Source organism: Candidatus Dependentiae bacterium, assembly GCA_003511165.1.
Classification (GTDB): Bacteria; Babelota; Babeliae; order Babelales; family UBA12411; genus UBA12411.
The window spans coordinates 57672-109252 of sequence record DOJW01000009.1 but is presented as its reverse complement, the minus strand read 5'-3'; the positions used below and the strand labels follow the sequence as shown (position 1 = coordinate 109252).

Here is a 51581-nt window from a genome sequence, read left to right as displayed (position 1 = left end):
TTAATTATCGAGTTCGCGTTAATATACTTATTAACAAGATCATTAATTTCAAAAATAGACCACTTCTGAAACTTTAAAATTTATTGATCGTTACTTATATCGTTTTTTCAATTTAATTCTTCTTTCGTTTCTTTTTTAATTTCAAATGACTCTGGCTGCCTTCCGCAGTGGAGATAAGAGGTTTTTACGCAAAACCCTCTTATCAATCTCCGTGCGCCAAAAGGGACTTTTGGATTTCCTATAACGCAACGCTAAACTGTCTGGATACAACTCCCAGACTTCGCATGGCTACGTCGGACGGGTCGTTGTACTGCGACAGTAGCCTTGCAATAAGGATCCACATTTTTTTTATTTTCATATTTGCATATTTATTTAAATTACGAAAATAATTTCAAAAGAGGTCTAATTTATAAATATTCTAAAGTTAGATATCCACTTTTTAACATATTTTCTATCGTATCTAATTCTACTTTTAAGTGATAAGTGATATCTGTATCTGTAATTGTTGGATCTTTGAAAAATGTTATTATTGAATGACCTCTACTTATAAGCCAAGTTAACTCGATTTTGATTTCCGATTCATCATAAACGGAACCTGCAATATCTAACGTTTCTTTTAATTCGGCATTATTGTACAAAGCTTCATAATAATTGATAACCGTATATCCCAGCTCAAACTTTTTGACTAAATTACTTTTTTCTAATGAATCTAAAAAATCATTAATTATTTTATCAACCAGTTTTTCAGGTGGATCTGGGTAAAATCCTTTTAGTTCAAAATTATTACCTTCTAAATACCTGTACTTTACGCAAGTCGAACCCATGATGAAATTTTCTTTTACAAATTGATGTAGCTCCTCTTCCTCTTTAACTAGTTTTTTATTTGCATAGAAAGTAGGATTTTCGATATTAAATTTTCTTTTGATCTCTTTTTTTAGGTAACTTAACCATTCGTAATATAAAATCATTTTCCGATGTCTCCGTTTTTATCTTTAAACTCTTTCAAGGCTGAAATATCCTTCTCTTATTGCTGAATATAAATCTAATGTTTGCATAAAAACTTTATGTATTTTTATACCCACAAGAAGCTCTTTATACTCATTCCATTCATCTCCATATTTCAACACAAAACCAGAAAAATAGCCTTCTTTAATATCAAAATTAATTGCTTTTATTAATTCCCGTTTTTTATATAAGGTATATCCAAAATTAAATAAAGCATTTTCATAATCACAAGCATCAAGGGTATTCAATATAAATGAAATAACTTTTTCACAAACTTCTTTAGATGGCGAAAAAAAATATTCTTTTATTTCTATTTTGTTATCCCCTAAAAATTTGTATTGCGCTGTTTTTTCTCTGTCTAATACCCAATCCACCCAACCAATTACCAAATCTAGATCTTCAGGATACTTCGCAATTTTATCTCTATTAAATATTATGTATCCATCTTTAAATCCATACCGATCTCTTGCATCGTATATTATTGCGTAAATTAATTCTTCACCATCAAAAGCTATACTCATTTTTACGCTCACTAACAATTTATTTGCAATAGTTACACTCGTTCAATTTTTACAGATCCTTCTCTCATAGTTGAATGTATATCTAATTGCTGCATACGAAGTTCATATACTTTTATATTTTTTAGATATTCATATTTACTTGCATCCCAAGGCTTTTGTACGTCGACATAAACAAAACCCCTTTTAATGGCAAAATAAACCACGCTTACTAATTCCTTTCTTGTATATAAGTTGCACCCATATTTAAACAAGGTACTTTCATCTGCTCCATAAAGATCAATAGTTTTCAGCATAAATGAAATAACATTTTCACAGATTTCTTTAGAAGGCGAAAAAAAGTATTCTTTTATTTCTATTTTATTTCCTCCTAAAAATTTGTATTGCACAACTTTTTCTTTTTCTAATATTTTATCTATCCATTCAATTACCTCGTCTAAACCATCAGTAACTTGCGCAATTTTATCTCTATTAAAAACTATTAACCCATTTTCAAATGCATGTTTATCTCTTGCATCATATATCATTACCCAGATGAGTTCTTCTCCATCAAAAGCTATACCCATTAAATTGCCTCCTCATGTTTACAAATTTAATTATTTATACATTTTGTCCGATTTAAGATGTTTATAATGATTTTTACCCTTACCAAAAGAATGAACGTTACCATCCTCAATTATTATATGCTGATCATAGATAGGAATGTAATCATCTTTAGCTATAGCTTCTTGAATCTCAATATTGTAATGATCTACAGGTTTAGGATATTTATTACCAATAGAATGTGCTCTAGCTCCAGTACCTCGTCTAAATATAACTTTTGTCTGATCATCCGCCATAACCTCTAACTGATGAGACACTTTTTCTCTTGGCTTTGCTTTTTCTAACAAATCAAATAAATTATTCTTTTCAAGTTTCGTTTCAATATTCGAAACTTTATTTATCGCTTTTCCGGCAGAACCTTCTGTTTTAATAAGATTTGGATTACGTTCAACAATATCCAAAACGTTCTCTGCAAATCCAATCCCTTTTTCTTCTACTATTTTTTGTGCAACTTTTGCACCTTCTCCGGCACCTTTTAAAATATCATTAACAGGGGTCAAAACTTCAAATCCATCTAAAAGCGCTGCTTTAGCTATCGCAACTTCTTGAATTGCAGTTTTAACTAAAGGGGCTAAAAATTCTACCGCAGAGGAAACAAATGGATAAATAGCCGCACCAATTAATTCGCCTTCAATAATAGAACTTGCAACCATTGATATGCCATCTGCGAGAGGATGTGGTCTTGTTGCATTCAGCATATCTCGCGCAAGCGACAAAGATGCTTCATCGGTAGCCTTTTTTATATCTGCCAATTTAGCATTTAGTGGCCGCATAGAATTTGCCAATGCGCCAACAACTTTGGCTGTTGTACAGGCAATATCACATACAGACAGTTCAAGTCCGAGAGAAACCTCAACTCCAACTTCACCATCTTCAAGTGCATATTTGTTGGAAGACGCTTCTCTAGCACCTTCTATGCACTGCATACTTTCATCTGCATTCATTCGCAATTTTGTTTTTAAATATTCAAATCCCTCATCTACGTTTTTTGCACCTTTTTCTATGCCACCAAAAATAAAATCTCTACCTTCTGTGATGTAATCTCCAATTTTGCGTCCAACTTCTAGGAGTTTTTCACCTGTATCAACAACATTAAAAGCTTCTTTATATTCTTTGGTTCTTATATAATCGCTGCCATTATCAAGAGCCTTGCATGCAATTTGAGCAATATTTCTAATCTGTAAGTTTTCTTTAAACTCTTGCTCCAGATTCAATGTCTGCGAATATTTACCCATGTATTCTAATCTTACATATTGTTGTAATTGATTAAAATCTCCTCCTTGAGAAACATCTGTCATGCGGCTTATTGATCTGTCAGCAAATTTATATCCAATGCTTTCTGTTTTATCTAAATTTCCAACACTCTGAGCCATCTCTCTAACTCTTTGTGCATTAACAAAATTATCTTTAGCTTTATTTGATTCATATTCTACTTTACTTGCAAAATCATTTATCAAGGCAGACACATTTTGAACTTCATTATCCTGGGGTTTTTGAGCCATTACCTTTTCGGCTACTTTAACACCATCTCTCACCTTTTTTATTTGATTTAATCTATCTATAACAATTGGATTACTTAAAGCAGGATTAGATAATGCTACATCTTTAAAATCTACATCGCCATTAACTATACTTTCGTATAAATCCATATCCATTTCGTTAATAATTTTTTGCGCTTTCTCAAAATTTTCCTGCTCTAATTTTTCTTCTTTTTTTCTTTTTTCTTCAGCTTTTCTAAATTCTTCATCCCGCTTTTTTTGTTGTAATAATTCCGCTTTAGCTTCTGCTATTCTTTCTTTTTTTAATTGCACAAGCTGTTTTTTAGTTTCTTCAATTTGCTTCTTAAGTTCTTCATTCTTTCTATTTTGCTCTATTACCAGAGCGTCTCGCTTTGCCTTTTCTTCTTTTGCCTTGCGGTCCACTTCAGCTTTAGCAGCTCTTTGCCTAGCCTCTTCAACCCGCACAGCTCTATTAAACTCTTCATTCTCTTTATTTTTTTTACTTTCTTTGCATCGATCACAATGGTCACAATAATTAGACCTACCATAAAATTTTCGACAAATTTCACATTCTTCTGATTTTATAAAAACACCGGCGCAAAAAAATACAAGCCACCCCAATAAAAATATCTTTTTTCCATCACTCATAATTTTCTCAACTTTTTAATATTTACTTTTTTGAGTTCAATAAATTTTCTATTTCTCTAATAACATTTGATAAAGGCGTTATAAAAATCATTTCTTCTTTATTACTTTTTATATAAAAATTTTGCATTAATTCTTCTAATTTTAGATTTTCAACCAAATCACCATAATTCCAAATATACTCAAGAACCGCCAAATCGGGATTTATGTTATTTTTTTGAAAATATTCTAAGGACCTTTTCATTTGCGTTTCAAATATTTGAGTTAGACCTTCATCCATCGAAATTAAACCTCTAATTTCAAGTGTATAAATGGCGACTATTTTAAACGCTCCTGATAAAAATTTCTCCCTAAAAGTATCTTCACTTTTTTGTTTTGTAATTTTAGGAAAATTCATCTTTTTTATTTTTTGAGTTTCAAAATCAAAACCATTAAAAGTTTGATAAGCAAAAGATTCGGCCATTATCGCAAAAGCAAAGCTTAAGTCACTGCATGCAAAAGCAATATCATATAAACCTTTTTCTTTAAAATTTTTACCCTCTTTTAAAACCTGAAGCGCTATTTTTGCCGCAATATTCGCTTGATAATTTTGAGGAAATAAATCTAAAACTGGGCAAACTCTATTTACAATATCGACAAACTCCAAAGACAACCTAATATCTAAACCATTCCCTCTAGAATATTCAAAATCTGATGCATTCAAATGATTTAGAGATAATACATTTTTGGTTTCTTTAGAAATATCAAATCTTTGCTCAAATAATCGATCAATATGTTTCAACATATCCTTAGCTATAAAAATACGCTCTTTAAGCCGCTCGCAAGCTACAAAAAATTCCATATTAAAAAAAGTTTGATATTCATCTAAAAAATTTAATGCCAACAAAATTAATTTTCCCTCTGCAGAATAATTAGCATCAAAATATTTATTTTGTTTCTTAAAAAATTTTCTACAAGCTTCCATCTCTGAAAGTTGATAAAACGCATCCTTAAATATCGGATATTTTGAAAAATTTGCTTCGACAAATTCTTTAGTGATGACTTCCCCTAATTTCATTTTTAAATCAAAACAATTAGCAGCTGCATACTTAAAGCTGCAATTTCTCCACTCTTTTATTCTGCCTTCTTCTTGAAATTTCCAATTTAATTTTTTATCTTGAAGCGGAATATTTTTATTATTATTTTTTATTTTTTTATTTTCTTTTTTAGTGCAATCACACGCGGCTACTTCTTTCTGTACAGCTTCTAAACAAAAATTGAAAGTTTTGCCTTGCGTATCAGAAGTTAAAATATCTAATTGATTTTTTTTCAAAGATAACTCTATGCATTCTTGGATTTGTTTATAAATAAGATCTCTTTTGGTTTGATCAAATTCTCTAAAATCATAATAATGTACATTTTTATTTATCCAACTCCAGATAGATTTACCTTCTTTGTATGCCTTGGTAACTCCATGCTCTGCGTCTTTTAACACGCTACAATTAGCTTGAATAATATTAAAAGTAAGAAATAAAAATATAATTTTAAAAATTTTCTTCACAAGAAACTCTCCTAAATTTAATTGAAAATTTATTACTACAAAACTGAAAAGAATTCTAACAGATATTTTTTGAAAAATGTTTAAAATTTTTTAGTTAAATAAATCAAAAAAGTAACCCTAATCAAATGGACTTCTATTTTTATTTTTAATATGTTTGCTTTAATAATTCACATGAAGACATTTTTAAATAGTAAAAAATCAAATATATAAATATAAAAAGGAATTTATGAAAAAGTTATTTATTTTGATAATCATGTTATTGAGCGTGGTAGGCATTAGTCACGCCGTAAAAGTAAAACTACCTAACGCTGAAATTTTAACTAAAAGATTAACAAATGCAGGTTTTGCTGATTGTATTGAACGAACAAATATAGTTGAATTATTAGCAGATAAAACATTAGAAACTGTAGACATAGCCATACTAATAGAATCTATTCTTCGTTACACCCCCTATCACAAAAATAACAATCTTTTAGAAGTTATTTTAGAAGGATATCCAGAAGCTATAAAAGAAACCGAAAAAGCTATCTTTTGGGTCATTGTATATTCAATCTTTGGATGGTAGGCGATGAAAAACAAAATGGAAACAACCCAAATTATTTTTGAAAAATTCGTAAATCAAAAATTAAAAAATATCCATCTGACTAGTTTCTGTTTCTAAAATCTTTTTCAATACAAATTTCATAATTTTTTCAGATTGCTTAATTGCAAATTCGCAATCTTCTTGAGTTGGAATATCAAATTCTGTAGGATATCTAAACCTAGTTGCAAAAGGATTTAATTGCTCTGCTAAACTAAAAATGCTTTCAAATTCTCTATCAAAAAATTTACAGAGTCCAACAAGCTTAGTTAAATCATGAGTTTTTATTATTTCATGTTTTTTAAAAGCAAGATAACCCTTCAACGATTTCTCCGCTGATTGTTGACAATGATATGTAACAGAAGAAAATAACTCTTCGGGTAATAAACATTTTGCTACTTTCAAATCTTCTTTAGCTACGTTGATCCAACGTTCATGCTCTTGCATAGATTAACTCTCCATATTTTTTAATCTTATAACCAAGAGTTGATACATCATTTGCAGCGCGTTCAAATTCTTCTTTAGTAAAAATAATAATATCTTTTGATATATCCAAACCTCTCAAAGCTTTATATCCAGAAATTGGACGCTTATAAGACTTCTCATCTGATTTATCAACGATAATTAATAAATCCAAATCACTATCTTCAGATGGATAACCCCAAGCATAAGAACCAAAAATATAAATAGCTATTGGATTATACGTTTTGACCAAACGATCTTTTACTTCTTCTATAACATCTTTATTGATCATAAATTTAAAATCCTCGCACATAATTTAAATATTAATACTTTCTACTTCGCACTTTTTAATTTTTGCAAATCAGCACCAACAATTGCTGGAATATTGCGTGATATTTTTTCAACATCCCAATTCCACCAAGCAATTGCTACCAATTCATTAACTGTTTTTTCATCAAAACGTATACGAATAATCTTTGCAGGATTACCACCAACAACGGCATAAGGAGGAACATCTTTTGTAACAACTGCCTTTGCGCCGATAATCGCACCATCTCCGATTTTAACTCCAGGCATAATAGTTGCATCATAACCAATCCAAACATCATTACCAATTATCGTATCGCCCTTATTTGACAAAGATGCGGGATCAAAATCTTTTTCCCAGCCTCGTCTAAAAATAAAAAATGGATAAGTTGAAAACCCATTAAGCGGATGGTTCGCACCACTCATAATAAATTTTGCACCTGCGGCAATTGCACAAAAATTACCTATAATTAATTTCTCTTTTGAAAATGAATAATGATAAAGAACAGTTTTATTTTCAAAATCCTCTGAACTAGAAGCATCAAAATATGTAAAATCTCCAACAGCTATATTCGATCTTTTAACAATACTCTTTAAAAATACATTGATCTTTGCATCAAATTCATATCCTAACCCTTCAAGCGGATATTTACATTTTGGATCTGGTCCTATAGGCATCTTTCAATCCTTTCAGCTTTAAAAGTAATCTATCTTCATCGCGGCTTGAACTTCTTTCAATGTCTTATCCGCTACAGATTCAGCTTTTGCAGTTCCATTTTTTAAAACATTCAAAACAAATTCTTTATCTTTTGCAAACCCTTCACGTTTTTTTCGAATCGGTTCCAAAACATTTTGTAAAACTTCATTTAAATATTTTTTTACGATCACATCGCCAAGACCACCGCGAGAATAATGCGCTTTTAATTCTTCAACTTTATCTTTGTTTGTATCAAACGCATCAAGGTAAGTAAAAACAGGATTACCTTCTACCAGTCCAGGATCAGATACTTTGAGATGATTTGGATCTGTATACATGCCCATAACTTTTTTGGTTACAACATCCACGCTATCAGCAAGATAAATTGCATTACCTAACGATTTACCCATTTTTGCTTTACCGTCAATTCCTGGTAAACGACATCCAAATTTTGGAACTAATGCTTTAGCTTCGACCAAAACAGGTGCATAAACGGAATTAAATTTTCGCACAATCTCATTTGTTTGTTCAATCATCGGAAGTTGATCTTCACCGACAGGAACCAAATTTGCTTTGAATGCTGTGATATCTGCAGCTTGACTAATTGGATAACAAAAAAATCCAACAGGCAAACTTTCTTCAAAACCTTTTTGCTTAATCTCTTCTTTCACCGTAGGATTGCGCTGCAAACGAGCAACCGTAACTAAATTTAAATAATAAATTGTAAGATCTGATATTTGTGGAATTTTAGATTGGATAAAAATTGTACTTTTATTTGGGTCTATTCCAACAGCAAGATAATCAAGCACAACTTCGAAAATACTGTCACGAATCTTTTGTGGATTTTCCGCATTGTCAGTTAACGCTTGTAAATCTGCTATCAAAATATATTGATCATACTCATCTTGCAGCTTTACTCTATTTTGAAGTGAGCCAATATAATGTCCAAGATGAAGCTGTCCTGTTGGTCTATCTCCAGTTAAAATAACTTTTTTACTCATCATTTCTCCTTAACAAAAAATTCTTTTTATAAACTGTTGGACATAATGCGTTGCGATAACAACACAAACTGCTATTAAAATATGTTCTCCTACAATCCGCCAGGGATTCGCATTCTGCTCTTTTGCAATAAGATAACTAAATGTTCCAAGTAAAAACATTCCCCAAAAAACATTAATCAATACCGCCATATCAAGCGAGAAAAATAAAATCGGAACAATAAAACTTAAGGCTATAAAAAATTTTGTAAAAAAGGTAACAAATGTTGCTTCCCAAACTTCTCTTTTCGTATATTTATTTATAGCTTCTTTTGCTACATGTATTCCTAACGAATCGGCAAGAGCATCTGCTATAGCTATGGTCAAAACACCACCTATCAAAACAATCTTCGACTCAATTATCGAATGTAAACCGATCATCAATCCTAAAGTTGTAATCGTTCCAGAAGTAACCCCAAAACCTAAACCCATTTTTACCGAATCTTTTTTATTCATAGCATCCATTTCAATTTTATTTTGTTATTTTTATACTTCCTCAAAATACCAAAATTTTGTAAACAAATAAAAAAGCCGGAAGAAAAACTTCCGGCTTAATTTTCGAATTTAAAGAAATGTAAGATTATTCAACAATCTTATTTTCTTTTGTAAGTTGAGCGAATTTGCTACTTACAAATACTGCAGCGACTATCCAAACACCAATTAAACCTAAGGATAAAATTGTTCCAAAGGCCATTAATGTAGGAACTTCGCCTGCAAATTGGTTTGTAAATACGCCACCCAAAGCTTTTGAACCTCGGCTACCGAACATATCAATCCAACCTTTAGATTTAAATTTAGCATCTTTAGATGTTGGAATGTACATCATTTCTTTTGATGGGTTATTCAATGCATAGCTTAAACCTTTAGCAAGCATCATTACACCAAAAGTTACCCAAAGCAATGCCCAAGGAGAAACAAATTCACCTACATAAACACCGTAGAGAATTGCAACTGCCACGCCAAGAGTAATTGGGAAAGTCAAAAGACAGAATCTCAAACCAAATCTTTTCATAAGGTATGATGTTCCAAGAAGAGCCATTACAAATGCAAGACCGTTAACAGCTATTCCGAATATTCCCAAGAATGATGTTAAAGCTTCTTTTGTTGGATAGAATGCTTCCGCTTGAACTTTCATTTGATAATCAACAATTGTACCTACAACTTCGTAAATAGTTACAACCATGAAAATTCCAAAAAGATAAGGTCTTGTCAGCAAGAGTTTTAATCCTTCCATAAAACCTGTCTTTTTCTTTTCAGAATCAGCTTCTTTTTTGCTAATTGTTATTTGATCTTCAGGAATTACTGCCATGAATTTTTTGATAACAAACATTAAAGCTAAAATTGCCATTACGACTATTGCAAAAAGAAGGCCTAAACCTAATTGTTTTGCAAATAAAGCGAGCGTGGGTCCGATGATGGAACCAATCTGTGCACCTGCAATAACAAATGGATAACATTTTTTTGCAGTTCCAGCATCACTAACGCTTGATGTAAATGACCAGAAAAGAGCAACAATAACAGATCCAAAACTTTCAATAATAAAGTATGATGCCCAACCGATAAATTTGAAGAAAGGAGAATATTCAGCAGGGCTGCTTAAATTTGGCATCAACCAAATGCAATAACCAATTATTGAAAAAAGAACTGCATAAAAAGTTCCTAAAATATAGAACATTCTATGCTTTTCAAACATATCGATTAATTTACTGTAAACCATGACCATAATGGAAACGACAAAAACTGACATAATTTTTGCTGTTGGTTGCCAAGCTTTACCAACTACTGGAAAGAATATACCGTCTTTTAGAGGTCTTTCAAGCCAATATGCACCGATGATAAAAAAGAATGCAAAAGATAAAAGGCCATATTTTTTGACTTCTAATTCAGATAAATCAGGCCAAAACCAACGAACTATTCGCGCTAACATATGTTAACTCCTTAAAAATCATAATGTTGATTAAATAACTTCGGAACCACTCCGTAAAAAACAAGAAATCCTGTAAGTAGGAAAACTTTTCTAAATGTACCCCCCAGGATCTCCCTTTTGCATGACTAAATGTATTCAAAATTTAGTCATAAAGAAACATTTTAGAACTTTGCTATTGTTTTTGCAATAGTAACAATATATTTTTAATATCTTAAAATTTCTAATTGTCTAAAATAACAACAACTTTACCATTTTCATTAATATTTATGATACCACCGCCCACGATTTCTAATCTTACTTCCTCGTTAGATGAAGTTTTATAAATCAAAAAACTTTGAGGTTTTATCACAGAAATCAAAGGTGAATGATTGGGGCCAACAACAAAGTTACCACTAACACCTTCAATATCAACCCAAAAAATAGAAATTTTTTTAGATTCAGATGGTCGAACAATCTCTAAATCAAATAATAGATCTGACATTCAAAATCCTTAATTTTTTTTAGCCTTTTCTATCACTTCTTCTATCGTCCCAACCATATAAAATGCTTGCTCTTGAATATTATCAAATTCACCTGATAATATCCGCTTAACATCAGCAACAACTTTTTCACGTTTTACAAATTTACCAGGAACACCGGAAAATTGTTCCGCAACAAACATTGGTTGCGTAAGAAATTTTTCAATTTTTCTCGCTCTATAAACAGTAGTTTTTTGTTCATCTGAAAGCTCATCCATTCCCATGATGGCAATAATATCCTGAAGCTCTTTGTACTTTTGAAGCAACTCTTTGACAGCAAAAGCAACATCACAATGTTCTTGCCCAACAACTTCTGGACGCAAACCATTTGAATTGGATTCCAAAGGATCTACTGCTGGATAAAGTCCTGCTTGCGCAATTTTTCTAGAAAGAACCGTGCTTGCATCCAAATGCTGGAAAGTCGTCGCAGGGGCTGGATCTGTATAATCGTCAGCTGGAACATAAACAGCCTGCACAGAGGTTATTGAACCATTTTGAGTTGTTGTAATTCTCTCTTGCAAAGCTCCCATTTCAGAAGCAAGTGTTGGCTGATAACCAACAGCAGAAGGCATTCTACCAAGCAAGGCCGAAACTTCCGCGCCGGCTTGAACAAATCTAAAAATATTATCAATAAAAAGAAGCGTATCTTTTTTAGATTCATCTCTAAAATATTCCGCCATTGTAAGCCCAGCAAGCCCTACTCGAAGCCTTGCGCCAGGAACCTCGCCCATCTGACCAAAAATAAGAGCTGTTTTGTCCAAAACGCCTGAAGATTTCATTTCAAGCCAAAGATCAGTTCCCTCTCTTGTTCGCTCACCAATTCCAACAAAAACTGAATAACCACCATGCTCAATTGCAACGTTTCGAATTAATTCTTGGACTAAAATTGTTTTACCAACTCCTGCTCCTCCGAAAAGACCAATTTTTGAACCTTTAATGTAAGGACAAAGTAAATCGATAACCTTAATTCCTGTCTCCAAAATTTCGTCTGTAACTTTTTGTTCTATCAAAGTTGGTGCTTGACGATGAATGGACCATTTTTCTTTTGCAGCTATTTTTGGGCCCTGATCTATGGTATCGCCCAAAACATTAAACACTCGCCCCAAAACTTCTTTACCTACAGGAACCTTTATCGGCTCTTCGGTATCTATAACTTTTAAACCTCTAGCAACACCATCAAAAGGCTCTAAAGCTATACATCTAACAACGCCATCGCCAAGATGCTGCGCAACCTCCAAACTTAATTTTTTAGGCTGTCCGTTTTCTATTAAATTTGAAATTACAATTAGTTTATTGAAAATATTTGGAACCTTTTCTTCTCCGAACTGAACGTCAACAATAGCTCCGCTAATCCTCAAAACAAATCCGCAATGTAAATCTTTTTTATTTTCGAAATTTGAAGAATCTTTTTTAGAGGGAGTCTCTTTTTCCGCAATATTCATTTTACCCCTAACAAAAAACAAGTGAAAACCGATATATTTTTGATTTGTTTAAATTATTCCAACAGGCTATTTTTGTAAAGTGTAAAACAAAAATGAGCATCTTTGGGCAGTTTAAAACCAGCTTTTGACTCTTCAAAGCTTTTATGCTCAACTAAATAAAGACGAAATTATTTAAATTTTAAGTAAAAGCTAAAAAACCATGATTTTAAATATGAAAAAATTTTTCCAATTTATTATTTTAATTTGCATTTCCATTTTGTCACTTACAACTTTATCTCATTATAAAAATGCAGAAAACTTCACAGCTGCAAAATCAGAAACAATTATAATTTTTATACATGGTACAATACTCCCACGCCCATCAATAAAATCTTTCGAAAAAGCTGCAAAAAATGAAACCTCCAGCAGTTTTTATCAAAAATATATAGATGAACTTCGACTAAATTCAGATTACATTAACCAGCCAATCGGCGATAAAGGTTTACATAAAATCGATCTAAATGATAAAAATTCAAAATACCAAACGTCCAACAAAATTTTAAAAAAATTTCTAGAAAGCTATCAACAAGAAAATGATAATCAAAATGTTGTAACATTATACACTTTTGGATGGGATGGAAGACTTGATAAAACAAATAGAGAAAATAGCGGAAATCAACTTTACGAAGAACTTACAAAAGAACTAGAAGCAAAGAAAAAAGAGAATATAAAAGTTGAACAAACAGAAATAATTGCACACAGCCATGGCGGCAATGTAGCTTTATATTTAGCAAAAGCAGAAGATAAAGAACACAAAAACCTTCAAATCGATAAACTCATAATGTTTGGTACACCAATTCAAAAAGAAACAAAAAATTTCGCAAACCATCCTGTTTTTAAAAAAGTTTATAATTTTTATTCCAAAGGCGACATGGTACAAATTTCCGATTTGATTTCAACAAACGCTATGAAATCCGAACGAAAAATTTTCATTGCAAACAGCTTTCCAAAAATAATTAATGTTAGATTAATCGTAGGCAAACAAAACCCACTACATACAGAGCTTTGGTTTAATGAAATCTTTTTCTTATATAGAAAAGACTTTTTACTAAGCCCCTATCCAGTTGCAATATTTACTCCAGCGCTTACAAAAATGATTGATACTGTTACCATCGATAAAACATATGAAAAAGAAAATTTATTAATAAGATTTTCTAAAGCAAAAGAAAATTCAGATCTAAAAATAATGCTTCAAACCAAACATAAAAAAAATCAAAAACTAGTATCTATCAAAGACGTTCCAAATTATTTTGCTACCAAGCTTTTAGCACAAAACTAAAATTCAATTATTTCAAAAAAAGAATTTTACGAACAAATAGGATAGGTCCAAAATCCAAAATCAAATGTGAAAAAACACCTAATACAAAGAATAGATCGATTATTTTTATCTGTTGCAAATAAATTGGAAAATAAAAATTCGTAGCAACCAATGCAAGCGCAGAAATAAAAACTGTAAACCAAGGATTATGAGTTATACCTCGATGCTTTGCAAAAATTGGGAAGATTGCAGCAACAAAAAGAATTGTCAAAAAAACTACATCTTTAAAAAAAATCGCTGCAATAAACAAAGGCAATAACAATAACAGAAAAAGTCTTTGTCCTTTACTGAAAGTATCAATATCCGGAAAAAGTGAACCTAATAAAATAGCTGCAAACGCAGCTACAAAATTAAAACTTTCAAAAATAAAAGCAAAACCCAAATACGTTATTATTACCAAAATCACAGCATAAAATACAGACCCACCAATTAAATGACTTTTATAATTTGGCATATAACCTTAAAATTTAACTGAATTCACTTGTAAAAGTTTTGTTCCTGGATAGTAAAACTGCAAAATTCTCTGATAATTCCAACCACGCTTAACAAGCTCTTGCGCTCCGACCTGACACAATCCCATTTGATGGCCATCTCCATGACCTTTTATTATAATTTTGCCACCTTTGGGTGTTAGTGATCTTTTAATAGAAAAATCTTGGCTACGAACTTTGGATTTAAAAGATCTCCAAACATATTTCCCATCACACACAACTGTTTTTTTGGTTCCGCGAAGCTCAGTCTTCAAAACTATTCCAGCTTTATCCCTGTTAACAATTTTAACATCAAGTAATTTTCCAATTTTACCAATTTCATCACCATTATTTGAATTTAATTTCAAAAGCCTCAAAAATTCATCTTCATTACTCTCGCAAACCCAACTATATGCTTTTGAGTTACAACAATAAGTACATGGAGTAAATCTTGCAAGATAAGGAGCTGATTTAAAATTAGGAGATTTCATATTTCCAGGTATTATCCCCCCACAACAAATATCATACATAGTCAATGCAACCTTATTATCATAAGAAACAATTATATCCTTAGTCGCAACAAGCGCATTACGCAAATGAGTATGATTATGATTTCCTCTATAATTTTGATGTGAATTATTATTTTTTATATCATATGCAAGTTTTCTTTTTCTAGACTCAATCAATTGATAAACTGCATAAGTTCTACAAATAATGGCTTGTATTTTTGCCATTTCAAACATGTTTGGATCTTTTGACCAATGAGGCAAAGATTCGAAATGTAAAACAGAATAAATATAATCATCAAGACGCAAAATATTTATAACCTGAATCTTACCATCTTTATTAATTAAAAAAGTTAGTGAACCTTCATACTTGGTTCCATTCATATTTAAAATATCATCAGATTCAGGCAATAGCGTAACAGCTGCAAAATTTTCATTTTTAAAAGCTTCGATCTCATGTAAATTTTTATCTAAAATTTTAATTTTATGATCAGAATATTGAATATAAATTTCTGACTTAAAAAGGTTATGTAATATTTTTTCATTTCCTTTTTGGATCTGAATATTTTTTGAAGCTTTTATACAAAAATAATTAGTTTTTTGGGATGTAACTTGATCCATCAATAAAACTCTTATTTTTATATCTGATAAAGCGATGCCGCTTTTTACAGACTCTTTTTTTAACTCATCAACACCATAATCCGAATTATCAGATTTAGTTGTTGTTTGGGCAACTTCATCTTGTTGTAATTCATTTTGAAGTTCTTTTTGTTTTAAATTTTCTGCACCAAAATTAATTAAAACAAAACCAAATAAAATAATAATTAATGAAATATATTTTTTTGTATTTATCATTGACCACACACAAATATTTAAAATGTTAAAATGTTAAATTGAATCGCTTAAGCAACATCACAAATTTTAATGGAATTTTTTCTTTCTTTTCATCAATCGCTTTGTTTGCTAAAGCATCGGCTTTTTTGTTGTTTTCCCGCAAAACATGCTTAACTTCAAAAACTACCCCCTCAAGTAGATAAAAAATTAAATTTTTTAAACATTTTAAAGTTAAATCCCTAACTTTGTAAAGCCCTTTTATTTGTCGAACTAGCAACTCTGAATCTGAAATTATTGTTATTTTCAGCTCCTGATCTGGCTTAGATACCATTTCACTTTTTAATAAAAAAATTGCTAATGCAAGAGCAAGATATTCTGCTTGGTTATTGGTTTTTTCACCCAAATAAAAACATTTGCTTATTTTTTTACCTGTCAAATTTTCTAGATAAATTCCAGCACCGGATAAGCCTGGATTTCCTCGACATGCTCCATCTGTATAAATTTTCCAATAAATTTTTTCTTTTTTAATTGGTTCTTTAGAAGATTTTATTTCTTCTTTTTTCGCAAGATTACTGAAAAAAGATAATTGTTTTTCCATAAATACTTTACTGTTTAAAAAACAGGTTCATCTTTTTCATGCTGATCAAAATATAATAGTCGATAACAATTTCGACAAGGAAGTATGGAACCTTTAAGAATTTTTGCAAGATCTTGAGTTAAAACCATATAATAACAAGCGCTGCAACAAGAATTTGAAATTTTAACTATAGGATTTGGAACTTGTTTTCTCATTTTTTCATATTTAGAAAGCCAAATAGGTAAAACTGTTTTTTCAATCTCAGATCGCTTTTCAAGTAATACTTTAACTTTTTCTAAAACAAGATTTTTTTGTTTTTGAAAATCTCCAAATTTATTTTCAAAATTTTTATTTTGTTCTTCAAGCAAGTTAGACTCTTCTTCTACTTTTTTTTGAGTTATTTCGAGCTCTCGCCAAGCTTCGACTAATAATTCTTCTTTATCAGATCGTTCAAAAGATAAATTGGATAATTCTTTTTGCAATGCAGCGTAAGATTTTTGATCATTGACTAAATCTAAAGATTTCTTTTTTTCAGCTTCTATCTGATCTATTTCACGAATTTGAAGCTCTACAAAATCTGCTTTTTTTTGCTTTTCTAACAATTCCGATTTTTTATTTAATAATGAATTTTGGAGCTCTTGAATTTTGTGACGATTTTCTTGAATTTGGTTATCGATAACTTTGTTTTCATTTTCAATTGAGGAGATTTGATTATCTATGTCAACAAGGGAAATAAGAGTTTGCCAAATTGGCTCCGTCATTTTGCTCCTCTTCTTAAATTTTGGTGGGCCCACCAGGACTTGAACCTGGGACCTTTCGGTTATGAGCCGACTGCTCTAACCAACTGAGCTATGGGCCCGACCAGTTAAAAAACTATTAGGTAGTGTAAAGAAACTTTTAACAATTGTGAAGTAAAAAATCTTTTAATCTCAATTAAACTAAGTAAAATATTAAAAAATAATATCTCTCCAAATAAAAAGCCATAACATTTTATTGTTATGGCTTTTTTAAACTTAGTTCTTAATTACTATCAAGAAATTTTAAAACTAAATAACTCAACTCCATCAAATCTATTTAAATAAGTCTTGCTAAAACCTTTATCTGGAATAACAATTTTTAAATCTTTTAAAATTACATCTTTTACATCAAAACCAAACAAACTTGCATATTTAATCAAAAGATCATGCAAATTTTTTGCCTTAATACCTAAATTTTGAACATACATCAAAAATTCTTTATGATCACCTTTAAAGAAAAGCTTACATAAAATAAAAGAATCTTTAACTACGTTTATTTGCTCTTGCAAAACAACTTCATCTAAAAAATATGCATACCCACAAGTAAAACATGCGATCGCTTCTAAAAGATTATTTACTTGCTCTATATCTTTTATATCCGAAGATAAAAAATCACTTAATAATTTAGAAATTTCCAAACAATCTTGTAATTGTAATTCAATTGCAAAATCAAAATATTTTAAAATATTAAAACTTTCCATAAAAGGAGTATTTTTATATTTCATCAAAAAAGCATCAAAAGCTTCTTTACCGCTAACCTTAGCCTTCTGATAACCGTCACGTTGTTCCTTTGGTATAGAAATTTTACTAAAAAACTTTTCTCTAACAGAACCTTCTCTAAGTTCTAAATTTCTCAAATCTAACACTTCTCTATAAGAGTAACCATAGTAAAACTTATAGTATTCATTAAATAAACAATCTAAATTAGCTAAACATTCTCTTATCTGACTTTTCAATGTTACAAGTTTAACATCTTTTGCTGTTTTTATTTCTTTTTCACTTAAAGATTTATCTGCAGCCAAACCCTGCAATCCGACTTTTGGAGAATCAACAAAAGACGATTGTAGCAGCTTTGAAGACCCTGCTTCATCATAAGAACTTGAATCTTGAGATGGATTAACGGTTTTTTCTTCTTTCTTTACAGCGGCTTTCTTAGCTTGAAGTTTTGCACAACATCTTTTAGCTTTTTCACAAGCCTCTTGTCTTTCTTTTAAAGAAATAAGCGATAACAATGGATTTTGAGAATAGCCTAAAAGAAAATTAACATCATCTTCTGTTAGTTTTTTCTCAGCCTTGTTGCAAATTTGCCTGTAACGCACAGTGTCTTTATCTAGAGCCTCTCGCGCTTTCAACTTTGCTTCTTCTTTTAACTGCGCTTCTTGTTGCAATATAAATTGTGCTTGTTGTTCAATTTCTTGCCTTTTCCATAAATCTTCCTGCTTTGCAGTAGCAACACTAAAAGCAAAAGACTCTTCATCTAATAAAATATTTTGCGCTCTGCCTTCATGTTCGCCTCTAAATATTCCCATTTCTTCTTGTAAAATATCGCATGCTCTTTTTTTATGGTCCTTTACTAATTTACTCAATGCTAATTCTTTATTTAAAAAATCAACTAATTCAGAAGAAAGAGTAAAATAAGGATAGAGTGCCAAACCCGAATATCGAGGAAAACCACTAATATGTGATAACGTTACAGGTCGCGAAACACTTGTAATATACCATCCATATGGAACTCTATATGGATTTCCCTGTGGTAAATAAAAATATACTAATGAATTATTAGGGTATCTTGGATCACATATCCCAACATATAAACCAGGAATAAATTTAAACGGATTTTCTGATGAAAACTGAAAATAAACTAAAAATCTATTTTCATCCAAAGGTTCAATTTTAACTATGCCTGCAAGATGCGCATTTAAACAATAAACATTTAATATCGCCAATAATATAAAACTTTTTATTATTTTCTTAAAATTATTAAAAAACATCTTAAATTCCTCTTATATTCGCTATAATTATGATTATTGTTATTATTACTATTTAAAAATATTTCATAATTGTAATTTGGAAAAAAAATAAATCAACCGCTACGCAATAAAATACGTATTTTTAAACTTTTTAATGAAAAAAGAGCGGAATATTAATGTTCCGCTCTTTTTTGACGTTTTTAGAAAAATTAAATCTATAAATTTTAGCTATTTTTTAGAAAATCTTTCAATCTTTCGCAGTAACCCCATTCATTATCATACCATCCGAAAACTTTCCCCATATTTCCAGCTGCCTTTGTAATCAAACCATCGATTATGCAAGAATGTGGATTATTTGAAAAATCTGATGATACCAAAGGCTCTTCGGTATATTGCAAAATATTTTTCAAGTCGCTTTCTGCAGCTTTTTTAAAAGCATTGTTAATCACTTCGGTTGTTAAAGAATCACCCGTTTCAAATGAAAAATCTACGATGGAAACTTTTGGAACAGGTACCCTAAGAGCAACTGCTTGCAGTTTACCTTCAAGTTCCGGATAAATTTTAACAATAACTTTTTCTGCGCCTGTTTTAGTTGGAATAATATTTTGCGCAGCAGCTCTTGCTCGCCTTGGATCTTTATGCTCGACATCAAGCAAAACTTGGTCATTTGTATAAGCATGCACTGTTGTCATAAGACCGCATTTTAATTTGAAATTTTCTTTTATGACTTTCACAATTGGCGCAAAACAATTTGTTGTACAACTTCCAAGCGAAACTATCGAATGCTTTTTAGCGTCATATGAAGAATCATTAACTCCAGGAATTATTGTAATATCTTCGCCAGTTGAGGGAGCTGTAATCAAAATCTTTTTAGCTCCTGCTTTTAAATGCAACTCTGCTTTTTCCCTAGACGTAAAATGTCCTGAAGATTCTACAACCCAATCCACATCCAAACTTTTCCAATCTATTTTTAGTGGATCCGTTTCTGCAATTATTTTTATTTTATAATCATCAATATGTAGAAAACCATTTTTGTATTCAACATTGCCAGGGAAAATCCCCATAATCGAATCATACTTAAATAAAAATGCTACCATTTCGGGCTTTGCAGGACCAATATTAATAGCAACAACATTTATTTTTTTATGAACAGATTCATCAGCTATCAAAGCTCTCAAAAAAGCTTTTCCAATTCTTCCAAATCCACTTATCGCTATATTCGCCATTATTTTATCCTTTACAAACATGCTAAATTTTGAGGTTTTCCATTAATAAAACTAATTATATTTTCAGTTACCATCAAGGAACGATTATAAATTGCTTCATCAGAATTATATGCAATATGAGGAGTAACACAAATTGATGAATAATTAAAAACAGGATCTTTCACACTCATAGGCTCATCTTGCAAAACATCAAGCCCTGCTGCAAAAACTTTTCCAGACCTTACGCTTTCTATCAAAGCTTTTTCGTCTATAATTCCACCTCTTGCAGTATTAACTAAGACAACCCCATCCTTCATCAAATTAAATTCTTTAAAACTAATAATATGCTTGGTTTGTGGAGTTAGCGGCAAATGAATAGATATAAAATCACTTTGCTTTAAAATATTTTCAAAATCGGCTCGCGAAGACCCTACATCATATGTAATAATTTTCATTGCAAATCCATTTTGTGCTATTTTAGCAACTTCTTTACCAATTTTTCCAAATCCTAAAATACCCAAAGTTTTTTGTTTTAATTCTTTTCCTCTATACCTACAGTGATCATAAATTCCGCCCTTAAGATCAAGCATAGATTTAAAAGCAAGACGACCTGCGTTGAGCATTAACCCGATTGTATGTTCCGCAACAGCATTTGTCGCATATCCAGGAACATAGCAAACTTTTACATCTTTTTTCGTTGCAGCATATAAGTCTGCATCATCAAACCCTGTAGTACCCAGAGAAACAAGTTTCAAATTAGGAGCATTATCAATCACATAAGCAGAAATATGCATCAAAAAACTAATTAAAATATCTGCATCCCCTACTCTTTTCAAAATCTCTTTGTCATCATGGGGAACATTTTTATAAACCTCATAACTTACTGCATATTTTTTTAATTTTTCAGCATGTTCTGGAAATATACAACCACCCGTTAAATCAACAACCTTCATCACTACCTCTTGCTAATTACAAACTTTCTAAACTATTCACAGCTTTCTGTTTTGAAATCCAGTTCCAAATTTTAGATCTCAGAAAAGTAAGTTTATTAATTCTGTCCGCAGATCCTAAAATTATTTTTTCATCAATTGGAAATATCTTTGTAAGATGTAACTGTTTAATTTTCGAAGAAAGCCACACATACATTTCAATATTCTCAACTTCTAAATCAATATTTTTAAAGAATAAGCCCAAAGGAGTCGAATAATCATTTACAGCATTTATCGAAGTATATTTTGCTTGAATCTCAAATAAAAGTAATTCTATAAACTCTTTTTCGTTCATTGACGCTAATTCAAAAATATTTTTCTCACTTTTCCAAAAAGACCATAAATCAGTTTTTCCCAAAACCCATTCTGCTTTTTTCAATTTATATAAAACTAAAAGATATGAAGATAACAATGTCGCTCCTGTCGCAGCTACCCAAAATTTGAAACTTTTTAGGTTCCCCATGGCACCTTCAAATATGGATTTGGCTTGATCAATAGAAGTTTCCCCTTGCAGACTAGTTTGGAATAGATTTTCAAAATTTATTTTTTTATAATTGCCATTTTTTTGTAATTCCGAAACTAATGATGCATAAATATTGGGGTTGGCATTTTGACTTAGCGATATATAAAAAGTCATTGGAGGAAGATTATGAGAAACGTCTGCAAATATTTTTTCAAATTGCAGCATTAAAAACAAGAAAATAAAACTATACAGCAATTTTAAATTCATAAGTTTCCTTTTAACAAAAAATTGAATCATTTATTTAATAAAAAACAATAGAAACAAAATATATAAACAAACAAAATCATGTAAACAAAATTTTAAATTAACCATCTTTTCAAAAATAAAAAAGCATGTTATACCTACTTGGACCAAAATTAGAAAATTTGCGTAAAATAAAGGGGATTTTTAGGCAAAGGGACAAAATTTATGAATTCAAAAATATTTTCAGCAACAACTATTGGAATCGATGCGCATCTTGTTGATGTCGAAGTAGATCTTGCTTTTGGGATTTTAGGTTTCAATATCGTCGGACTTCCTGACAAGGCAATCAAAGAAAGCAAAGATCGAATAAAAGCTGCATTAAAAAATAGCGGCTTACGACTTCCTCAACGTTTAATAACAGTCAATCTTGCTCCCGCAGATATAAAAAAAGAAGGTGTTTTATTTGACCTTCCAATTGCTATAGCAATACTGCAAGCAAGTGAATTGATAAAACTTTCATCCGACTTTATAAATGAAACAATTTTTCTTGGCGAATTATCACTAGACGGCAGTATAAAAACTGTTCGAGGAGTTTTGCCAATTGCCTATAGCATAAATCAACACAATAAAAAACGAATAGTTCTACCTAAAGGTAATATCAAAGAAGCAAGTTTAATAAACGGTTTAGAAATAATAGGTGTTGATAATCTGGTAGATCTTGTTGCTTTTTTACGTGGCGAAAAAAATATAGAAAAAATCATAGGTAATTCAAACAATTTTAATATCAATAATAAAACAATCGATCTTGATTTCAATCAAGTAAAAGGTCAATGGCAGGCAAAAAGAGCTCTAGAAATAGCAGCTGCTGGTGGACACAACATTTTATTTGTAGGACCTCCAGGATCTGGTAAAACAATGCTCGCCAAAAGATTACCATCAATTTTACCGCCACTAACATTTGATGATGTTATAGAAACTACAAAAATTTATTCTGTCTGTGGAAAATTAAAAGAAAATTCTATTTTAGCCGCAAGACCATTTCGCGCGCCCCATCATACAATTTCTCAAGCAGGTTTAGTTGGCGGCGGGACAATGCCTCAACCAGGAGAAGTTAGTCTTGCCCACAATGGAGTTTTATTTTTAGATGAATTAACAGAATTTAAAAGACCAACACTTGAAGTGTTGCGCCAACCTCTAGAAAATAAAAAAGTTTTAATCTCCAGAGCAAATACGGCGGTCGAATACCCTTCATCATTTTTACTTGTCGTCGCTCTAAACCCATGTCCTTGTGGATATTTTGGCGATAAAACTAAAAATTGCACTTGTTCTTCGAAACAAATAGAACAATATTTGGGTAAACTATCCGGTCCTCTCTTGGACAGAATTGATTTACATGTTACTGTTCCAACAATCAAGTATGAAGATTTAAAATCTTCTGCTCTAAACGAAAAATCATCTCGCAATATTTACCTAGAAGTTGAAAAAGCTGTTACAATTCAAAATAAACGAACCCCTAATTTAAAAAACGCACATATGTCTTCAGATCAAGTTGAAAAATATTGCGTTTTACAAAAAGATGCAGAAGATATTTTGAAAAAAGCTTTTGAAGTTTTACACCTTAGCATGCGCGGCTACCATAAAGTTTTAAAAATCGCTCGCACCATTGCAGACCTTGATAATAAAGAATTGATAAACAAACAGCATATTCAAGAAGCAATAATTTATAGATCTTTTGATCAAATTTTCCAAAAAAACAATTTTTAAATCTTGCTTTTTATAGGTAGCAGCAAATCACCCCACTTTGTCATAGCTGTATTCAAATCAGCATTATATTGTTTATATTTTTCTATAAAAGCATCTTTACTTAACTTATCTTGTTTTTCTTCACAATAAGATTCATTCGATTTTACAAGATCGAGTGAAATAGCTGATAGTATTAAGGCATAATCAGAAATTGATGATATAGAACCTACAAGGGTTTTGGTTAATTCTAGGCTGCACCCAAGTAATTTAGATTTTGTAGTTTCGCTTGCATCCGGATTTAAATTATTTAAAGCTGCAAGCATAATTTTGATATTTTCCATTTTTGATAAAATCTTTTGCATCTCATCACTCAAAAGAAAAAAATCTAAAGAATCAAATGACTTTGTAATCTCATCAAAATAAGGAATTATGTATTTAATGATAATTAAAGAATCAAAGCCTTGCTGCTTTAAAAAAGTAGACTTCTTTTGAATCTGAGAAAATAAATCTTGCAATTGCAAAATCAAAGAATCTTTTGAATTCGAGATTAAATCAGAAAGTTCTGCAATAGAATCATCTAGTTCCATTTTTAGTTTAATAACGGCTTCTTCGCCCAAAGCTTCATCATAAAAAGGCTCTATCTTACAATTTTCTCTTTCAACTGCAAGCTTATTAAATTCTTCAGTCGGCATTAAAGCTGCGAAATAACCTATAAAACTTCTAAATTCCGCACAATTAACATTAAGACTAAAAACAATGCTACAAATTAATGCATATAAAAAGTGATTTTTCATAAAAACTCTCCTTCACTTCAAAATTTTGATTTTTTATTTTAATTAATTAAAAATAGTAAAGTAAATAAAATTGAAACTTAAACTACGTAAAATATTATTTTATAGTTTTTTACATTTTAAAAATAATTGATTCAAAATTAAGGATAAAAATGATTTTAGGAATAGGAACCGACATCGTAGAAAATAGTAGATTTTCAGAATGGAAAAGCTACTCGGATGAAAAGCTCTCCTCTATCTTTTCGCCAGAAGAAATAAATTTTCTAATGGCTAATCCAAATTTAAAAACTGAACAATACTTTGCATCTCGTTTTGCAGCCAAAGAAGCTTTTTTTAAATCTTTAAGTAACACTTTGATACACCTCAAGTTAAATTCAACAACATTTTCTTTTCAATTCGCAAGAAAACATGTCGAGGTAATACTAGAAACTTGGGATATTCCAACTTTAAAAATAGATTGGAAATCGTTTGAAGAAAAAATAGATAAAACAATTCCCCAAATAAAAACCGATTTATCAATCTCTCATGAAAAAAATTATTCCATTGCATTTGTCATTTTATCCCTATAATTTTTTATAAATTTTAAATAACTAAAAAATTAAAAGAAAATCATGTTCAAAAAAATTTTATTGTTTTTGTTACTAGCTTTTACCTTTTTAAATGCCTCAAAATATGAAGCTACCTTATGCCTATTAATCAAGGAAAATAAGATTCAAGAATTAAATTTTTTTTTCACAAATTCTCCTGAAGATTTTGATATAAACGAACCCTTAACAAACCATAGGCCCTATCTTCTTTATGCAGCATCGCTTGGAAATTTGGATATTTTAAAATTACTTTTAGATCATGAAGCAAATATTGAAGAAACTGACAAGCAAGGACATTATATTTTTGATGTCATGTTAAATGCAAAAATAAATAAATATAACTACATACGTATAGCAACTGAATATTTGGAAATATTTGAAATGACTTTTGAATTTTTACAAAACAAATATAAACATAACAGATCTAATCTTTTAAATATTTCATCAATTTTATTTGACAGAATTATTTCAAAAATAGAAAAAACATTTAACTTAAATAATCATTTTTTAGCTCTTCAATTTCATCGTATAAAAAAAGATCAAATAAAAATAAATCGCCTCTCATTAACGCCCACCATACAAATTTCTTTTTTAGAATTAATTGATGAACAATACATCAAAATATTAGAATTATTAACAACCATCTCAGCTAAAAGAAAAATATGAAAAAAAAGATTGGACACATTCTATCTGGATCGCTTATCGAAGGTTTGACAATGCGCCTCGAACCGGCATGTGCTATCGAAAACATAAAAACAGGAAAATTTATCTCAATACCTGGAGAAAATTATACGTTTTTTTCACTTATAACCAACCTGGAACTAAAAGTAACAAACCCCGATATTTTACTATTTCCACCATCTGAAAAAGAATCGCTTCTACTAGATCAACTAAAAAAAAGAGATATTTATGCCACGGTCCAACTAAGACCGATGCTTATGCTCGACAAAGCAAAAAATCGTATGCCTGTAAAAACTGTTCCTCCGCATTTTACGCCGGTTTATGAAGCAACGCAGCAAGATGTTTATGATATTTTTGGTGATGAACAAATAAGCAATAAATATTTCAACATAGGAACCCCACTTGATATGAACACACCAGTTTGTATAAATCTTGATCTTTTAGTCGAAAGAAGTAATGGAATTTTTGGTCGAACAGGAACAGGAAAAACTTTTTTCACCAGGCTTATACTTGCAGCTTTAATAAAAAATGAAAAAGCAGTTAATTTGATCTTTGATATGCATAGTGAATATGGACTTCAAGCAAGAAAAGAAGGAAGCGGCGAATCTTTTGTTAAAGGTTTAAAAACATTATTCCCTAATAAAGTTTCTATTTTCTCCCTAGATCCAACCTCAACTCGAAGACGTGGCGGAAATCCAGACGTCGAAGTTTTATTAAATTATCAAGATATCCGCGTTGATGATGTTATGTCTCTTCAGGATGAATTAAATCTGCACCCAACTGCTATCGAAGCTGCATATTTAATTTCAAGCAAATACAGAAATCAATGGCTTTCAGTCCTTTTATCAAAAGGTGATTGCTTAAAAGAATTTGCGGAAGAAATAGGAGCTCATGCCGAATCGCTCAGCGCTCTTTACAGAAAACTCCGCCGCCTTGAAAGTTTTCCTTTTTTAACAGAAAAAAAAGTTGATGAATCTGTTATCAATAAACTTTTAGAAAATTTAGACAGAGGAATAAACGTAATTTTAGAATTTGGCACTCATGCATCGATGCTTTGCTATCTACTCGTTTCAAACATTATTACGCGAAGAATTCATGAAGTTTATGTAAAAAAAACTGAAAAATTTCTCTCCTCTATGCAAAAAGAACATGAACCACAAAAACTTGTAATCACCATCGAAGAAGCTCATAAATTTTTAAATCCTCAAACCGCAAGACAAACTATTTTTGGTATCATTGCACGTGAAATGAGAAAATATTATGTTTCATTACTTATAGTCGATCAAAGACCTTCCGGAATTGACCAAGAAATAATGTCACAAATCGGCACCAAAATAGTTGCCCTACTCAGCGATGAAAAAGATATTCAATCAGTTCTTTGCGGAACTTCAAATTCTTCAGAATTACGAGGCGTCCTTGCAACTTTAGATACAAAAAAACAAGCGCTTCTAATGGGACATGCTGTACCAATGCCAATAGTTATAAAAACTCGTGAATATGATCAGGATTTATATAAAGTACTTACAACTTCAGTAAGTTTAATGGATATAAAAAAGACAATTGATGAAATATTTTAAATATTTAGTGATATTCGAAATTGACGATAACTTTTAAAGAATATATGCTATTTTTGCTTCTTTTTTAGAAGAATGATGAAATAAGTTTTAAAATTATAAAGAAGGATTTTAGATATGAAAAAACTAATTTTAGGTCTTGCAAGCTCAACACTTTTAACTTGCTCTTTCATCTGTGCAAATACAGGAATTTATGGATTTGATGTAGAAGCATCAGTTAGAAATAGCCAAGAAGCTCGCGATGTTGAAACTCAACTTGAAAAAAAGAAGGAAACAGCTCAAAAAGAACTCAAAGACAAAGCTCAAAAAATACAAGCACAAGGCAAAGCATTCGAAAGCCAAGCAAAAGCAAATTTATTAACACCTGAAGCATTTATTCAAAAACAAGCAGATCTTAACAGAGAAATGCGTCAACTAGACAGGCTTGGAACAGGAAAAGAAGAAGATCTTAAAGCAGAACACAACACAAAGCTTCAAATAATTTCTATGAAACATGAAGAAATTGCTCGATCATTATTTAGAGAAGCAAAAGGTAGCATTCTTTTAAATACGCGTTCCGATGCTGTACTTGATATAGCTCCTGAAATAGATTTAACTGCAAAAGTAACAGAAATGGCTGATAGTGAATACAGTGCAAAAAAAGCTAAAACTGCTAAACCTGCAACCCATTAAAAATAAAGCTTTATGAAAATTAATTTAACAATTAATGAGCTGTCAAATTTGATCGAGGGTACAACAACCCTCGATCCTAATTTTTTGATAGAAGAAATTAAATCGCTTGAAACAGCGTCCGAAAATGATTTATCTATTTTCTTAGATCATGAAGATGCTTCTGTTTTTGATCCACTGTCACTTGATTTGATAAAAAAAAGCAACGCAAAATTAATCATAGCAAGCAAGGCATGGACTCCAGAAAAAAGTTTCTTGATCGTTTCAGATCCTCTTGCAGCTTTTCAAAAATTAACAAATTTCATTGAACACAAAAATTGTTCTTGTGAAATTTCACCACTTGCAAGCATTCACAAAACAGCAAAAATTGCACAAAATGTCACTATCAAACAATTTGCAACTATAGAAGAAAACTGTTCTATCGGTGAAAATTCTATAATTCATAGTAATGTTTTTATCGGTAAAAATTGCCAAATAGGTACAAATGTTATTTTTTATCCTGGGGTAAAAGTTTTAGACCGATGCATTATCGGTAATAATACAATTATTCATAGTGGATCAGTTATAGGTTCTGATGGGTATAGCTATAAACCTAGAAAAAATGGTCTTTGGAAAGTTCCGCAAATCGGAATCGTGCGAATTGGAAATCATGTAGAAATTGGATCCAATTGTTGTATCGATAGAGCAGCATTTGATGAAACAATAATTTCTGATGGGGTAAAATTAGATAATCTTGTTCATATTGCACACAATGTAAAAATTGGAGCCCACACTGCAATCATTGCACAAACAGGAATAGCTGGCGGAGCAACTGTCGGAATGGGATGTCAAATCGGTGGACAGGTAGCAATAAAAGATCACATAAAAATTGGAAATGGCGTAAAAATTATTTCGAAAAGTGGAATTCTAAAAGATTTAAAAGATGGTGCAATCGTTGCCGGAATGCCCGCTATCGAATTTAATGAATGGAAACGATTAACAATTTCCTTATCAAAACTACCAAAAATGGTCAAATTAGCTAATGAGTTGCAATCTATCCTTGAAAAAGAAAAAACTACTAAAAAATCTTTTATTCGAAAATTTTTTAGATGGTTTTAAGGAGATAAATTGTGATTACAGAAATAGTGGCTTATGAAGAATGTAGCCTTCTTGCATCCTTCATAGCAAAATCATATTCGGCCAATTTAACATTATTAAAAAAAAGTCACTTCGAAGATGGCGAAACCAATTTAAATTTAAAAAAGTTTCCATCATTCAAAGATCAGCAAGTTTTGTTTGTTCACCAATTTTCTTATAAAAATGACCCTATAAATAATCAGATCCTGGATTTAATTTTTACATTAAACGCTATAAAAAAAACTGATACTTTTGAATTAAATTTATTAATACCTTACTTACCATATTCTCGCCAAGAAAAGGGGTTTTCAGACCAAGATTTAGGATTGCTTCAAACATTTTTAATGGTCATAAAATCAATCGGTGTAAATAAAATGTTTGTCTGTGATATTCATTCACCAATAACGCTAGAATTTTACAAAAATTTTATTTATGAAATAAAATTGGATGAACTTTGGATCGAATTTATTTCACAAAATTATTTAAATAAAAATGATTTAATTTTGGCATCCCCCGACGCAGGAGGAGTTAATCGGGTTGAAAGAATTGCTAAAAAATTAAATTTAAATTTTGTTCATGTAACAAAAAAAAGAATAGGTCCTGACCACCCTGTTGCCGTAAAACTGAATGGAACCGTCGAAAATAAAACCGTTGTTTTGATAGACGATATTATAGACACGGCACAGACGGCAATAAATGCATGTAATATTTTACTAAAACACAAAGCTCTAAAAATAATAGGCTGTTTTTCTCACGGAATTTTATCAAATAACGCTTTGGGATTAATCCAAAACAGTAACTTCGAAACATTTGTAACAACAAATTCTGTATTACCTGTATCAAGAGCGGAAAGTTCAAAATTTTTTATAACCTCGATTAATGATCTTTTAGTCAAACAATTAAAATCATTTTTCTAAAAAAATCTAAAAATAAGTGTAAATAAATATGTTAAAAAACAATGAAAAAATAAATATTAAAGCAATTATTGGTCTTGGAAATCCAGGATCACAATATTCTAAAAACCGGCACAATATCGGATTTAGAATTATCGAAAAACTGGCAGAAGAACTGGATGCCTCTTGGAAGCCTGCAGAAAATTTGGATTTTGCAGAAGTTCGATTAAATTCGCAAAATAATAATGAAGGTTTTTTATACTCTCCCAGCAAAAACGTTTATTTAATAAAACCGCAAACATTTATGAATAATTCTGGAAAAGTTTTATCTTTTTTACAAAAACGCGGAATAAATGCACAAGAAATTTTGGTAATCCATGATGAAATCGAAAAAAAATTAGGCAAAATCGGAATAAAATTTGATGGAAGCTCCAAAGGACACAATGGGTTAAAATCAATAATAAGTTCCATCGGTGGTGATTTTTGGAGATTTTATTTTGGAGTTGATAGACCTACCGACAAGGATGAAGTTCCCAAATATGTGCTTTCAAATTTTTCTCCTATTGAAGAAATTGAAGTCACAAAATTAATCAGTAACTCAACAAAAATGATAAAAGATTTTTTACTAGAAAATATTTGACGATACAGCTATTTTGGGGCATTTTTAATTGTAACTTGTAATAAAAATATTGTTTAAATTTTTATAAAAAAATGGTGAGAAAATCATGAAAGTTTCTATCTCTTGGATTTTTGATCATATCAATTCTGATTGGAAAAAAAATGATATCAAAAAATTGATTGAACAATTCAATCAAAAAACGGCAGAAATAGAAAACTTTCATCACCTGTCAATTGATTTATCAGATTTAGAAGCCGCTACTATAAAGTCTATCGATAATCAAAAAGTTACCCTCCTTGCTGCTAATTTAAAAAAAGAAATCTCAATCAATCTCAACAAATTCAGTCCATGCCATAATACATCAAACCATCAAAACTGCTTTTTCCTTATTAATTTAAAAACAAATGATTTTGCAACATTCAAAGATTTATCTGCAGAGCGCGATGGTTACCTTCCTGCTTTCGATGCAACGGATAAAGAAATAATAAAAAATTGGAAAAAAGAAATAGAAACAGAAGATATAATTTTAGAAGTGGATAATAAATCAATAACTCACCGTCCAGACATGTGGGGACATAGAGGATTCGCACGAGAAATCGCAGCATTTTTAGATTTAGAATTTATCCATGACGAAAATAAGCTTTTAGAAAAACATAAAATCGAACAATTCGACGATCACGCTCATAGCACAATATCTATCGAAAACAAAGCAACAAAAGCTTGCAATAGACTTTCAGGACTTCATATAAAACAGATCGAAAACAAACCTTCCAATTTATTTTTGGCAAGTCGTTTACTAAAAGTTGGAACAAAACCAATTAATTCAATAATCGACTTAACCAATTATGTAATGCTTGACTGGTCACAACCTATGCATGCTTTTGATAGTTCTAAAATATTAGGCAAAAAAATTATAATTCGCATGGCAAAAAATGGCGAAACTCTAAAATTGCTCGATGAAAATAAATTAACATTAACAAGTGAAGATCTTGTTATCGCAAACAGTGAAAAAGCAATGGCTCTTGCTGGCGTTATGGGCGGAGAATATGCCTCAATTTGTAAAGAAACAAATTCTATATTTTTAGAATCAGCCCACTTTGAAGCAGCCACAATTCGTAAAACTGCAGTTCGACATAAAATAAGAACTGATAGCTCTGCAAGATTTGAAAAAACTTTAGATCCTAATCAAATAACTGCAGCAACTTTAAGATTTTTAAAATTAGCAAAACAGATAAATTTAAAATATGAAGCAACCGATCCTGTGATTGTCGTTGGTAAACCTTTAGAAAAGAAAATTATTTCCCTATCTCATCAATATTTAGAAGACAAATCTGGATTTAGCATCAGCAAAGAGTTGGTAATTAAAAACTTAGAAAAAATAGGTTTTAAAATAGAAATCAAAAATGATTTATATCAAATTGAAGTTCCATCATTTAGAGCTGCCAAAGATATAAAAGAAAAAGAAGATATTTTAGAAGAAGTTGTTCGCTTTTATGGTTTCGAAAAAATTACACCTACCCAACCTATCTTTTTTAGAAACAAATACGATTTAACACCACTTCTAAAACTACGAAAAATCAAAAACTATTTATCTAGCAGCGCAAACATGATCGAACAACAAAACTATGCAATGTTTGATGAAGAGTTCTTATCACAAATCAAATTTAACCCATCAGAAAAAGTAAAAACGGTAGAAGTTTTAAATCCCGTTTCTGAAAATAACAAACGACTAGTTACCACGCTGATACCACATCTACTAAAAAACATAAAAGAAAATATTTTAATAGAAAACAAACTTTATTTTTTCGAATTTGGTAGAACGTGGAAAATAGATAATCAAAATGCTCCAATAGAACAAAAAAAACTTGCTGGAATATTCTTTCACAAAAAAGAACCGGTCGACTTCTACGAATTCAAATATCAACTTAGCAAAATGTTTGAAATTTTAGGCTTAACAGTTTCATGGCAAAAATCATCTCAAAATATTTTTGCCCTAAATCCAAACATAACAGCAGAAATCCATTATGAAAATAAAGTAATCGGATTTGCAGGAATGGCTGATAAGATGGTTTTAGCCAATTTAGAAACAATTCCACAAAGTGAAGCGTTTATTTTTGAAATCGACGGTGACTTTTTATTAACAACTCAATCTAAAGAAATAAAATATTCGCCCCTTTCAAAATTTCAAGAATCATCTTTCGACTTAAGTTTTATAGTTCCAGTTACCATATCTGCAGGTGAAATTGAAAAATCCTTAAAAGAAATAGATCCTCTAGTCACTGATGTAAAACTTATCGATTTCTTTGAAAAATCAGATTGGCTGGATAAAAAAGCGCTTGCTTTTAGAATACTACTAAACAGTTCCGAAAAAACTTTAGAAAAAGAAGAAATTGAAGCGGTGCGACAAAAAGCCATTAAATTAATGGAACAAAAAGGATTAAACTTACGCTAAAAGGAAACTGATGAAAAAAAAGTTTTTTTTATATTTGTCTTTATTTACTTCCGTTTTTTTAATAGACCAAATTTCCAAACTTTGGGCGATTAAAAATCTTATTAACAATTCAATAAACATATTCCCCGGATTAAACTTAAGTCTAATTTTTAATCGCGGAATAGTTTTTGGAACTTTTAATTCAAATTCAACAGTCCTATTTTTAATCGTTTCTTCAATCATAATTTTGATATCAATATTTTTTGCAACCTACCTATTTTGGAGATATAAAAAAAACTTTGATATAACTCCTGAAATTTTAGTATTAGCAGGAGCTCTTTCAAATATTTTAGATCGATTTGTTCACCATGGAGTTATAGATTTTATAGATACATACGTAAAGACATACCACTGGCCAACATTTAACCTCGCTGATACATTTATATTTGTTGGATTATTTATAATCTTTGCACGAGAGCTAAAAGAAGGATTTAAAAATGAGTCTTAAAAATATTTGCTATAAAATAGCAACCCTAAACTACATGGGTGAACATTTTGGTAGCGGCATTTTAGCCTCTTTACTTGGAATTCCGATAATTTTAGTGGGCAGATTAATCAATCATTTTTCTGAAAACTTTTTCTATTTTTCAACCGTCATATTCTTTTTCTTTATTTTTATAATTTTAGAAAAAGCTAGCGAAATATTAGGCGAAAAACACATCTCTGTTTTAATCGTTTTAAAAACAATAAGTATTATAATCGCTTTCGCAGGATTTCCTTTTGCACTTGCTAATTGGAAACTAATAATTCTTGGATTTTTAATATACTTTTTATTAATACTTTTCCAGCCAATAATTTTATTAATCGATATTTTCAAAAAAATAGAAGAACTGCCAAAAGCATCTGGACACTTTTTGATTAGCATTATCTTTGGCGGTTTCATTAACATAATTTTATCTATAATTTTGGCTTGCAATGCCGGTTAACAAATGCTCAAAAACTTTTTACAAAACTTTAATATCTTAAATGTTTTTTATCCCAAATTTTGCGCTGAATGCAATGTACCAATATTGCATGATTCTATTTTTTGCAGCGAATGCAAAAAATCTGTCCAATACGTAACCTCTATAAATCTTAAAATTACAGAAAAACATTCACTCCGCGTTCTTGCGGCTGCTGCTTATAACCCTCCAGTAAAGAAATTAGTTTTAAAAAAACATTATGATGATGTTATAGCAAGCAAACAACTTGCAAAACTTATCTTAGAATTCAGCACTGTAAAAAATTTTGAATTTGATTTTATCGTACCTGTCCCTCTCCACTGGACGCGATTTTCCAAAAGAGGATTTAATCAATCACAATTAATCGCAAAAGAGTTAAGCCGGAATTTAAAAATTCCAATGCTTAAGCTTTTGAAACGCAAAAAGAAAACATTTTTCCAATCAACACTTTCAGGCGACCGAAAAGAAGAGAACGTCAAAAATGCATTCACGATTAAAAATTTCTTTTTTAAAAATCCAAATGAATTGATAAAAGATAAAAAGATACTGCTTGTAGATGATCTTTGCACTAGTGGTTCGACACTTAAAAGCGCCGCGAAAGTTATCTTGCCTCTTAAACCTGAAAACGTTATGGCTATCGTTGCTTGCCGAGCATGCTGAAACTAGTCTCAACTTTTCCAGATAAAACAATTTTCTTGTTTTTTAAATCTATAAAAGTTTCTTTTGATTTCAACTGAAAATTAGAATGATTCAGCGTTACATCAGATTTGCTGGAAATAATATGTTTATCAAATTTATAGCTAAATGTTTCACCCAAAAGTGATATACCATTGAAGCTACCATTAATATTTCCCTGCATAAAAATATCTTTAGTCTTGGAGTTAATCACAGTTTTATCAGAATTTAAAAAAGCTGCTTGATCATCTTTTGTAAGCAAATTGCATGCAACGCTTTTGCAAACGATCTCATTTTGATTTTTATAAAATTGCGCACTCTTAGAATTTATCTGCCACCCTTTTAAAGATTGTGGATTTAACTCTTTTAGAGAAATATCTTTAGCTGTTACAACAACCTCATTAACTTCTTGCTGTTTATTTTGAATAATTTCATTACTTTTATTTATTGATCTGTATTTCACAAAAGCAAAAATTAATAAAATAAAAACAGGTAAAAAGATAATATATTTTTTCATTTTTAAATTAGCTCTCTAAAATATCTTCGATTAAATTTTGTGCAAAATGCTTTTTCTGTACAAACAAAACAAGGTCCAAAAGCAATCTAAAAGCACCGCTTCCACCTTCTTTTGGAATTATCAAATCTGCATGAGGTCTAATGTAAAACATCACATTTGAAGGTGAAATAAAAAGCGAAACACCATCTTTGGCACTTATATCTGGTACATCATCGCCAAAATATAAAGTTTCTTCTTTGGACACATTTTGTTCTTCTTGTATTTTTTTTACCATTTCAAGTTTATTAAGCTCATATCCCAAATAAATAAGATCTTGTGGAATTCCAAGATTTTTAGCACGAAGCTCAACCGATTTTCCATTTTTCCCAGACAATAATGCAATTTTCAAAAGATTATTTGTTGAAGCTCTTTTAGTAGCAAGACCATCTGAAACATTGTAACATTTAACCTCTTCGCCTCTTGCAAGCATATAAATTTTGTTATCGGTCAAACATCCGTCAACATCGGTAATAACCAATTTGATTTTCTTTAACCTTTCAACAAATTGCTGATTTTTAAGAATTTCTTTGAACCAAATCAAATCTCGATTTTCCATAAAATCCTACTAAAGTCTTTTAAATTTTTATTTAACCTATTTGTTAAGAGTAGAGTAAAAAAGTCAAAAAAAAAAGACACGGCCAAAAACCGTGTCTTTTTCAATAAATTTAACAATTATTCTGTATCAACTGATTTGCAAATTTTTATTACAAGAATATATTTGGCACCCAAAATAATAAAAGAAATCACAAATAAAAAAATAGCAGCAATCGGTATCAAACTAAAAGCAAGCATTTTAACCAGATCTTTACCAGAAGGAACTAATAATGATCCTAAAGTAAATAAAATTGTTCCTAAAAAAATTAAACAAAATAAAAATACAAAGACAAAACTTAAAATGCCTAAGAATTTAATCAAATTCTTTTTAAAAGCAATGCAGCCTCTGACTAAAGATTTTTTATAAGGAAAAGAATAATTTGCAATAAAATTTAGTGCAAAAAAATTTATTATTAAAAAAAATAATACCGTTATGATTAAAGTAAAAAGCAAAAACCTCGGAAAAATAACACTTGTATTTTGCATTAAAATATGCAATCCCGCACTGCTAAGGATTACAAGTATCATAATTAACATTAACTTCCAAAATTCTTTATTTTTACACAATTTTATAGTCAATTCAAAAACGTCCAACGTAGAAAAGTTCTTTTCCCCATCATCTAACTTTTTGGAAAAAATCAACTCTGCAACAAAATAAACAATACAAATAAGTAATATAATTCCTGATAAGATAAATTCTATTTTTTCAATATCAATCACAAATGATAAAACTTTAAAAAACAAGAAAAAAATTGCAACCACCACCAAAAAAGCAAAAATTAAAGCCATATTAAAAGTTGTTACTTTTTTCCAATTTTTAAGACTCATTTCAAGACTTTGACTTGCAAGTTTAAAACCTTGTTTTAACTCTGAATAAATATAATAAAACATAATAAAAAATCTCCTTTTTAAAAACTTAAACCGATTCCCATTCCAAACTCTTTTGATGCTGTAACTGGCAATTTACCTTTTGGTGCAATTTCTCCAAAAATCACTTTTGCAGCTGCAATTTCCGCTTCTACTTCCTGTTCATAAGCGACTAAAATCGCATCTTCTTTGCCAAAAAATTTCAATGCATAAGGGATCCCAAATAGAATCAAAATTACTTTTTTATTTTCTCTATGTAAAGATTCTATAAATTTTGAAACTTCTTCTCGAACACCAAAATTATCGGTAAATATATTATTTAATCCATAAAGAGCAACTATCACTGTATCGCTATTTCGAACATCTGATAAAACCATTTTTTCATTTAAATTTTTAAATAAAATAGATTCGCTACCAGGCTTCAAACCCAAAGAAATAAATGCTACTAAATTATCTTTTGCAGCGATAAACGGTAACATTTGATTTTCATTTTTAACCAAAGTAACAGCATTATCAAAAATATCCTGTTTCAATTTCATGGCACCTTGAGAGTAAAACTCTTCCGGCCGAATATTTTCGTCGACAAATCTATTTTTGAAAAGCCCAATAGATTGTTTTGCAGACAATATTTTAAGCACTCTTCTATCAATTTCTGATTCTGCAATTGTTCCATTTTTCACAGCAACTTCGATCGCATCTACCCCTTGCTTTATATCTGCAATATTTTCATCTAGATGCGGCGGCTCGCCAAAACGATTCAATAAATCGCAAAAAAGCAAAATATCATTACCTGCTAAAAATGCTCTAACAGCAGTTTCACCCGCATTAAACGTTTTCCTAATACCACCCATTCTAAGTCCATCTGTTATAATCAATCCCTTAAATCCCATTTGATTTTGCAACAAATCGGTAACGATTAACGGAGAAAGAGATGTTGGCAAATTTGAATTTGAATCAAGAGCTGGAATATGCAAATGTGCTGTCATAACAGAAAAAACATTTTTTTTGAAAAGTTCTCGAAAAGTATAAAGCTCCATATTTTGAATCTCATTGTATGAAGAAAAAACAGTTGGAAGATCTAAATGCGAATCTAACACAACATTTCCATGACCTGGAAAATGTTTTATACAAGCCATAACTCCGTACTGCAACATACCTTGAATATACTCATATGCTTTAGCCACAACTACAATAGGATCTTCACCAAAAGAACGAATACCAATGACCGGATTTTGAGGATTATTGTTCACATCAACATCTGGCGCGAAATTGAGCTTAACTCCAAGCAACTTGCATTGTCGTCCTATTTCCATACCCATTTTATAAATCAAACTATTATCCCGCAGCGCACCAAGTGTAAAATTTTTAGGGAATTTAATTACATTTATCAGTCTCATTGATGGTCCCCATTCACAATCTTGAGCATATAAAAGTGGAATTTTAGAAATAGATTGGTAATAATTTGAAATTTTAATCTGACTTACAGGAGTTCCAGAAAAAAACATTATACCTCCTATATTATATTCCTTAATCAATCTTTCAATTGTGACCTTATCAAATGGATTTTCTGCAGGATAAGAAATAGCGCTAGTCATAAAAAGTTGCCCAATTTTTTCACGAAGCGTCATTGTCTGTAAAATAATTTGCGGCGACTGTGTATCAATATAAAAAAATCGATTATAAACAATTAAAGAAATTACCAAAAAAGAAAAAATCCAAATAAACTTTTTCATCTAAAATTCCTTAAATAAAAAAATACCACAAGAATTCTATAAACCATTTATTTAGCATAATTCATAATCGCTAAGCTTAACAAAACTAAAGCCCGAATTTATTAAATTCTCAATCGCTTCAGGAATACCTTCCCCAGAATCTCTTTCCGGACGGTTTGCGTGGGCAATTATTATAGAACCTACTTTAGCGGTAGAAAATGCAGCAATTACTTCTTGTTTTGAAAAAGTTGCCCCCCTATCACCAAGAACATCAAAACCTACAACTTCATACCCTAATTCATTCACAACTTCAACAGCAACATCATCATAAAACGCAGTTCCTGATCGATAAAATTTAGGTTTATGACCAATTAATTTCTCAAGCATAACGGCCGAATCTTCTACTTCTTCAATTATTTCTTCTATATTTTCAGTACCTTTTATACCGTACACGGAATTTCCATTTATTGAGCAAGGTCTATGGAGTGAGCCGTGATTTTGAAAATCGAAAAATGGATATTGCTGTAATCGTTTAAAATGCTCAGGGTGTTTTAAAATCCATTTAGTCGTAATAAAAAATGTAACAGGTATTTTTTTGCTAATTAAAAAATCAACAATTCGATTATCTAAGCTATCGCCTGCAGAACCACATGCATCCAAAGTTAAAGCTACAACTTTTTTGTTAGTATTCAAAAATTTCTTTACACCTTTAACGGTTTCAGACCACTCAGTTGGTTTCTTTATCGCAAGCTGCTCTAAAACCGTTTTATTTAGACACGCTAAATTTGTACTATAGAACATTATAATTAAGACAAACAATCTAATTTTCATCTAAACTCCTTTAAAAAAAAATTGCGCCAACTACTTCAATTTAAAAATTGAAAATAGTTAACGCAATAATTTAAAAACTTGTCCCTCGATACAATTAACTCAAAAATTATATTTTTTAAAAAACCACTAGGGACGGTAATTTAGTTTTGATCTGCCCGCGGAGAGTGTTTTTGTTTTAACAAAAATGTATCGCAACCTGCGAGCTCAATTTAGATAATTATTTAATTTTTTTAGAATTTTCCAAAATATCCATAGCTATCTTATTTAATATTTCTTTTGCGAAATCATAGTTATCAATCGCATGGTCGACATGATGTAAAAGTTCTGTATTTTTATCATTTTTAATACCTATGCATTTCATGCCAGCTTCTTTTGCAGCTTTAAACCCAAAAAGTGAATCTTCAAAAACCACACATTCATGCGGCTTAACATTTAATTGTTCCGCTGAGTATAAGAAAAGTTCTGGAGATGGTTTTGGGTTTTTTACATGTGATATATTAAACATCTTATTACCAAAAAAATTGGATAATTTCATTCTTTGTTCAATTTTTACAAAGGTGTCAGGATCGCAATTGGTTGCTATACAAGATGGGATATTATAAGACTGAAGCTGCATATGAAAAGATGTAAAACCTTGAATGAAATTTACACCTTTAGCAAACTCTGAAGCTGAATGTTTTTTACATTCCTCCATAAGTTCAATATGACTTTTTGACAAATTAAACATTTCTTTAAGTTGTTTAAAACATGCCTCTAAGCTAGTGCCGGACATTTTTTTGAAAACAACTTCTTCATGATGAGGGTTTAAAATAACATTATGATTTGTAAGAACTGATTTTATAGCTTCACCCCAAACATGTTCAGAATCCAAAATGGTTCCATCCATGTCGAAAATAATAGCTTTTATTTGATTTTTAAATTTCATATTTTATTACTCCCCCTAAAAAACTGTTCAAGCTTAATTGTCTTGAATTTATAATTTCGCATATTTTGATGATTTTTTACAATAAATTTGATAAAAATTGCAAATTTGCAATTTTCAGATGATAATTTTTTATACATATAACCTATCTTATATATTTCAAATAGAATGTCAAGGGTGTTTTTTACTAATTTTCGCAGTTTTATAAGTAAATTCAATATTTTTTAACTTTTAGATAATAAAAATGATAAAAAAATATTAATTCAGATTTAAAATGTTAAAATTATCTGGATATTTTTTAAATTAAAAAAATAAGGAAATTTAATGAGCATTAAACCTGATTCATGGATTCGCCAAATGGCTCTACAGCACGGCATGATCCATCCATTTCAAGACCGCCAAGTAAGACAATCAGAAACACAAGGACAAAATAAAATTGTCAGCTTTGGACTTTCAAGTTATGGATATGATATTCGCGTAGCAGATGAATTCAAAGTTTTTACCAATGTTTTTAACTCTATCGTAGATCCTAAATGTTTTACTCCTGAGTCTTTTATCGATATCAAAAAAGATGTCTGCGTCGTACCTCCAAACTCTTTTGCGCTTGCAAGAAGCATTGAATACTTTAAAATTCCACGTAACGTTTTAACCATCTGCCTTGGTAAATCAACATATGCAAGATGCGGAATCATCGTAAACGTAACCCCTTTTGAACCTGAATGGGAAGGACATGTAACAATAGAAATTTCAAATACAACCCCCCTCCCAGCCAAAATTTATGCAAACGAAGGAATCGCTCAAGTAATATTTTTTGAAGCAACTCAAGAGTGTGAAGTTTCCTATGCCGACAGAAAAGGCAAATATATGAAGCAAACAGGTGTAACTCTTCCTTGCGTGTAAAAAAGGATTTTTATGCATAAAAAATTAGATCCACTAAAAGATAATTTAAGTCTTGTCGAATTAGTGAGAATCAGCGGTAACGACCTTGATATAGTCAATGCAGCAAGAGTTTGCTATGGCCATCAAAGCGAAACAATAACAGACCGAGATGAAAAACTTATCAAATATCTACTTGTAAACAAACATACAAGTCCGTTCGAACACAACCAAATCAGTTTTAAAATAAAAGCGCCTCTTTTTGTAGTTCGACAGTGGATGCGCCATAGAGTCGGTGTAAGCTATAACGAAATTAGCGGAAGATATTCGGTTAGCCCTCTAGATTTTTACGTTCCACAGAAGCTGCGCACTCCCGATGCTGTGAATAAACAAGGCTCTAATGCTGCAGAATTAAAAAATGAAAAAGAGCTGCTTGCACAATACAAAAAAACTATAGAATCAAGCGCAAACACTTATAAAGAACTACTTGAAAACGGAGTTGCCCGCGAACTTGCGCGTTGCGTTTTGCCACTTTGCACTTACACAGAATTCATTTTTACATGCAATTTGGTATCGCTCATGCATTTTTTGAGCTTGCGACTAGATAAACATGCTCAATGGGAAATTCAACAATACTCTCAATCTATGCTAGATCTTGCCAAACCACATTTTCCAGTAAGTTTAGCTTTGTACGAAGAATTAAAAATAAATAACCAAATTTAAACAAAAAGGAACAATTATGAACTTAATGATTTTAGTTTCAATTTTATTTCCAGCACTTGGAGCTTTTTTTAACATCAAAAGGCTTATAACTATAAAACTAGCACTTATTTTATGCTTATTTTTAGCAAAAGGCGGCCAAATTCCTCTGTATTTTATTACCTTTGGAATCCCATCACTACTTGCAGCTATAACTTTTAGATACTCTATTTTTACCAACTTAAAGTATCAAAAAACAATCGATTTTTCACTTAGAGTTGCTCTTCCACTTGTCGCTATAATTTTATTTGCTATTCACCCGGTTGGTCAAAATGCAATTCCATACTCTTTTTACTGGTTTATTCCTATCGTACTTTATTTTGTAGGCAAAAAATCCACCCTTTTAACATCTTTAAGCAGTACTTTTGTAGCACATGCAGCAGGTAGTATTTTCTGGCTTTATAGCCTACCTACAATTAGCGCTTACTGGCTCCATTTGATCCCTGTAGTCGCACTTGAAAGAGCCTTAATAGTATTGGGATTAGTAATTACCTACAATTCACTAGTAGCATTAAAAAGAAAACTGTTAAAAAACCAGATTGCTTTTGTAAATTTTATGCGCTAAAATACGACTTAAAATATAAAAATTTTTATTTCATAAATTACGTAATTTAGAGGTTACAATGTCAATAACTTACCAACCAAGTAGAATCAAACGTAAAAGAAAACACGGCTTTAGAAAAAGAATGGCTACCAAAGACGGCCGTAAAATAATTAACAAAAGAAGAGCTAAAGGTAGAAAGCGATTAGCAGTCTAAAATTTAATCAATTATTTTCTTTTCACAAAAAAGAAATTTCTCAAGCTTTCGAATTAATCCGGGAAAGTTTTTACACTCCCGGATTAAAACTTTTAATAAGTGACAATCTTCAAAATATTCCCGGCGGCAAAATTCTGGTAATCATCTCAGGAAAAGTTGGAAACGCAGTCGAGCGCAACCTACTTCGAAGACAAATCCGATCAATATATTACGAAGAAAAACTTTATCTCAAACCCAAAGTTTCAATCATTATCCTAAACTCTCAAGCAAAAAAGCTAACCTTCGATGAAATCAAAAAGTTCCTTGTTGAACATCTCAAATAAAGTTCATTTAATCATTTCTAACATTCTGATATTTTGTATCGATTCAATAAGGCCACTTTTGGGCAATGTTGGAATGGTCTGCATTTATCCCGTAAGCTGCAGCGATTATGCCAAATTTATGCTCCAAAACAAATCTTTATTAATTTCTATTCCGCTTATTACCTTGCGAGTTTTGAGCTGTAACCCAATTACCGCAATTTTCTTGAAAATAAAAAATCGATTTTTCTCAAAATAATTACTCTAAAACTTCAAAATCTTCAATTTTTCGCTAAATACTATGTACAAACATAAAATTCAATAAAAAAGCTCATTTTTACACTTTTACCCCTCCACCAGTTGTCTTTATTAACTATTCGATTAAATTTATTTTTATATGAATACAGATAGTGAATATAAAATGAAGGTTATTTATGAAAAAGATATTAAAAATCGTTAAATTCGCCTTGCTTGGACTTTTAATTACAAGTTCGATGAATGCTGTCACTATTAAATTTAAAACATCTGATGGTGTTGAATTTGAAATGGATGAAAATAAAGCTAAACAATCCGGCGTAATAAAAAATATGATTGAAATTTCGGATCCCCAACAAGATCCAATATCACTTACAAATATAAAATCCGAGCAAATGAATTTATTAATGCCATGTTGGGATATAATTTCTAATTTTGTTCTATCCGAATCTGAAAAACATGAACAATTAATAACCAAAATAAAAAGCTATAATTTAGAACAACAAAGACAACTTTTGCTTGCTGTTAATTTTTTAAATATTCCTGAAATATTTAATGAAACAATTGACCAACTAAGTAACTCCCCAGAATTAATTGGGATGTTTCAGCAAAATCCACAATATTTTTCTGAAAAAGAAGAATTCAATCCCAAAACAAATTTCTTACCATTCGAATTGCGTAAACAACTTGCCAATAGAATTAAATCACAAATTTATTTATTTTCAGAATTAAAATTAGGAAAACGTGCAATTCTAGATGCAAAAATTGACAACAATATAATTATTCTTTCGTTTAGCGATCACACATATAAAGCTTGGAAAATCAATTCTAACAATACATTGCAACCAATAGAAATATATGGTCATGAAATGTTCAGAATCATGGTTCGAAATGGAACAATTGTTGCTTCATTAGGTTATAATGCTTACAGATTTTGGACAGTTAGCCCTGATGGCACTTTATCAGATCCACAAACCTTACAAATAGCCGGTCATAGAATCAATTATGCAAGGGCAACTAATGGCAATAGAATAATTTCCGTTAGATTGGATGATGATAACAATGATAGCTTTTTTATAATTAAACCCGACAATACATTGCAACAATTAAGAGTTGCTGTCCCTAATCATACCATCAATAAAACTTTCATAGACCACGAAATAATTATTGCAAAATTAGAAGATAATACTTACAGATTTTGGATAGTCAATCCCGATGGTACATTATCAGCTCCTCAAATCTTACAAGTAGATGGTCACAATATTTTAGATATAAAAATTAACAATGGAATAATTGCTGCAAAAATAGATGATCTAACTTGGAGTGTTTGGAATGTTAACAAAGATAGAACCTTATCTCGCCCTCAAATTTTAAATCGTGACATTTACGATTTAGAAATTAACAATGGAATAATTGTTGCAGAAATAGACATTGATGCTTTGGGGGTTTGGAAAGTTAATGAGGATGGAACTTTATCTAAATATCCTCAAAGTGTACTACAAGTAGATTTTCTAAATATAGCACTTAACCATGGAGTACTTGCAGTAAAACTAGTTGATCGTACTTGGCGTGTTTGGAAAATTAACGAGGACGGAACATTAACAAAGCATCCACAAATTTTACAAGTAGCTGGTCATAGCATTCAGCACATCGAAATTGGCAGTGAGATAATAATCGCAGAATTATATGACGATACTTGGAGCATATTCACTAATATCATTCCAACTCACAATTTCACATTAGAACAAGCACTGTTTATTAAGGCCTGTATACAAGAACCTGTAAATTTAGATTCAAATCCAGAAATTCAAAGAATTTTTAACTCTTTAACTGTAGAAACAAAAGATGTACTTGTTAAAAATGGTTTTGTTATTCCCACTCTAACCTATAGAATCACAAATTTCTTAGATGCCCACAAAGTACCCATTTTAATAGGAGGAACACTAGGATTAGGATTAGCAGGATATTACTTGTGGAGCAAATCTAAAAAAAGATAAATCCACATTCTTACATAATTTATAAGGGCGAATTTAAATTCGCCCTTTTCTTTTTACATTCCAAAATCTAAATTATTTATTTTCTCTTCAAAGTAAAATGTATCTGTAATTTCCAACTTTTTATAATTTACGAATTTTAAGCTGTTATCCAATTACCACAATTTTCTCAAAAATAACTGCTTTAAAAAGCTCCAATCTATTTGCAAACTCAAATTAATAAAGTAATCTTTCATAGATTTAATCTAAAAATCCCTGGTCTAAAAAACAAAAAAGGAAATCAAATGAAAAAATTTAATAAAAAGGCAAAAAGAATCCTGCTTGGAGTAACGGCAATTATAAGCTTAGTAAACATAGAAGCCGTAAAGTCATAACGCACCCGCAAAGCGGGTGGCTTGACGGCTTTTAGCAGTCTCAAAGACTGCCAGGTTTCTCAATTATTATTCAAAATTCTCCAGAAATTTCAAAATCTCGTACGTCTAATTGTTGTTGATGTTTAATATATGCGCTTATCTGAGCCTCTTCAAATCCAACTGTCGATACCGCATAACCTCTCGCCCAGAACCGCTCTCCATTGAAATTTCTTGTCCTTCCTCCAAATTGTCGCGCTACTGCTATTGCACTTTTTCCTTTTATATATCCTATTATCTCTGATACTGAATACTTTGGCGGTATTTTTATCAGCATATGTACATGATCTCCTGCCATATTGCCGTTTATAATTTCACATTCTCTTTGTCTTGCTAACTCATGAAATACTGGTCCCAGAAATTTTTTTATTTTCCCGTATAACTCTTTCTTCCTACATTTCGGTATAAATACAACATGATATTTGCACTCCCATTTCGAATGACTTAAACTTTCGTATGATGATGTCATCTTTATCTCCTTTTTAGCCGTCAAGCTTTAGGAAATATACCATGGCATCATCTTTTACTTAATCTTTAGGCCAAGCCTTGGTAGTCTCACTAGTCAAACTAGTGGTTTACCTTTCTTCAATTATTTGACCTAGAAAATCCTATTCACTTCCAAACAAATTCTCGAATCGATCGCATCACAACCAAAGGCAACATTGTTGCTGCCACCTTACAGATGCCTGGTAAAATGTGCAAAAACACAGGATGTATTTGGCGTATAAATCCCAATGGATCTTTATCTGAACCTAAGTTTTTACCAATAGTAGACTCTGCAGCTATTCAAATCAAAATTGACCAAGATATTATCATTGCAACGCTATGTAATCGCGGTATTGGATTCTCTTGGAGATTAATGGCAGATGGATCATTATCACAACCTAATATTTTAGAGATTCCTGCACATAAAATTAAATTTATAACTGCTAACAATGGAATCATTGTTACTTTATTAGACGACGACACTTGCAGAGTTTGGTTTCTAGATAGAAACGGTGTTTTATCAGCACCTAAAGTTTTACCAATAAAAAATGAAAAGATTTCAAAGGTAAATGTTTACAACAGAGTAATTATCGCAATAACAGACAAACATGAATGCGTTGCTTGGAAACTTAGCAATGAAGGGAACTTATCAGAGACTGGTCACTTACAACCCGGTCGAATACTTGATCGTTATGATCTTGTAAATGGAACCCTCTGTGTAAATTTTCAAAGAGATCAAAGAGATCCATTTTTATTTCTTACTGCTTGGGTAACAAACAAAGATGGCAAATTAATTGGTCCACAACCTTTATTCCCAGTAGAATTGTACGAGATTCGCGGTGTAATAATTAACAATGGAATAATTGCTGTTCTGCAAAAGGATGGAACGATCAAGGTATGGGGTGCAAATAAAGATGGAAATCTAGAATCAAAACAAGTTGTAAATCCAGAACCTCAACCCGTTGAGGATATTTTCATTAACCATGAAGTCATAGTTACCCTATCAAAGAATGGCACCGGAAATATTTTTCAAACTGATGAAAAAGGCGTATGGTCAAAAATACAAGATTTACGAGTAAATAATCATCAGATTATCCATGTCATAATTGGCGATAATCTTCTTATTGTTCAATTAGAAGATTATTCCTACCAAATGTTTTTACAAAAGGATATAAGAGATCCCTCTGAAATAATTGAGGATTAATTAGAACAAAAAGAAAAAAGACCAAACAAAAAAAGAAAAGGGCGAATTAAAAATTGCCCTTTTCTTTTTTTTGCTACATTACAAAATTCAAATTATTTATTTTCTTAAATTTAAAATTTATTTCTAATCAAACATACAATCAAATTTTATCCCTGATCAAGCTTATTTTCATGCATAAATAAAGGCAAAACTTGTTTAATAAAGCAAAGCATTGTATCCTATTCTTTGTAAAATTTTTATTTATTTGGGAAGGATTTTTAAATGCAAAACGAAAACGCTCCAGAAAGTAAAATAGAGACTACCTCAGTTTTACCTATCTCCATTGAAAAAGAGCTAAAAACGGCTTTCCTTGATTACGCAATGTCAGTTATTATAAGCCGCGCTCTACCAGACATTCGAGATGGTTTAAAACCAGTTCAGAGAAGAATTCTCTATGCGCTACACACACTTGGATATTACCACACAAAACCTTTCAGAAAATCTGCAACTGTGGTCGGAGAAGTAATGGGAAAATATCACCCACATGGTGACTCACCTATTTACCAAGCAATGGTAAGCTTGGTACAAACATTTTCAAAAAGATATCCATTACTTGAAGGCCAAGGAAACTGGGGATCCGTTGACGGAGACAACGCAGCTGCTATGCGATACACCGAAACAAGGATGGCCAAAATATCGCAAGAAGTACTATGTGATATCGAAAAAAATACTGTTCCATTTACCACAAACTATGACGAATCAATAAGTGAACCTACCATTCTCCCAAGTAAAATTCCTACTTTATTAATTAATGGAGCAACTGGAATCGCAGTTGGTATGGCAACATCCATCCCACCTCACAACTTGGGCGAAATTTTAAATGCAAGTATAGCTCTCCTAAAAAATCCAAATTTATCACAAGAAGAACTTTTCAATTTAGTACCCGCTCCAGATTTTCCAACAGGTGGAATTATTTGCGGACGTTCAGGAGTTGTAAAAGCTTACACAACAGGTCATGGCAATGTGATCGTGCGTGGAGTAGTAGATATTGAAGAAAATAAAAAACATCTCGCTTTAGTAATAACCGAGCTTCCTTACCAAGTAAATAAAGTAGAATTAATAAATAAAATCGCAGATCTTGTAAAAAATAAAATAATTGAAGGAATTTCAAACATCCGCGATGAATCTGACAAACGCGGAATCAGACTTGTTATCGAACTAAAACGAGCAGAAAGTCCTCAGATAATTTTAAATCAATTATACAAACATACAGATCTTCAAACATCTATTTCTATCCTTATGCTCGCGCTTTATCAAAACAAACCAACAATTTTTACATTGCGTGAAATGATTGAACATTACTTGCTTCATCGCAAAGAAATAATCACAAAACGCAGTGAATTCGATCTGGATAAAAACAAAGCACGTGAACATGTTTTAACCGGTTTATTAATTGCACTTGATAATATCGATGATGTAATAGTTTTGATCAAAAAATCACAAAATGCCGAAGAAGCGATTGCAGCATTACACAAAAAATATCATCTAACAGATTTGCAAGGTAAAGCAATCCTTGATATGCGCCTTCAAAGATTAACAGGTCTTGAAAAAGCAAAATTGATGAACGAAATCGAAGAAATAAAACAAACGATTTCGCAACTTCAATTGATTCTTAATAATGAAGAAGTTCTCAAAAAAGAAATTAACAAAGAACTTGAATATTTAAGAGACACTTACGCAGATAAACGTCTTTCAAAAATCGAAGCACCTGTTGATATTTTAAGCGAAGCAGACCTAATCCCCGATGAAGAAATGGTTGTAACTTTAACTAAAAAAGGCTACATCAAGCGAGTTCCTCTAAGCACTTATGATATTCAACATCGCGGTGGAAAAGGCAAAAAAGGAATGGCTGACTTAAGCGAAGCCGACGACTTAATGCAAGATATTTTTGTAACCAAAAATCATGACGAACTTTTATTCTTCACAAATCATGGAAGAGTTTACAGCTTCACAGTGTTCCAGGTTCCAGAAGGATCCAGAACATCCAAAGGCCGCGCTGTTGTCAACTTGTTACCGCTTGTAGAAGGCGAAACAGTTGTAAAACTTCTTTGCGTTCGCGGCATGGAAAACAAATTTTTGGTGATGGTAACAAAATTTGGAGTCATCAAAAAAACAAATGCTATGGCTTTTGCAAAAATCAGAAGTACAGGCATCAGAGCAGTCACTCTGGAAGATAAAGACGAACTTGAATTTTGTGCAGTCTCTGGCGGAAATGATTCAATAATTATCGCAACAAAATTTGGTCAGGGCATTCACTTCAAAGAAAGCGAAATTCGCGCAATGGGACGTCAAGCAATGGGAGTTCGCGGAATTAGATTAAAACCAAAAGATGAAGTCGTTGGTCTTGAAGTAATTTCTGACGCACAAAGCGATGTTTTATTTGCTACTTCAAATGGTTATGGCAAACGAGTAAAAGCGGTAGACTTCAGAGTCGCGCACCGTGGCGGAATGGGTGTAAGAACAATACCAACAGACCATCGCAACGGACATGTAATTGGTTTAGTACAAGTCTCAGATAATTCGACAATTATTTTAATCGACACCAATGGCAAAATTATTCGAATCGCACCTGACGAAGTACGTACAATGGGCAGACAAGCTAAAGGTGTTCGCCTAATCAGACTAGATGGCAACCAAGAATTACTTGCAGTTGTTGCATTTGAAACAGATGGAAACGAGCTAGTTTTAGAAATACCTACGAATCTAGAAACCTCTGCTCCGATAATAAACTCTACAATCGAAAATCTCGATGAAGATGAAAATGAAGAAATAATCGAAGAAGAGGATATTGAAAACTAAAACATGCAAATCGCAACACAAACATTGCTGCATCTTTCGCTGATTGAAGGTGTTGGACCAGCAACAATTTTCAAAATCTTAAATTATGTAAGAAAAGGGGATTTAAAAAATCCCCTTGATTTTTCGTCAGTTGAAGATTTCGATTTTGAAAAAATCTATTCTTTAAATGAAAATGATTTTTCACTTTTCAGAAACTTATCACAAAAACAAATAAACGTTATTATCGAAAAACTCAGTGATAAATCATTTTTAGAAAAAGAAATTAATCTGATCAAAGAAAATAAAATTTCATTGCATTCCATCTTCGATGCAAATTATCCAGCAAGTTTAAAAAATATCTTTTTACCTCCGCCAATCCTTTATACAAAAGGCAAACCCATTGAAGATAAAAATTTAAAACTTGCGATCGTCGGATCTCGCAAAGCTGGAAAATATGCAAAAAATGTAACCGATTATTTTGCAAAAGAGCTGGTATCACACGGATGGGAGATTGTAAGCGGTGGAGCTACGGGCGTAGATACAATGGCACATAAAGCAACTCTTGAAGCCGGAGGTAAAACAATTGTAGTTTTTGGTTGTGGTTTGCTTTGGACCTATCCAGCTGAAAATAAAAATTTATTTAAAGAAATAACAGAGAAAAACGGGACCTTGGTTAGCGCATTCCCGCTCACAATGGAACCAAACCTGACAACATTTCCAGCTCGTAACAGAATAATCGCAGGATTAAGCAATGGCACACTTTTAGTCCAAGCTGCAGAAAAAAGCGGTGCCAAAATCACAGCGCAATTTGCACTCGAACAAGGAAAAACTGTTTTTGCAGCTCCTGGGTCTATTTTTGATCCATTAAGCACCGGATGCCACCAATTAATAGCGCAAGGAGCAAAAATTGCTTGGAGCGTTGAATCAATTTTGGAAGATTTTGGATTTGTTATTCAAAAACCAAAAGTAAACAGTTTGGAAAAATCAAAAACTCCTATCGCAGAATCCAAAATCAAATTGAACTTATCAAATGAATCAAATAAAATATTACAAAACTTAACAGTAGCAACATCTATCGATGAATTAAATGCAAAAACGGAAATAGATTTTGCAACGCTTCAAAACGAACTTTTTTCGCTTCAGCTTGAAGGAATAGTAAAACAAAATTTCGCAGGATATTGGGAATTAATAAAATGAGTAAAGATATTTTATATTTAGGATCACAATCTTTTTCAAGACAGCTTCTTCTAAAAAATGCAAAAATAAATTAT

The 51581-nt window shown here is 31.2% G+C and carries 54 protein-coding genes and 1 tRNA gene (1 of these 55 only partly in view); 25 read left to right on the top strand and 30 right to left on the bottom strand.

What is annotated here, in order from left to right:
• Window positions 1-407: 407 nt before the first annotated feature.
• From DEA20_05220 to DEA20_05200, 5 genes are read right to left on the bottom strand one after another with little or no spacing between them, the layout of a single operon-like run.
• Complete coding sequence (locus tag DEA20_05220; protein HBS48568.1) at window positions 408-968, bottom strand: hypothetical protein; 561 nt, start codon at window positions 966-968, stop codon at window positions 408-410.
• 24 nt (window positions 969-992) lie between these two features.
• A complete protein-coding gene (locus DEA20_05215) occupies window positions 993-1526 on the bottom strand; it encodes a hypothetical protein (protein HBS48567.1) in 534 nt (177 codons plus the stop codon).
• Between the two features lie 32 nt (window positions 1527-1558).
• Entirely contained in the window at window positions 1559-2089 is a 531-nt protein-coding gene (locus tag DEA20_05210; protein ID HBS48566.1) for a hypothetical protein, read from the bottom strand.
• A gap of 30 nt (window positions 2090-2119) precedes the next feature.
• Window positions 2120-4273, bottom strand: a complete 2154-nt coding sequence (locus DEA20_05205) for a hypothetical protein (protein HBS48565.1) — start codon at window positions 4271-4273, stop codon at window positions 2120-2122.
• 22 nt (window positions 4274-4295) lie between these two features.
• Window positions 4296-5810: a hypothetical protein gene (locus DEA20_05200; GenBank protein ID HBS48564.1), complete on the bottom strand. Its 1515-nt coding sequence runs from the start codon at window positions 5808-5810 to the stop codon at window positions 4296-4298.
• Window positions 5811-6036: 226 nt separating this feature from the next.
• Between DEA20_05200 and DEA20_05195 the strand changes: the two genes are divergently transcribed.
• A complete protein-coding gene (locus DEA20_05195; protein HBS48563.1) occupies window positions 6037-6375 on the top strand; it encodes a hypothetical protein in 339 nt (112 codons plus the stop codon).
• Between the two features lie 60 nt (window positions 6376-6435).
• Here the strand turns inward: DEA20_05195 and DEA20_05190 are convergent, their stop codons facing one another.
• The 8 genes from DEA20_05190 to atpD form a co-directional block, all read right to left on the bottom strand.
• Window positions 6436-6837: a hypothetical protein gene (locus DEA20_05190; protein ID HBS48562.1), complete on the bottom strand. Its 402-nt coding sequence runs from the start codon at window positions 6835-6837 to the stop codon at window positions 6436-6438.
• On the bottom strand, window positions 6824-7165 hold the full coding sequence (locus tag DEA20_05185) for a DNA polymerase III subunit beta (GenBank protein ID HBS48561.1): 342 nt from the start codon (window positions 7163-7165) through the stop codon (window positions 6824-6826). Before DEA20_05185 ends, DEA20_05190 begins: the two co-directional genes overlap by 14 nt.
• Window positions 7166-7185: 20 nt before the next feature.
• Window positions 7186-7836: a chloramphenicol acetyltransferase gene (locus DEA20_05180; GenBank protein HBS48560.1), complete on the bottom strand. Its 651-nt coding sequence runs from the start codon at window positions 7834-7836 to the stop codon at window positions 7186-7188.
• 18 nt (window positions 7837-7854) lie between these two features.
• On the bottom strand, window positions 7855-8856 hold the full coding sequence (trpS, locus tag DEA20_05175; protein ID HBS48559.1) for a tryptophan--tRNA ligase: 1002 nt from the start codon (window positions 8854-8856) through the stop codon (window positions 7855-7857).
• Between the two features lie 9 nt (window positions 8857-8865).
• Window positions 8866-9348: a hypothetical protein gene (locus DEA20_05170; protein HBS48558.1), complete on the bottom strand. Its 483-nt coding sequence runs from the start codon at window positions 9346-9348 to the stop codon at window positions 8866-8868.
• Window positions 9349-9472: 124 nt separating this feature from the next.
• Window positions 9473-10819 carry a hypothetical protein gene (locus tag DEA20_05165; GenBank protein ID HBS48557.1) on the bottom strand — a complete coding sequence of 449 codons (1347 nt, stop codon included), beginning with the start codon at window positions 10817-10819 and terminating at the stop codon, window positions 9473-9475.
• Between the two features lie 220 nt (window positions 10820-11039).
• Window positions 11040-11300, bottom strand: coding sequence for a hypothetical protein (locus DEA20_05160; protein HBS48556.1), 261 nt, complete (start codon window positions 11298-11300; stop codon window positions 11040-11042).
• Window positions 11301-11309: 9 nt separating this feature from the next.
• The gene (gene atpD, locus DEA20_05155) at window positions 11310-12779 is read right to left on the bottom strand and encodes a F0F1 ATP synthase subunit beta (GenBank protein ID HBS48555.1); all 1470 of its coding nucleotides are present in this window, start codon (window positions 12777-12779) and stop codon (window positions 11310-11312) included.
• A 199-nt stretch (window positions 12780-12978) separates the two neighbouring features.
• On the opposite strand from atpD, the gene DEA20_05150 reads away from it, so the two are divergent.
• Window positions 12979-14097 (top strand): hypothetical protein, encoded by a 1119-nt coding sequence (locus DEA20_05150; GenBank protein HBS48554.1) that lies wholly within the window; start codon window positions 12979-12981, stop codon window positions 14095-14097.
• Between the two features lie 7 nt (window positions 14098-14104).
• On the opposite strand, the gene DEA20_05145 is transcribed toward DEA20_05150, so the two are convergent.
• The 9 genes from DEA20_05145 to DEA20_05105 all read right to left on the bottom strand — a co-directional run bounded on the left by DEA20_05145 (window position 14105) and on the right by DEA20_05105 (window position 22214).
• A complete protein-coding gene (locus DEA20_05145; GenBank protein HBS48553.1) occupies window positions 14105-14590 on the bottom strand; it encodes a hypothetical protein in 486 nt (161 codons plus the stop codon).
• A gap of 6 nt (window positions 14591-14596) precedes the next feature.
• The gene (locus tag DEA20_05140; GenBank protein HBS48552.1) at window positions 14597-15976 is read right to left on the bottom strand and encodes a hypothetical protein; all 1380 of its coding nucleotides are present in this window, start codon (window positions 15974-15976) and stop codon (window positions 14597-14599) included.
• Between the two features lie 16 nt (window positions 15977-15992).
• Complete coding sequence (locus DEA20_05135) at window positions 15993-16475, bottom strand: ribonuclease H (GenBank protein HBS48551.1); 483 nt, start codon at window positions 16473-16475, stop codon at window positions 15993-15995.
• 83 nt (window positions 16476-16558) lie between these two features.
• The gene (locus DEA20_05130; GenBank protein HBS48550.1) at window positions 16559-17284 is read right to left on the bottom strand and encodes a hypothetical protein; all 726 of its coding nucleotides are present in this window, start codon (window positions 17282-17284) and stop codon (window positions 16559-16561) included.
• A gap of 21 nt (window positions 17285-17305) precedes the next feature.
• A tRNA-Met gene (locus DEA20_05125) sits at window positions 17306-17382 on the bottom strand.
• 171 nt (window positions 17383-17553) lie between these two features.
• Window positions 17554-19311, bottom strand: a complete 1758-nt coding sequence (locus DEA20_05120) for a hypothetical protein (protein HBS48549.1) — start codon at window positions 19309-19311, stop codon at window positions 17554-17556.
• Window positions 19312-19514: 203 nt separating this feature from the next.
• Entirely contained in the window at window positions 19515-20519 is a 1005-nt protein-coding gene (gap, locus tag DEA20_05115) for a type I glyceraldehyde-3-phosphate dehydrogenase (GenBank protein HBS48548.1), read from the bottom strand.
• Window positions 20520-20527: 8 nt separating this feature from the next.
• The gene (locus tag DEA20_05110) at window positions 20528-21448 is read right to left on the bottom strand and encodes a 3-phosphoglycerate dehydrogenase (protein HBS48547.1); all 921 of its coding nucleotides are present in this window, start codon (window positions 21446-21448) and stop codon (window positions 20528-20530) included.
• 16 nt (window positions 21449-21464) lie between these two features.
• A complete protein-coding gene (locus DEA20_05105) occupies window positions 21465-22214 on the bottom strand; it encodes a hypothetical protein (protein ID HBS48546.1) in 750 nt (249 codons plus the stop codon).
• A 201-nt stretch (window positions 22215-22415) separates the two neighbouring features.
• Between DEA20_05105 and DEA20_05100 the strand changes: the two genes are divergently transcribed.
• Window positions 22416-23954, top strand: a complete 1539-nt coding sequence (locus DEA20_05100) for a magnesium chelatase (protein HBS48545.1) — start codon at window positions 22416-22418, stop codon at window positions 23952-23954.
• Here the strand turns inward: DEA20_05100 and DEA20_05095 are convergent.
• Window positions 23951-24727 carry a hypothetical protein gene (locus DEA20_05095; protein HBS48544.1) on the bottom strand — a complete coding sequence of 259 codons (777 nt, stop codon included), beginning with the start codon at window positions 24725-24727 and terminating at the stop codon, window positions 23951-23953. The genes DEA20_05100 and DEA20_05095 overlap by 4 nt on opposite strands.
• 149 nt (window positions 24728-24876) lie before the next feature.
• Here DEA20_05095 and DEA20_05090 point away from each other — a divergent pair, with 149 nt between their 5' ends.
• The 11 genes from DEA20_05090 (at window position 24877) to DEA20_05040 (ending at window position 34955) form a co-directional block, all read left to right on the top strand.
• Complete coding sequence (locus DEA20_05090) at window positions 24877-25293, top strand: hypothetical protein (GenBank protein ID HBS48543.1); 417 nt, start codon at window positions 24877-24879, stop codon at window positions 25291-25293.
• A 42-nt stretch (window positions 25294-25335) separates the two neighbouring features.
• A complete protein-coding gene (locus DEA20_05085; GenBank protein ID HBS48542.1) occupies window positions 25336-25977 on the top strand; it encodes a hypothetical protein in 642 nt (213 codons plus the stop codon).
• Complete coding sequence (locus tag DEA20_05080; GenBank protein ID HBS48541.1) at window positions 25974-27569, top strand: ATPase; 1596 nt, start codon at window positions 25974-25976, stop codon at window positions 27567-27569. Before DEA20_05085 ends, DEA20_05080 begins: the two co-directional genes overlap by 4 nt.
• A 114-nt stretch (window positions 27570-27683) precedes the next feature.
• Window positions 27684-28238, top strand: coding sequence for a hypothetical protein (locus DEA20_05075; protein HBS48540.1), 555 nt, complete (start codon window positions 27684-27686; stop codon window positions 28236-28238).
• Between the two features lie 12 nt (window positions 28239-28250).
• A complete protein-coding gene (gene lpxD, locus DEA20_05070; protein HBS48539.1) occupies window positions 28251-29333 on the top strand; it encodes a UDP-3-O-(3-hydroxymyristoyl)glucosamine N-acyltransferase in 1083 nt (360 codons plus the stop codon).
• An 8-nt stretch (window positions 29334-29341) separates the two neighbouring features.
• Window positions 29342-30268, top strand: a complete 927-nt coding sequence (locus tag DEA20_05065) for a hypothetical protein (GenBank protein HBS48538.1) — start codon at window positions 29342-29344, stop codon at window positions 30266-30268.
• A gap of 28 nt (window positions 30269-30296) precedes the next feature.
• Complete coding sequence (locus tag DEA20_05060; GenBank protein HBS48537.1) at window positions 30297-30884, top strand: aminoacyl-tRNA hydrolase; 588 nt, start codon at window positions 30297-30299, stop codon at window positions 30882-30884.
• 85 nt (window positions 30885-30969) lie between these two features.
• Complete coding sequence (pheT, locus tag DEA20_05055) at window positions 30970-33315, top strand: phenylalanine--tRNA ligase subunit beta (protein ID HBS48536.1); 2346 nt, start codon at window positions 30970-30972, stop codon at window positions 33313-33315.
• A 10-nt stretch (window positions 33316-33325) separates the two neighbouring features.
• Entirely contained in the window at window positions 33326-33802 is a 477-nt protein-coding gene (lspA, locus tag DEA20_05050) for a signal peptidase II (GenBank protein ID HBS48535.1), read from the top strand.
• A complete protein-coding gene (locus tag DEA20_05045; GenBank protein ID HBS48534.1) occupies window positions 33792-34280 on the top strand; it encodes a hypothetical protein in 489 nt (162 codons plus the stop codon). The genes lspA and DEA20_05045 overlap by 11 nt, the downstream gene beginning before the upstream one ends.
• 3 nt (window positions 34281-34283) lie before the next feature.
• Complete coding sequence (locus tag DEA20_05040) at window positions 34284-34955, top strand: hypothetical protein (protein ID HBS48533.1); 672 nt, start codon at window positions 34284-34286, stop codon at window positions 34953-34955.
• Here DEA20_05040 and lptC read toward each other — a convergent pair.
• From lptC to DEA20_05010, 6 genes are all read right to left on the bottom strand, one after another.
• Window positions 34930-35487, bottom strand: coding sequence for an LPS export ABC transporter periplasmic protein LptC (gene lptC, locus DEA20_05035; GenBank protein ID HBS48532.1), 558 nt, complete (start codon window positions 35485-35487; stop codon window positions 34930-34932). The two genes, DEA20_05040 and lptC, sit on opposite strands and share 26 nt — an antisense overlap.
• A gap of 7 nt (window positions 35488-35494) precedes the next feature.
• On the bottom strand, window positions 35495-36082 hold the full coding sequence (locus tag DEA20_05030) for a 3-deoxy-D-manno-octulosonate 8-phosphate phosphatase (GenBank protein ID HBS48531.1): 588 nt from the start codon (window positions 36080-36082) through the stop codon (window positions 35495-35497).
• A gap of 116 nt (window positions 36083-36198) precedes the next feature.
• On the bottom strand, window positions 36199-37011 hold the full coding sequence (locus DEA20_05025; GenBank protein ID HBS48530.1) for a hypothetical protein: 813 nt from the start codon (window positions 37009-37011) through the stop codon (window positions 36199-36201).
• A gap of 17 nt (window positions 37012-37028) precedes the next feature.
• The gene (locus DEA20_05020; GenBank protein HBS48529.1) at window positions 37029-38720 is read right to left on the bottom strand and encodes a hypothetical protein; all 1692 of its coding nucleotides are present in this window, start codon (window positions 38718-38720) and stop codon (window positions 37029-37031) included.
• A 51-nt stretch (window positions 38721-38771) separates the two neighbouring features.
• Entirely contained in the window at window positions 38772-39530 is a 759-nt protein-coding gene (locus DEA20_05015; GenBank protein ID HBS48528.1) for a polysaccharide deacetylase, read from the bottom strand.
• A 217-nt stretch (window positions 39531-39747) separates the two neighbouring features.
• Window positions 39748-40455, bottom strand: coding sequence for a hypothetical protein (locus tag DEA20_05010; protein HBS48527.1), 708 nt, complete (start codon window positions 40453-40455; stop codon window positions 39748-39750).
• Between the two features lie 321 nt (window positions 40456-40776).
• Between DEA20_05010 and DEA20_05005 the strand changes: the two genes are divergently transcribed.
• The 7 genes from DEA20_05005 (at window position 40777) to DEA20_04975 (ending at window position 45396) form a co-directional block, all read left to right on the top strand.
• Window positions 40777-41352, top strand: coding sequence for a dCTP deaminase (locus DEA20_05005; GenBank protein ID HBS48526.1), 576 nt, complete (start codon window positions 40777-40779; stop codon window positions 41350-41352).
• Between the two features lie 12 nt (window positions 41353-41364).
• Entirely contained in the window at window positions 41365-42051 is a 687-nt protein-coding gene (thyX, locus tag DEA20_05000; protein ID HBS48525.1) for an FAD-dependent thymidylate synthase, read from the top strand.
• A gap of 16 nt (window positions 42052-42067) precedes the next feature.
• Window positions 42068-42652: a hypothetical protein gene (locus DEA20_04995; protein HBS48524.1), complete on the top strand. Its 585-nt coding sequence runs from the start codon at window positions 42068-42070 to the stop codon at window positions 42650-42652.
• A gap of 58 nt (window positions 42653-42710) precedes the next feature.
• Entirely contained in the window at window positions 42711-42845 is a 135-nt protein-coding gene (locus DEA20_04990) for a 50S ribosomal protein L34 (protein HBS48523.1), read from the top strand.
• Complete coding sequence (gene rnpA / locus DEA20_04985; protein HBS48522.1) at window positions 42833-43168, top strand: ribonuclease P protein component; 336 nt, start codon at window positions 42833-42835, stop codon at window positions 43166-43168. The genes DEA20_04990 and rnpA overlap by 13 nt, the downstream gene beginning before the upstream one ends.
• Entirely contained in the window at window positions 43131-43403 is a 273-nt protein-coding gene (locus tag DEA20_04980) for a membrane protein insertion efficiency factor YidD (protein ID HBS48521.1), read from the top strand. Before rnpA ends, DEA20_04980 begins: the two co-directional genes overlap by 38 nt.
• Before the next feature lie 175 nt (window positions 43404-43578).
• The gene (locus tag DEA20_04975; GenBank protein ID HBS48520.1) at window positions 43579-45396 is read left to right on the top strand and encodes a hypothetical protein; all 1818 of its coding nucleotides are present in this window, start codon (window positions 43579-43581) and stop codon (window positions 45394-45396) included.
• A 441-nt stretch (window positions 45397-45837) separates the two neighbouring features.
• On the opposite strand, the gene tnpA is transcribed toward DEA20_04975, so the two are convergent.
• On the bottom strand, window positions 45838-46272 hold the full coding sequence (gene tnpA, locus DEA20_04970) for an IS200/IS605 family transposase (protein HBS48519.1): 435 nt from the start codon (window positions 46270-46272) through the stop codon (window positions 45838-45840).
• 213 nt (window positions 46273-46485) lie between these two features.
• Between tnpA and DEA20_04965 the strand changes: the two genes are divergently transcribed.
• The 4 genes from DEA20_04965 to DEA20_04950 form a co-directional block, all read left to right on the top strand.
• Complete coding sequence (locus tag DEA20_04965; protein HBS48518.1) at window positions 46486-47493, top strand: hypothetical protein; 1008 nt, start codon at window positions 46486-46488, stop codon at window positions 47491-47493.
• Window positions 47494-47754: 261 nt separating this feature from the next.
• A complete protein-coding gene (locus DEA20_04960) occupies window positions 47755-50331 on the top strand; it encodes a DNA gyrase subunit A (GenBank protein ID HBS48517.1) in 2577 nt (858 codons plus the stop codon).
• Between the two features lie 3 nt (window positions 50332-50334).
• Window positions 50335-51507: a DNA-protecting protein DprA gene (dprA, locus tag DEA20_04955; GenBank protein HBS48516.1), complete on the top strand. Its 1173-nt coding sequence runs from the start codon at window positions 50335-50337 to the stop codon at window positions 51505-51507.
• A protein-coding gene (locus DEA20_04950; GenBank protein ID HBS48515.1) for a hypothetical protein crosses the window boundary here: on the top strand, window positions 51504-51581 show its 5' end (the start). Its footprint extends 549 nt past the window's final position; only the first 78 of its 627 coding nucleotides appear in the window; it begins with the start codon at window positions 51504-51506; its stop codon lies beyond the right edge, outside the window. Before dprA ends, DEA20_04950 begins: the two co-directional genes overlap by 4 nt.

Coding starts and splice junctions, on each gene's coding strand:
- DEA20_04975 (HBS48520.1), top strand. CDS start 43,579: ATGAAAAAGATATTAAAAATCGTTAAATTCGCCTTGCTTGGACTTTTA.
- DEA20_05180 (HBS48560.1), bottom strand. CDS start 7,836: ATGCCTATAGGACCAGATCCAAAATGTAAATATCCGCTTGAAGGGTTA.
- lspA (HBS48535.1), top strand. CDS start 33,326: ATGAAAAAAAAGTTTTTTTTATATTTGTCTTTATTTACTTCCGTTTTT.
- DEA20_05085 (HBS48542.1), top strand. CDS start 25,336: ATGTTCAAAAAAATTTTATTGTTTTTGTTACTAGCTTTTACCTTTTTA.
- tnpA (HBS48519.1), bottom strand. CDS start 46,272: ATGACATCATCATACGAAAGTTTAAGTCATTCGAAATGGGAGTGCAAA.
- atpD (HBS48555.1), bottom strand. CDS start 12,779: ATGAATATTGCGGAAAAAGAGACTCCCTCTAAAAAAGATTCTTCAAAT.
- dprA (HBS48516.1), top strand. CDS start 50,335: ATGCAAATCGCAACACAAACATTGCTGCATCTTTCGCTGATTGAAGGT.
- DEA20_04980 (HBS48521.1), top strand. CDS start 43,131: ATGAAATCAAAAAGTTCCTTGTTGAACATCTCAAATAAAGTTCATTTA.
- DEA20_05160 (HBS48556.1), bottom strand. CDS start 11,300: ATGTCAGATCTATTATTTGATTTAGAGATTGTTCGACCATCTGAATCT.
- DEA20_05185 (HBS48561.1), bottom strand. CDS start 7,165: ATGTGCGAGGATTTTAAATTTATGATCAATAAAGATGTTATAGAAGAA.
- DEA20_05075 (HBS48540.1), top strand. CDS start 27,684: ATGAAAAAACTAATTTTAGGTCTTGCAAGCTCAACACTTTTAACTTGC.
- DEA20_05100 (HBS48545.1), top strand. CDS start 22,416: ATGAATTCAAAAATATTTTCAGCAACAACTATTGGAATCGATGCGCAT.
- DEA20_05110 (HBS48547.1), bottom strand. CDS start 21,448: ATGAAGGTTGTTGATTTAACGGGTGGTTGTATATTTCCAGAACATGCT.
- thyX (HBS48525.1), top strand. CDS start 41,365: ATGCATAAAAAATTAGATCCACTAAAAGATAATTTAAGTCTTGTCGAA.
- DEA20_05105 (HBS48546.1), bottom strand. CDS start 22,214: ATGAATTTAAAATTGCTGTATAGTTTTATTTTCTTGTTTTTAATGCTG.
- DEA20_05090 (HBS48543.1), top strand. CDS start 24,877: ATGATTTTAGGAATAGGAACCGACATCGTAGAAAATAGTAGATTTTCA.
- trpS (HBS48559.1), bottom strand. CDS start 8,856: ATGAGTAAAAAAGTTATTTTAACTGGAGATAGACCAACAGGACAGCTT.
- pheT (HBS48536.1), top strand. CDS start 30,970: ATGAAAGTTTCTATCTCTTGGATTTTTGATCATATCAATTCTGATTGG.
- DEA20_05025 (HBS48530.1), bottom strand. CDS start 37,011: ATGTTTTATTATATTTATTCAGAGTTAAAACAAGGTTTTAAACTTGCA.
- DEA20_04965 (HBS48518.1), top strand. CDS start 46,486: ATGCCTGGTAAAATGTGCAAAAACACAGGATGTATTTGGCGTATAAAT.
- lptC (HBS48532.1), bottom strand. CDS start 35,487: ATGAAAAAATATATTATCTTTTTACCTGTTTTTATTTTATTAATTTTT.
- DEA20_05010 (HBS48527.1), bottom strand. CDS start 40,455: ATGAAATTTAAAAATCAAATAAAAGCTATTATTTTCGACATGGATGGA.
- DEA20_05060 (HBS48537.1), top strand. CDS start 30,297: ATGTTAAAAAACAATGAAAAAATAAATATTAAAGCAATTATTGGTCTT.
- DEA20_05015 (HBS48528.1), bottom strand. CDS start 39,530: ATGAAAATTAGATTGTTTGTCTTAATTATAATGTTCTATAGTACAAAT.
- DEA20_05145 (HBS48553.1), bottom strand. CDS start 14,590: ATGCCAAATTATAAAAGTCATTTAATTGGTGGGTCTGTATTTTATGCT.
- DEA20_05195 (HBS48563.1), top strand. CDS start 6,037: ATGAAAAAGTTATTTATTTTGATAATCATGTTATTGAGCGTGGTAGGC.
- DEA20_05170 (HBS48558.1), bottom strand. CDS start 9,348: ATGAATAAAAAAGATTCGGTAAAAATGGGTTTAGGTTTTGGGGTTACT.
- DEA20_05045 (HBS48534.1), top strand. CDS start 33,792: ATGAGTCTTAAAAATATTTGCTATAAAATAGCAACCCTAAACTACATG.
- DEA20_05120 (HBS48549.1), bottom strand. CDS start 19,311: ATGTTTTTTAATAATTTTAAGAAAATAATAAAAAGTTTTATATTATTG.
- DEA20_05005 (HBS48526.1), top strand. CDS start 40,777: ATGAGCATTAAACCTGATTCATGGATTCGCCAAATGGCTCTACAGCAC.
- DEA20_05130 (HBS48550.1), bottom strand. CDS start 17,284: ATGACGGAGCCAATTTGGCAAACTCTTATTTCCCTTGTTGACATAGAT.
- DEA20_04995 (HBS48524.1), top strand. CDS start 42,068: ATGAACTTAATGATTTTAGTTTCAATTTTATTTCCAGCACTTGGAGCT.
- DEA20_05220 (HBS48568.1), bottom strand. CDS start 968: ATGATTTTATATTACGAATGGTTAAGTTACCTAAAAAAAGAGATCAAA.
- DEA20_05165 (HBS48557.1), bottom strand. CDS start 10,819: ATGTTAGCGCGAATAGTTCGTTGGTTTTGGCCTGATTTATCTGAATTA.
- DEA20_05040 (HBS48533.1), top strand. CDS start 34,284: ATGCTCAAAAACTTTTTACAAAACTTTAATATCTTAAATGTTTTTTAT.
- DEA20_04960 (HBS48517.1), top strand. CDS start 47,755: ATGCAAAACGAAAACGCTCCAGAAAGTAAAATAGAGACTACCTCAGTT.
- DEA20_05095 (HBS48544.1), bottom strand. CDS start 24,727: ATGAAAAATCACTTTTTATATGCATTAATTTGTAGCATTGTTTTTAGT.
- DEA20_05215 (HBS48567.1), bottom strand. CDS start 1,526: ATGAGTATAGCTTTTGATGGTGAAGAATTAATTTACGCAATAATATAC.
- DEA20_05030 (HBS48531.1), bottom strand. CDS start 36,082: ATGGAAAATCGAGATTTGATTTGGTTCAAAGAAATTCTTAAAAATCAG.
- DEA20_05205 (HBS48565.1), bottom strand. CDS start 4,273: ATGAGTGATGGAAAAAAGATATTTTTATTGGGGTGGCTTGTATTTTTT.
- DEA20_05080 (HBS48541.1), top strand. CDS start 25,974: ATGAAAAAAAAGATTGGACACATTCTATCTGGATCGCTTATCGAAGGT.
- DEA20_05190 (HBS48562.1), bottom strand. CDS start 6,837: ATGCAAGAGCATGAACGTTGGATCAACGTAGCTAAAGAAGATTTGAAA.
- DEA20_05210 (HBS48566.1), bottom strand. CDS start 2,089: ATGGGTATAGCTTTTGATGGAGAAGAACTCATCTGGGTAATGATATAT.
- DEA20_05150 (HBS48554.1), top strand. CDS start 12,979: ATGATTTTAAATATGAAAAAATTTTTCCAATTTATTATTTTAATTTGC.
- DEA20_04990 (HBS48523.1), top strand. CDS start 42,711: ATGTCAATAACTTACCAACCAAGTAGAATCAAACGTAAAAGAAAACAC.
- DEA20_05020 (HBS48529.1), bottom strand. CDS start 38,720: ATGAAAAAGTTTATTTGGATTTTTTCTTTTTTGGTAATTTCTTTAATT.
- lpxD (HBS48539.1), top strand. CDS start 28,251: ATGAAAATTAATTTAACAATTAATGAGCTGTCAAATTTGATCGAGGGT.